The 56,878-nt window shown below is 37.8% G+C and carries 62 protein-coding genes (2 of these 62 only partly in view); 30 read left to right on the top strand and 32 right to left on the bottom strand.

What is annotated here, in order from left to right; genetic code table 11:
* Positions 1-891: the 5' portion of a formylglycine-generating enzyme family protein gene (locus EHQ24_RS11680; RefSeq protein ID WP_135601785.1), read on the bottom strand. Its footprint begins 378 nt before the window's first position; 891 of the gene's 1,269 nt are visible here — the first part of the coding sequence; it begins with the start codon at positions 889-891; its stop codon lies beyond the left edge, outside the window.
* 94 nt (positions 892-985) lie between these two features.
* Between EHQ24_RS11680 and EHQ24_RS11675 the strand changes: the two genes are divergently transcribed.
* Positions 986-1,597 carry a hypothetical protein gene (locus EHQ24_RS11675; protein WP_135601784.1) on the top strand — a complete coding sequence of 204 codons (612 nt, stop codon included), beginning with the start codon at positions 986-988 and terminating at the stop codon, positions 1,595-1,597.
* A 3-nt stretch (positions 1,598-1,600) separates the two neighbouring features.
* Here the strand turns inward: EHQ24_RS11675 and EHQ24_RS11670 are convergent, their stop codons facing one another.
* Positions 1,601-2,248 (bottom strand): hypothetical protein, encoded by a 648-nt coding sequence (locus EHQ24_RS11670; RefSeq protein WP_135601783.1) that lies wholly within the window; start codon positions 2,246-2,248, stop codon positions 1,601-1,603.
* Between the two features lie 144 nt (positions 2,249-2,392).
* Between EHQ24_RS11670 and EHQ24_RS11665 the strand changes: the two genes are divergently transcribed.
* On the top strand, positions 2,393-3,676 hold the full coding sequence (locus EHQ24_RS11665; RefSeq protein ID WP_135601782.1) for a homoserine dehydrogenase: 1,284 nt from the start codon (positions 2,393-2,395) through the stop codon (positions 3,674-3,676).
* A gap of 6 nt (positions 3,677-3,682) precedes the next feature.
* Positions 3,683-4,054 carry an STAS domain-containing protein gene (locus EHQ24_RS11660; RefSeq protein WP_135601781.1) on the top strand — a complete coding sequence of 124 codons (372 nt, stop codon included), beginning with the start codon at positions 3,683-3,685 and terminating at the stop codon, positions 4,052-4,054.
* Here the strand turns inward: EHQ24_RS11660 and hflX are convergent.
* On the bottom strand, positions 4,038-5,600 hold the full coding sequence (hflX, locus tag EHQ24_RS11655) for a GTPase HflX (RefSeq protein WP_135601780.1): 1,563 nt from the start codon (positions 5,598-5,600) through the stop codon (positions 4,038-4,040). The genes EHQ24_RS11660 and hflX overlap by 17 nt on opposite strands.
* Positions 5,601-5,743: 143 nt before the next feature.
* Here hflX and EHQ24_RS11650 point away from each other — a divergent pair, with 143 nt between their 5' ends.
* Positions 5,744-7,618, top strand: a complete 1,875-nt coding sequence (locus tag EHQ24_RS11650) for a HEAT repeat domain-containing protein (RefSeq protein WP_208725764.1) — start codon at positions 5,744-5,746, stop codon at positions 7,616-7,618.
* On the opposite strand, the gene EHQ24_RS11645 is transcribed toward EHQ24_RS11650, so the two are convergent.
* Genes EHQ24_RS11645 through EHQ24_RS11630 form a run of 4 tightly spaced genes read right to left on the bottom strand, consistent with a single transcriptional unit; the run spans position 7,605 to position 11,686 of the window.
* Positions 7,605-8,006, bottom strand: a complete 402-nt coding sequence (locus EHQ24_RS11645) for a response regulator (RefSeq protein ID WP_135601779.1) — start codon at positions 8,004-8,006, stop codon at positions 7,605-7,607. The two genes, EHQ24_RS11650 and EHQ24_RS11645, sit on opposite strands and share 14 nt — an antisense overlap.
* Positions 8,003-9,898, bottom strand: coding sequence for an ABC transporter ATP-binding protein (locus tag EHQ24_RS11640; protein ID WP_135601778.1), 1,896 nt, complete (start codon positions 9,896-9,898; stop codon positions 8,003-8,005). The genes EHQ24_RS11645 and EHQ24_RS11640 overlap by 4 nt, the downstream gene beginning before the upstream one ends.
* A complete protein-coding gene (locus EHQ24_RS11635) occupies positions 9,895-10,464 on the bottom strand; it encodes an anthranilate synthase component II (RefSeq protein WP_135601777.1) in 570 nt (189 codons plus the stop codon). The genes EHQ24_RS11640 and EHQ24_RS11635 overlap by 4 nt, the downstream gene beginning before the upstream one ends.
* Positions 10,465-10,519: 55 nt before the next feature.
* Entirely contained in the window at positions 10,520-11,686 is a 1,167-nt protein-coding gene (locus EHQ24_RS11630) for an acyl-CoA dehydrogenase family protein (protein WP_135601776.1), read from the bottom strand.
* Between the two features lie 123 nt (positions 11,687-11,809).
* On the opposite strand from EHQ24_RS11630, the gene EHQ24_RS11625 reads away from it, so the two are divergent.
* The gene (locus tag EHQ24_RS11625) at positions 11,810-12,553 is read left to right on the top strand and encodes a YebC/PmpR family DNA-binding transcriptional regulator (protein ID WP_135601775.1); all 744 of its coding nucleotides are present in this window, start codon (positions 11,810-11,812) and stop codon (positions 12,551-12,553) included.
* A 91-nt stretch (positions 12,554-12,644) separates the two neighbouring features.
* Here the strand turns inward: EHQ24_RS11625 and EHQ24_RS11620 are convergent, their stop codons facing one another.
* Positions 12,645-12,890: a GlsB/YeaQ/YmgE family stress response membrane protein gene (locus tag EHQ24_RS11620; protein WP_135601774.1), complete on the bottom strand. Its 246-nt coding sequence runs from the start codon at positions 12,888-12,890 to the stop codon at positions 12,645-12,647.
* 88 nt (positions 12,891-12,978) lie between these two features.
* Here EHQ24_RS11620 and EHQ24_RS11615 point away from each other — a divergent pair, with 88 nt between their 5' ends.
* From EHQ24_RS11615 to EHQ24_RS11600, 4 genes are all read left to right on the top strand, one after another.
* On the top strand, positions 12,979-14,328 hold the full coding sequence (locus EHQ24_RS11615) for an EAL domain-containing protein (protein ID WP_135601773.1): 1,350 nt from the start codon (positions 12,979-12,981) through the stop codon (positions 14,326-14,328).
* A gap of 18 nt (positions 14,329-14,346) precedes the next feature.
* Complete coding sequence (locus EHQ24_RS11610) at positions 14,347-15,300, top strand: PleD family two-component system response regulator (protein WP_135601772.1); 954 nt, start codon at positions 14,347-14,349, stop codon at positions 15,298-15,300.
* A 32-nt stretch (positions 15,301-15,332) separates the two neighbouring features.
* On the top strand, positions 15,333-16,115 hold the full coding sequence (locus EHQ24_RS11605; protein WP_135601771.1) for an enoyl-CoA hydratase/isomerase family protein: 783 nt from the start codon (positions 15,333-15,335) through the stop codon (positions 16,113-16,115).
* A gap of 93 nt (positions 16,116-16,208) precedes the next feature.
* Positions 16,209-18,173, top strand: a complete 1,965-nt coding sequence (locus EHQ24_RS11600) for a M23 family metallopeptidase (protein WP_135601770.1) — start codon at positions 16,209-16,211, stop codon at positions 18,171-18,173.
* Here the strand turns inward: EHQ24_RS11600 and EHQ24_RS11595 are convergent.
* Positions 18,160-18,927, bottom strand: coding sequence for a glucose 1-dehydrogenase (locus EHQ24_RS11595; protein ID WP_002972927.1), 768 nt, complete (start codon positions 18,925-18,927; stop codon positions 18,160-18,162). The genes EHQ24_RS11600 and EHQ24_RS11595 overlap by 14 nt on opposite strands.
* Positions 18,928-19,035: 108 nt before the next feature.
* Between EHQ24_RS11595 and purB the strand changes: the two genes are divergently transcribed.
* Together purB and EHQ24_RS11585 are read left to right on the top strand one after the other, a co-directional pair.
* Entirely contained in the window at positions 19,036-20,340 is a 1,305-nt protein-coding gene (gene purB / locus EHQ24_RS11590) for an adenylosuccinate lyase (protein ID WP_135601769.1), read from the top strand.
* A 76-nt stretch (positions 20,341-20,416) separates the two neighbouring features.
* Positions 20,417-20,998, top strand: coding sequence for a class I SAM-dependent methyltransferase (locus EHQ24_RS11585; protein WP_135601768.1), 582 nt, complete (start codon positions 20,417-20,419; stop codon positions 20,996-20,998).
* A gap of 1 nt (position 20,999) precedes the next feature.
* Here the strand turns inward: EHQ24_RS11585 and EHQ24_RS11580 are convergent, their stop codons facing one another.
* Together EHQ24_RS11580 and ygiD are read right to left on the bottom strand one after the other, a co-directional pair.
* A complete protein-coding gene (locus EHQ24_RS11580; protein WP_135601767.1) occupies positions 21,000-21,647 on the bottom strand; it encodes an alpha/beta hydrolase in 648 nt (215 codons plus the stop codon).
* 28 nt (positions 21,648-21,675) lie between these two features.
* Entirely contained in the window at positions 21,676-22,503 is an 828-nt protein-coding gene (ygiD, locus tag EHQ24_RS11575; RefSeq protein WP_135601766.1) for a 4,5-DOPA-extradiol-dioxygenase, read from the bottom strand.
* A 164-nt stretch (positions 22,504-22,667) separates the two neighbouring features.
* Between ygiD and EHQ24_RS11570 the strand changes: the two genes are divergently transcribed.
* The 7 genes from EHQ24_RS11570 (at position 22,668) to EHQ24_RS11540 (ending at position 26,318) form a co-directional block, all read left to right on the top strand.
* Complete coding sequence (locus EHQ24_RS11570) at positions 22,668-23,057, top strand: hypothetical protein (protein WP_135601765.1); 390 nt, start codon at positions 22,668-22,670, stop codon at positions 23,055-23,057.
* 67 nt (positions 23,058-23,124) lie between these two features.
* Positions 23,125-23,694: a YdcF family protein gene (locus EHQ24_RS11565; protein ID WP_135601764.1), complete on the top strand. Its 570-nt coding sequence runs from the start codon at positions 23,125-23,127 to the stop codon at positions 23,692-23,694.
* Between the two features lie 14 nt (positions 23,695-23,708).
* Positions 23,709-24,068 carry a nuclear transport factor 2 family protein gene (locus EHQ24_RS11560; RefSeq protein WP_135601763.1) on the top strand — a complete coding sequence of 120 codons (360 nt, stop codon included), beginning with the start codon at positions 23,709-23,711 and terminating at the stop codon, positions 24,066-24,068.
* A gap of 38 nt (positions 24,069-24,106) precedes the next feature.
* Complete coding sequence (locus EHQ24_RS11555; RefSeq protein WP_135601762.1) at positions 24,107-24,613, top strand: hypothetical protein; 507 nt, start codon at positions 24,107-24,109, stop codon at positions 24,611-24,613.
* A gap of 20 nt (positions 24,614-24,633) precedes the next feature.
* The gene (locus EHQ24_RS11550) at positions 24,634-25,149 is read left to right on the top strand and encodes a VOC family protein (protein ID WP_135601761.1); all 516 of its coding nucleotides are present in this window, start codon (positions 24,634-24,636) and stop codon (positions 25,147-25,149) included.
* A 10-nt stretch (positions 25,150-25,159) separates the two neighbouring features.
* Positions 25,160-25,825, top strand: coding sequence for a YdcF family protein (locus EHQ24_RS11545; RefSeq protein WP_244310399.1), 666 nt, complete (start codon positions 25,160-25,162; stop codon positions 25,823-25,825).
* 31 nt (positions 25,826-25,856) lie between these two features.
* Positions 25,857-26,318 carry a hypothetical protein gene (locus tag EHQ24_RS11540; RefSeq protein ID WP_135601759.1) on the top strand — a complete coding sequence of 154 codons (462 nt, stop codon included), beginning with the start codon at positions 25,857-25,859 and terminating at the stop codon, positions 26,316-26,318.
* 40 nt (positions 26,319-26,358) lie between these two features.
* On the opposite strand, the gene add is transcribed toward EHQ24_RS11540, so the two are convergent.
* The gene (add, locus tag EHQ24_RS11535; protein ID WP_135601758.1) at positions 26,359-27,711 is read right to left on the bottom strand and encodes an adenosine deaminase; all 1,353 of its coding nucleotides are present in this window, start codon (positions 27,709-27,711) and stop codon (positions 26,359-26,361) included.
* A gap of 156 nt (positions 27,712-27,867) precedes the next feature.
* Between add and EHQ24_RS11530 the strand changes: the two genes are divergently transcribed.
* On the top strand, positions 27,868-29,061 hold the full coding sequence (locus tag EHQ24_RS11530) for a DegT/DnrJ/EryC1/StrS family aminotransferase (protein WP_135601757.1): 1,194 nt from the start codon (positions 27,868-27,870) through the stop codon (positions 29,059-29,061).
* Positions 29,062-29,068: 7 nt separating this feature from the next.
* Here EHQ24_RS11530 and EHQ24_RS11525 read toward each other — a convergent pair whose 3' ends face one another.
* The 4 genes from EHQ24_RS11525 to EHQ24_RS19405 form a co-directional block, all read right to left on the bottom strand.
* Positions 29,069-29,797, bottom strand: coding sequence for a hypothetical protein (locus tag EHQ24_RS11525; RefSeq protein WP_135601756.1), 729 nt, complete (start codon positions 29,795-29,797; stop codon positions 29,069-29,071).
* Positions 29,798-29,843: 46 nt separating this feature from the next.
* Positions 29,844-31,241: an NHL repeat-containing protein gene (locus EHQ24_RS11520; RefSeq protein ID WP_135601755.1), complete on the bottom strand. Its 1,398-nt coding sequence runs from the start codon at positions 31,239-31,241 to the stop codon at positions 29,844-29,846.
* Positions 31,238-32,167: a site-2 protease family protein gene (locus EHQ24_RS11515; protein WP_208725760.1), complete on the bottom strand. Its 930-nt coding sequence runs from the start codon at positions 32,165-32,167 to the stop codon at positions 31,238-31,240. Before EHQ24_RS11515 ends, EHQ24_RS11520 begins: the two co-directional genes overlap by 4 nt.
* A gap of 118 nt (positions 32,168-32,285) precedes the next feature.
* The gene (locus tag EHQ24_RS19405) at positions 32,286-32,420 is read right to left on the bottom strand and encodes a hypothetical protein (RefSeq protein WP_279633555.1); all 135 of its coding nucleotides are present in this window, start codon (positions 32,418-32,420) and stop codon (positions 32,286-32,288) included.
* Between the two features lie 110 nt (positions 32,421-32,530).
* Here EHQ24_RS19405 and cysE point away from each other — a divergent pair, with 110 nt between their 5' ends.
* Positions 32,531-33,247: a serine O-acetyltransferase gene (gene cysE, locus EHQ24_RS11510; RefSeq protein ID WP_135601754.1), complete on the top strand. Its 717-nt coding sequence runs from the start codon at positions 32,531-32,533 to the stop codon at positions 33,245-33,247.
* Here cysE and EHQ24_RS11505 read toward each other — a convergent pair.
* Positions 33,244-34,032 (bottom strand): SHOCT domain-containing protein, encoded by a 789-nt coding sequence (locus EHQ24_RS11505; protein ID WP_244310398.1) that lies wholly within the window; start codon positions 34,030-34,032, stop codon positions 33,244-33,246. The genes cysE and EHQ24_RS11505 overlap by 4 nt on opposite strands.
* A gap of 124 nt (positions 34,033-34,156) precedes the next feature.
* Here EHQ24_RS11505 and EHQ24_RS11500 point away from each other — a divergent pair, with 124 nt between their 5' ends.
* Positions 34,157-34,585, top strand: a complete 429-nt coding sequence (locus EHQ24_RS11500; protein ID WP_135601753.1) for a hypothetical protein — start codon at positions 34,157-34,159, stop codon at positions 34,583-34,585.
* Positions 34,560-35,783 carry an LIC10025 family lipoprotein gene (locus EHQ24_RS11495; protein ID WP_135601752.1) on the top strand — a complete coding sequence of 408 codons (1,224 nt, stop codon included), beginning with the start codon at positions 34,560-34,562 and terminating at the stop codon, positions 35,781-35,783. Before EHQ24_RS11500 ends, EHQ24_RS11495 begins: the two co-directional genes overlap by 26 nt.
* 73 nt (positions 35,784-35,856) lie before the next feature.
* Here EHQ24_RS11495 and EHQ24_RS11490 read toward each other — a convergent pair whose 3' ends face one another.
* The 6 genes from EHQ24_RS11490 to EHQ24_RS11465 form a co-directional block, all read right to left on the bottom strand.
* A complete protein-coding gene (locus EHQ24_RS11490) occupies positions 35,857-36,465 on the bottom strand; it encodes an anthranilate synthase component II (protein WP_135601751.1) in 609 nt (202 codons plus the stop codon).
* A 66-nt stretch (positions 36,466-36,531) separates the two neighbouring features.
* Positions 36,532-37,914, bottom strand: a complete 1,383-nt coding sequence (locus EHQ24_RS11485; RefSeq protein ID WP_135601750.1) for an anthranilate synthase component I family protein — start codon at positions 37,912-37,914, stop codon at positions 36,532-36,534.
* A gap of 112 nt (positions 37,915-38,026) precedes the next feature.
* Positions 38,027-38,602, bottom strand: coding sequence for a superoxide dismutase (locus EHQ24_RS11480; protein WP_135575857.1), 576 nt, complete (start codon positions 38,600-38,602; stop codon positions 38,027-38,029).
* A gap of 107 nt (positions 38,603-38,709) precedes the next feature.
* A complete protein-coding gene (locus EHQ24_RS11475; RefSeq protein WP_135601749.1) occupies positions 38,710-39,552 on the bottom strand; it encodes an inositol monophosphatase family protein in 843 nt (280 codons plus the stop codon).
* Between the two features lie 12 nt (positions 39,553-39,564).
* The gene (locus EHQ24_RS11470) at positions 39,565-40,455 is read right to left on the bottom strand and encodes an LIC_10030 family protein (RefSeq protein WP_135601748.1); all 891 of its coding nucleotides are present in this window, start codon (positions 40,453-40,455) and stop codon (positions 39,565-39,567) included.
* Between the two features lie 25 nt (positions 40,456-40,480).
* Positions 40,481-42,463, bottom strand: a complete 1,983-nt coding sequence (locus EHQ24_RS11465; RefSeq protein WP_135601747.1) for a beta-galactosidase — start codon at positions 42,461-42,463, stop codon at positions 40,481-40,483.
* A 76-nt stretch (positions 42,464-42,539) separates the two neighbouring features.
* Here EHQ24_RS11465 and EHQ24_RS11460 point away from each other — a divergent pair, with 76 nt between their 5' ends.
* Genes EHQ24_RS11460 through EHQ24_RS11445 form a run of 4 tightly spaced genes read left to right on the top strand, consistent with a single transcriptional unit; the run spans position 42,540 to position 46,714 of the window.
* Entirely contained in the window at positions 42,540-43,394 is an 855-nt protein-coding gene (locus EHQ24_RS11460; RefSeq protein WP_135601746.1) for an Hsp33 family molecular chaperone HslO, read from the top strand.
* Positions 43,391-43,849, top strand: coding sequence for a tRNA (adenosine(37)-N6)-threonylcarbamoyltransferase complex ATPase subunit type 1 TsaE (gene tsaE, locus EHQ24_RS11455; protein WP_135601745.1), 459 nt, complete (start codon positions 43,391-43,393; stop codon positions 43,847-43,849). The genes EHQ24_RS11460 and tsaE overlap by 4 nt, the downstream gene beginning before the upstream one ends.
* Positions 43,846-44,517, top strand: coding sequence for a tRNA (adenosine(37)-N6)-threonylcarbamoyltransferase complex dimerization subunit type 1 TsaB (gene tsaB, locus EHQ24_RS11450; protein WP_135601744.1), 672 nt, complete (start codon positions 43,846-43,848; stop codon positions 44,515-44,517). Before tsaE ends, tsaB begins: the two co-directional genes overlap by 4 nt.
* 4 nt (positions 44,518-44,521) lie before the next feature.
* Positions 44,522-46,714 carry a ribonuclease R family protein gene (locus EHQ24_RS11445; protein WP_135601743.1) on the top strand — a complete coding sequence of 731 codons (2,193 nt, stop codon included), beginning with the start codon at positions 44,522-44,524 and terminating at the stop codon, positions 46,712-46,714.
* 20 nt (positions 46,715-46,734) lie between these two features.
* Here EHQ24_RS11445 and EHQ24_RS11440 read toward each other — a convergent pair whose 3' ends face one another.
* On the bottom strand, positions 46,735-48,441 hold the full coding sequence (locus tag EHQ24_RS11440; RefSeq protein WP_135601742.1) for an alkaline phosphatase family protein: 1,707 nt from the start codon (positions 48,439-48,441) through the stop codon (positions 46,735-46,737).
* 52 nt (positions 48,442-48,493) lie between these two features.
* Here EHQ24_RS11440 and EHQ24_RS11435 point away from each other — a divergent pair, with 52 nt between their 5' ends.
* Positions 48,494-49,489: a CapA family protein gene (locus EHQ24_RS11435; protein ID WP_208725758.1), complete on the top strand. Its 996-nt coding sequence runs from the start codon at positions 48,494-48,496 to the stop codon at positions 49,487-49,489.
* A gap of 5 nt (positions 49,490-49,494) precedes the next feature.
* Here the strand turns inward: EHQ24_RS11435 and EHQ24_RS11430 are convergent, their stop codons facing one another.
* Genes EHQ24_RS11430 through EHQ24_RS11420 form a run of 3 tightly spaced genes read right to left on the bottom strand, consistent with a single transcriptional unit; the run spans position 49,495 to position 51,114 of the window.
* On the bottom strand, positions 49,495-50,121 hold the full coding sequence (locus tag EHQ24_RS11430; protein WP_135601740.1) for an L-threonylcarbamoyladenylate synthase: 627 nt from the start codon (positions 50,119-50,121) through the stop codon (positions 49,495-49,497).
* A gap of 16 nt (positions 50,122-50,137) precedes the next feature.
* Entirely contained in the window at positions 50,138-50,875 is a 738-nt protein-coding gene (locus EHQ24_RS11425; RefSeq protein WP_135601739.1) for an SDR family NAD(P)-dependent oxidoreductase, read from the bottom strand.
* The gene (locus tag EHQ24_RS11420) at positions 50,872-51,114 is read right to left on the bottom strand and encodes a hypothetical protein (RefSeq protein WP_208725804.1); all 243 of its coding nucleotides are present in this window, start codon (positions 51,112-51,114) and stop codon (positions 50,872-50,874) included. Before EHQ24_RS11420 ends, EHQ24_RS11425 begins: the two co-directional genes overlap by 4 nt.
* Positions 51,115-51,153: 39 nt before the next feature.
* Here EHQ24_RS11420 and EHQ24_RS11415 point away from each other — a divergent pair, with 39 nt between their 5' ends.
* Positions 51,154-51,729 (top strand): Maf family protein, encoded by a 576-nt coding sequence (locus EHQ24_RS11415; protein WP_135602450.1) that lies wholly within the window; start codon positions 51,154-51,156, stop codon positions 51,727-51,729.
* Here EHQ24_RS11415 and EHQ24_RS11410 read toward each other — a convergent pair.
* Complete coding sequence (locus EHQ24_RS11410) at positions 51,713-51,943, bottom strand: hypothetical protein (RefSeq protein WP_100743653.1); 231 nt, start codon at positions 51,941-51,943, stop codon at positions 51,713-51,715. The two genes, EHQ24_RS11415 and EHQ24_RS11410, sit on opposite strands and share 17 nt — an antisense overlap.
* Positions 51,944-51,994: 51 nt before the next feature.
* Between EHQ24_RS11410 and holA the strand changes: the two genes are divergently transcribed.
* The gene (gene holA / locus EHQ24_RS11405; RefSeq protein ID WP_135601738.1) at positions 51,995-53,104 is read left to right on the top strand and encodes a DNA polymerase III subunit delta; all 1,110 of its coding nucleotides are present in this window, start codon (positions 51,995-51,997) and stop codon (positions 53,102-53,104) included.
* On the opposite strand, the gene EHQ24_RS11400 is transcribed toward holA, so the two are convergent.
* Positions 53,083-53,970 (bottom strand): helix-turn-helix domain-containing protein, encoded by an 888-nt coding sequence (locus EHQ24_RS11400; protein ID WP_135601737.1) that lies wholly within the window; start codon positions 53,968-53,970, stop codon positions 53,083-53,085. The two genes, holA and EHQ24_RS11400, sit on opposite strands and share 22 nt — an antisense overlap.
* Positions 53,951-55,528 carry an LIC10012 family protein gene (locus tag EHQ24_RS11395; protein ID WP_135601736.1) on the bottom strand — a complete coding sequence of 526 codons (1,578 nt, stop codon included), beginning with the start codon at positions 55,526-55,528 and terminating at the stop codon, positions 53,951-53,953. Before EHQ24_RS11395 ends, EHQ24_RS11400 begins: the two co-directional genes overlap by 20 nt.
* Positions 55,529-55,657: 129 nt before the next feature.
* Here EHQ24_RS11395 and EHQ24_RS11390 point away from each other — a divergent pair, with 129 nt between their 5' ends.
* Positions 55,658-56,239, top strand: a complete 582-nt coding sequence (locus EHQ24_RS11390; RefSeq protein WP_100788893.1) for a lipoprotein LipL21 — start codon at positions 55,658-55,660, stop codon at positions 56,237-56,239.
* Between the two features lie 71 nt (positions 56,240-56,310).
* Here EHQ24_RS11390 and EHQ24_RS11385 read toward each other — a convergent pair whose 3' ends face one another.
* Both EHQ24_RS11385 and EHQ24_RS11380 read right to left on the bottom strand, forming a co-directional pair.
* Complete coding sequence (locus EHQ24_RS11385; protein ID WP_135601735.1) at positions 56,311-56,694, bottom strand: PilZ domain-containing protein; 384 nt, start codon at positions 56,692-56,694, stop codon at positions 56,311-56,313.
* Between the two features lie 11 nt (positions 56,695-56,705).
* Positions 56,706-56,878, bottom strand: partial view of a tRNA dihydrouridine synthase gene (locus EHQ24_RS11380; RefSeq protein ID WP_135601734.1) — the end only. It continues 841 nt past the right edge of the window; 173 of the gene's 1,014 nt are visible here — the last part of the coding sequence; its start codon lies beyond the right edge, outside the window; the stop codon is at positions 56,706-56,708.

The raw sequence follows: 56,878 nt of genomic DNA, 5'->3' as shown, positions 1-56,878 counted from the left end.
ATCCCTGTTGGTAAATTCGATGACACCAGGGCCGCGGGCTGCTTTTTCCCATTCCCATTCGGTAGGAATTCGTTTCCCCACCCAACTCGCATACTTTTCTACTTCCCTGTAAGTGAGATGGACAACAGGAAAGTCCCCTTCTCCTTCTGGATACTTTCCCCCGATCCAATGAGGAGGGCTTTGGGTATTTGTTTGTTTTAGAAAATAAGCATATTCTGCATTGGTGACTTCGTACTTATCGATATAAAAGGATGGGATCTCTTTTAGGTTGGAAGGTTTTGGTTCCAAAAAATAGGGATTAAAACTGTCAGAAGAAGGATCGGTGCCTTGGCCGTATAAAAAAAGACCTCTAGTAACTAGAACCATTTCCTTTCTATCTTTGGGATGAAAGACCGTTTTTCTCGGAGGGGTAAACCTTCCTTTAAAAAAGGCATCAGGCTCTGTAAAAAAATCTTCTTCGATATAACTGGAAATATAAGCATCTGTTGTGATCTCTTTCATTTTGGAACTTAGGTCTGGTTTGTAATCGCCTACTAACACGACTTCAATGAATTGGTTTTTTTTATTGATATGTTTTTCTTCCCAAACGATATCTCGAACGACAAGAACCCCCTGTTTGAGATCTGTGAGTTTTTGATACACTGGAAATTCTTTTGTTTCCACAAATAGGGACTTAATTTCATTCAAAGAAAGTTTAGAAATTCGTTGGTTGCGATAAATTCGAACTTTGATCCAAAGTCTATTTTTATAAACACCGACAACTTCCCCTTTCCAGAGTTGGACTTTCTTTTTAGTCGATGCAAAGGGTGATTCTTCCGAAGTTTCCTCTTGCGAAACAAGGGGTGCCATAGCAAAACCCAAAACGAATAGAATCAATAGTAAATTTTTCATTCTGTCTTTTATCATCATCGGCGTATTTTGCAGAAACCTTTTGATTGAAATTTCCTGTGCATATATACAATCTGTGGGAAAGAGAAATGCCAAATTGATCGAGTTTCAATACAAACGAGAGAAGGAAAACATCCTTATTTCCCTCAAAACGGATTCTACCCAAATTGGTACCTTCCACAGAATCGCTACGATCATTTATGCTCTTAAAATGGACATCCTTTCAGGCGAACTAAGCACAGTCATAGAACAAGGTCGCGAATTTACAATCGATTCGTTTATTTTACAGGCAGATGGCGGGGACACAACCCAAGCCGCATTCAAACTCGGAATGATGATGGATTCCCTGTTTTCCAAAAATACAAAATTTGAAGAAATTTTGGAGAAATTACAGATCCAAGAACCAGCCATAGCTACATTCTTTCGTGAAACTCCAGAGTTTATTTTCAGTGATCTTCCCGAAAGGAACGAAACTTGTTTGTATTTGGAAAGTAGTGCCGGACGAGGTTTGTTGTATTATGTATCTCGCATTTTAATGCAAAATCAAATTAACATTCGTACTGCGACTATTGAAACGGACTTCGAAACAGGTCGGGCCAAAGATAGTTTTTATTTAACAGATGTATCGGGGAAGATGTTTGCATCTTCTGATCTTGCGGACAAAATCAGAAGAGAAATTCTAGCCCCGATCCAATCGAACTCTCGTTAGAGATTAGTTTTTACAAAGAACTTTTAAAGAAGTAGCTTTGTCCACTTTTGGTGCTTTTCCGTTAGAAAAACGGTAAGCCAAACCTGACTTCTTGTCCACTTCTGTTTTCGTCCAATATTTCTCTTCGCTAGATTTGATCTCTTTTGGAGCCGTAGCTGCAAATTTTACGAGATCATCTTTAGAAGGAACCACACCACCTACTGATTTACAATACGCAGCTGCTTCTGACCATTTTTTAGAAGCTACTTTGTCCACGAGAAATCCTGCTGTCGATTCTTCTGCAGGTGCAGGAGTTTCTTCAACTTTTTTCTCAGGCTCTGCTGCCACAGGTTTTGTTTGTGCATCAGCAGGAGCAGATGTAACAGCTACTGGAGCTTTTGTTTTGAAGTATTTTACATATCCTAAATACCCAATCGCAAGCACACCTGCGAGAACCAAAAATAGATACACTCCATTTCCAGATTCTTTTGATTGAGTAGATCCTTCGGAATGAGATACCGGGGATTGAAGGGAAACTTGCGCGGACTCATCGTTTCTGAAAAGTGATGCACTTTCGTTTCTTGTAGATTGTTTCTTAACCGTATTTGTTTTCTTAGCCGCTTTTTTAACAGCCTTCTTCTTAGCGGCAGATGATGATTTTTTCGTTGCCATAATGATAATCCTTATTGCCGAGACAATTCTAATTATAGTTATCACATAAAAACAAAAAAAGCTGAAGAACTTCTTCTCAAATTTGTTTTTTTTTAAATTTTTTTTAAGTGTGTTTCCCTTTCTCCTACGAAATCGTGATCCTAGATGAAAGAAGTTCGTATTGGTCTATTGGGTGCCGGAGTTGTCGGCACAAGCTTACTCCAACTCTTGGAAAAAAACCGAGAAAAAATCCAACGTCATTATGGAATCAACTTACAACTAACGACCATTGCCACCCGTAGCCCGGGAAAACTCCAAGGTAAAACGAACGTTCCAGTAACAAACGATGTATTATCTGTAACAAATCGTTCGGATATCGATATGATTGTTGAATTGATAGGCGGAACCGATACAGCTTACCAGGCGGTTCGGTCAGCTTTGGAAAATGGGAAAACCGTCATTACAGCCAACAAGGCATTGTTATCCGAAAAAGGCCGCGATTTGTATCCAATCTCCGCAAAAACAGGAGCCGAACTTGGTTATGAGGCAGCAGTTGCTGGTTCCATCCCCATCATTCGTACATTACGAGATGGACTCTCTTCTTGCGAATTTGAAGTCATTTGCGGAATCCTAAACGGAACCACAAATTTTATTTTAACCAAAATGGAACAAGAGGGCTGGGACTATTCGACAGCACTGAAAAAAGCCCAAGAACTCGGATTTGCAGAAGCAGACCCAACCTTCGATGTGGAAGGGATCGATGCTGGTCATAAAATCAGTTTGATTGCGAGTCTTGCCTTCCGTGAGTACGTTTCGTTCGCTTCCCTTTCTGTAAAAGGAATTTCTGATTTACAATCTTTGGACATCCAGTCCGCACTTTCTCTCGGATACCGAATCAAACTTTTAGGAATCTCTAAACGAAGTTCGGCGGGTGTTCTCACCAAAGTTCATCCCACTCTCGTTCCTCTAGAACATCCTTTGGCAAATGTAATGAATGAATCAAATGCTGTGTTTTACAAAACAAAAGAAGCCGATTCAGGAATGATCACGGGTAAAGGTGCCGGGGGAATGCCAACGGCAAGTGCGGTTCTCTCTGACATCATCTACTATGCATCGAGACTGGGAAGTCAGGACATCGCTAAGGAAAATAATCTTTTTCCAGAAGCCAAAGCGTTTCCAGAACCTGATAATTTGGTTCGTTATTACTTACGTTTTTCCACTGTGGACAAACCTGGAGTTCTTGCGGAAATTTCTCAGGTGCTTGGCCGTCATAATATCTCCATTGCATCCGTCCAACAGAAGGAGTCCACTTCGGAACCGGTGTCTGTGATTGTTGTCACTCATTCGGCGACGGAAGGGGAATTTCAGAAATCTCTGCAGGAAATTGATACTATGTCGAACATCATCAAACAGAAAACTGTAGCCATTCGGCTTTTGGAAAAACTGTAACTCGCTATGGCGGACTTGCAGTTCCCCTCTCTGGATCTCAAAACAGAATTCATCGAAATCAAAAGAGAGCGAGTTCTGGTTGTTTCCTTTGTGGGCCAAATCACCAATACCAACGCTTACGAAATCAATCGGAATATTTCCGTGATCTTTCGTGACTCTGTTTACAATATCATTTTGGAATTAACCAAGTTGGATTATATCAATAGCATTGGGGTAGCAACACTGATTAGTATCATCAAAACAGTCGAAAACAATCGCGGCAAAATCCTCATTGGGGGACTCAATCATTTTCTAGAAAACGTGATTCGGCTGATGGATTTACCACGAAAGGTTCAGATTTTTAATACCAAAGAAGAAGCGATTACGAATTGGAAATAGAAACTAAATTTGGGATCTGTTCCTTCTTTTTCCAAAGTTCGTCTTCAATTAAATCCAAAAGATGAGATAATCCTTCTCGGGTCACAGCAGAAACAAGCAGAGCATCATTTTTTTCAAAAGAAATTCGCGTCTCTTCATCCAACCCATCGGCTTTGTTAAAAACCACCATTCGAGGAATTTCATTCAATTGAAGGGAATTGAGGATGGTATCTACGGCTTCCATTTGTTCCGCATAATTTTGATTTGTCGAGTCTACTACATGGAGTAATAAATCCGCATCCCCTAATTCTTCCAGAGTGGCCTTAAATGCTTGGGATAAATCTGGCGGTAAGTCGTGGATAAAACCCACAGTGTCAGAAATGATGATTTCTCTTTCTTCTGGGAATCGAATCCTGCGAGTTGTGGGATCTAGAGTTGCAAATAATTTGTCTTCTGCTATGACGGTAGAGTTTGTGAGGGCATTGAGGAGTGTTGACTTCCCGGCATTTGTATAACCAACAATTCCCACGATAGGGATTTCGTTTTTGGACCGAGCCTTACGGTTTAATTCCCTACGACGTTTGAGGTCTTTCAGTTCATTTTCCAAACGAGTGATTTTTTCTTCCACACGTCTGTTTCCAATTTCTAACTTGGTTTCTCCAGGCCCTCTACCACCGATACCACCCGTTAGGCGACTCATATTGTCATCCAATTCCGAAAGGCGGTTTTTTAAGTACTTGAGTTGGGCTAGTTCTACTTGGAGTTTTCCGTCTCTAGATTTTGCATTTTTGGAAAAAATATCTAATATGAGTTGGGTGCGGTCGATGATTTTTAAATCACTGGCATCCGAGATTTTTTTTGCCTGTGAAGGTGTGAGTTCCAAATCAAAAATCAAATGTTCAATGTCTTTGTGAACTGATGTTAAAATGATTTCTTGTAATTTACCTTTTCCTACGACAGTTTTAGGATCGGGATCTCTTTTTTGGACATAGGTATCCACGACATGAATCCCTGCTGTGCGACAAAGTTCTTTGAGTTCCGCCATGGAATGTTCTGGCGAACGTTTCATCTTCCTGACATCATACACACCCACAAGGAAGGCTCTGTTTTCTTTTTGAGATTCTTTGAGGATGGATGTTTTTTTTGTGAATTCGGATTCCAGTGCCTCTACTTGTTCCGAGTATCCATACTTCAATTGACCAGGGTATTGTTTGGGAGTAAGAATCCAAGGTTCCTTTGCATCGGGATCTGGATTGATAAAGGCAGAAAAAAAGTATTTGGGAATTCCATCAGCACCCACACAAGCAGCCGTAATGGAATCAAAACGGTTGAGGACAAGGTCCATCAAATCTTCTTGGTTTAACGGGTGTTCTTTGAGGTGTGTGTGGAAGAGTCGAAGGCCTCGGAGCCTAGAATGAGCCACACGATACCTGTCTAAATGGGGAATTTCTATGGAGTTGTCATTGCCAACAATCAAATGGGTGACATAACCTGTCCTCTCAATGAGAAGGCCAACCTGCCTGCGAATTTCCACTGAAATCTCGCCAACGAGCCTAGCTAGCTCCATGGAGATGATAGAATCCTCCCGAAGACGCCTTTCGGAGAGAGATTTTAACTTTTTTAACTGGTTTGGCTTGAGACCAGCTAGATTGCCGCTAATTTTACTTATAGTACGTATCCGATATTCAAAGTATGGAAGTAGGCTATCAGATGTTTCAAAAGGGTCAAGACATAATTTGGAAGAGCAGTTTATGGGTGGTCCTTGTTCTGTTGATAGGTTGTTCCACTTCGAAGCCTTACCAATTAACAGATGTTTCACCTAAGTATAAAGAATACCAAGGATCGGATTTAGATCCAAACAAATCTAAAAATATATTAGTTCCTGTTACAAACAACCGTAAGTATGATGATTTTATCCAAGAAGCACATAAAGCCATTACACTATTGGAATTTGGCGAAAATGTAGCCCTCCGTGCCGATAGCAAAAAAACCGTGGGGGAACCTGCGAACCAAGAAATGCAAGCAGCTGCGTATTTGGAAGAAGACCTACCTTCCATCGTAAACAAACTCCCTAGTTTACTCCAAACCAATCAGAACTTAATAGAAAGCACACCTAATGATTTTGATGGACCTGCCATCGGTCGGGTGAGTTATGAATTGGGTAATATTTTAGATTCCTTAAAACAATATAGCCCAAAAGCCATTGGAATCCAAAATGCCATTCGAAACATTCGTGCTGATTCTAGTAACTATAACCAAGGGAAAGATATTGCTGATGCCGATCCCAAACCGGTTGAAGATCCGATCATTGCTCCAGAAGAAGATACAAAGAAAAAACCTGCAAAAATAATACCTAAAAAAGAAGAGAATGGTTCAAAAATTTCTATCAAACGGCTCAATCGCAAAACAAAAGTTACAGGAAAAGCTAAAGCGAATGAACAAGTTAATGAATTAGTAAAAAAAGAAGAAGAGGAAGTACTTTCTGACGAAGAAAAAAAAGACAGAGAGTATACTGACCAAATTCGTAGCGGCCTTGTCCAAGTTTTCCAATGGGAATACTATCGGAAGCCTAAAAACATAGAAAAAATCCTCGCCACTCATCCCATTCCTCGTGTACGTTCTGCCGCAGCACTTGCCCTAGGTCGATTGAAAGCCGGCCGTGTCAGTTTACAAAATGCCATTGATAAAGATGGATACCAAGTAAGACCTGCCGCATACAAAGCTCTTTCCGATCTAGGTGATAAAAGGTCTCTGTCATATTTTATCGCTGGTACTAAAGCAGAAGATCCGGAAGTCATTGCTGTTAGTTATGAAGGACTTGGGAAAACAAGAGATCCTGCAGGACGCGAAATGATTCTCACAACCGGACTTAACTCTGAATATGTTGTCATTGTTTCTGGAGCATTACGAGGACTCGCCTATCATAGATTAGATGCGGATGTGGAAATATTTGATAAATTTCTTAAGTCAAGTGACCAGGAAATCAAAGAAGCAGCATTGGAAGCACTCGCCATTCACGGAAGTCGGGAAAGCCTTCGCATTTTAGAAAAGTTCGTGAGCGAAGAACCAAATATGGCTCTTATGACCATTGATGAAATTAGCAAAAATCCATCTCTCTCCGCTACTTTTGCTCTCATTCGATTGAACGAATCCCAAACTGACGAAAAATTAAACAAACGAATTGGAGAATCCTTACTTCGTCGTAAGGCTTTTGGAAAGTATGCCATCATTCTCATTGAAGATGATTATCTCCGAGCTGAACCAAATGAACGTTCAAGACCAGTATCTTATATTAAAAACAAAGAGATTGGCCTCATCCTTTCTGAAACCAAAAAGGAATTTGCCGTTCGCATTGACGAAGATATCCTTACCGATAAATACATCCAAGTGAAAATGGAATCAACCTTACCCGGGGCGAGAGATGCTTTTGTTACTGGTTGGGTTTTTTATCCAAAACTGGATATCATCGAAGTGAAAAAATTAGGAACCGATGGAAACACGGGTAAGTATTCTAATTTGAAAAAAGGAAAACACAACAATCTCTTCAATCCAATCGAAGAGATTAAAGTTCCTAAAAAGGACTAACTTTTCCTTTGGAGAGAGCGGTGGGAACCCATTCCACCGTTCCTTGTTTGAGTGGAACTTTTGGAATCATCCAATGAAGCCCACAAAACCAAGGTAAAAACAACGAAGAAAAAGGCATCACACCAAATACATCAAATCCTGTAGAAGCAATCACAAGAACACCCTTGTAACCAGATTTGTAAATTTCACGCATCATCCAAAGCCCTGAGGTTTGGGTTTCCATTGTCACATCGGATATGATCATATCATAATTTGGATTTTTGGAAAAAAGGACAAATCCTTCCTTAGCATCCACAGCGCGGTCAGAGGGAATGTTTTTAGAGTCAAAATATGATTTTAAATTATTCGCATAACGATCATTATCATCTACGATTAAAACTCTTTTCATATTTGGATCTCCGTTTCCGCAAATTGACTTTCGTATAATTTTTTATAAATTCCATTTTGGGAAAGAAGGGAATCGTGATCCCCTTGTTCTTTGATCTCACCCTCTTCAATCACAACTATATTTTTTACACGACGCACTGTGGATAGGCGATGGGCAATGATAAAGGTAGTTCTATTTTTAAAAAGGCGTTCCAAAGCACGACTCACTAACCTTTCCGATTCCGCATCTAAGGCACTCGTTGCTTCATCCAAAATCATAATCTCAGCATTTCGTAACAAAGCACGAGCAATCACGAGTCGTTGCCTTTGGCCCCCGCTTAAATCGAGTCCACGCACTCCAATGACGGTATCATAACCTTTTTCCATATTGGTGATGAAATCGTGGGCATTGGCAAGACGAGCGGCTCGAACCACTTCTTTACGAGTGGCAGCGCCAGTCCCATAAGCAATGTTATCTGCTATGGTTCCGTGGAAGAGGAAAATTTCCTGGGTTACAATTCCAATTTTTTTACGAAGGGATTTGAGAGAATAGTTACGAATGTCAATTCCATCGATACGAATTTTACCAGCAGTAGGATCAAAGAACCTAGGAATCAAATCCATCATTGTGGACTTACCAGAACCACTGGTTCCCACAAAGGCATAAGTTTCCCCCAGTTTGATGTCTAGGTTGATTCCTTTTAAAACTTCTTGGTTGGTTCCAGGATAAGAAAAGTGAATGTCATCAAACTGAATTCCTGTTTCTATTTTTTCGAGGACTGTTTCATCCCCATGTTCCACTACTTCGGAATCACGATCGATGATTTCAAAAATTCGTTTCCCTGCCGAATTGGCCTGGGTGATTTTTCCCACCATTTGCGAAAGTTGTGTGAGAGGGCGAAGTAAAAATAACAAGGTAAGGAGGAAGGCCATAAATTCCCCTTGGGTGAACTTACCTGAATAAATGAATTTGGCACCCATAGCAAAGTATCCAAGTACTACAATGGAAGATGTGAGTTCCACAAGACTTGGAGCCATTTGTAAATAGAACTGTCCTTTGAAAGTTCTGCGATACACTCTAAAGTTGATATGATCAAATTTTTTAAGGTCTTGTTTTTCTTGCCGAAAGGTTCGGATGACCTTAATTCCAGAAATGAATTCTTGGATATGGCTATTGAGGTCTGCGAGTTTTTCTTGGAACCTAGCCGTAGAAGAAGAAATTTTCCGAGTGAATAAGGTAACAGGTAAAATTACCACAGGAATGGTAAGACAAGCTAATACTAATAATTCCGAATTCAAATAAATCAAAATCATTAAGTGAGTTAGAACATAAAAGAAGTTAATCACCGCATCACGAAGATTACTCGATATGACGGCCGCCACAATCTCAGCATCGTTGATGACCCGGCTCATAATGAGTCCCGTTTTTTCTTTGTAAAAATATGTGAGAGGTAATCTCTGAACTTTTTGGAATAACTCTTGGCGGATATCTCTGACCGCTTTATAACCAGCAGTGGCAATACAAAATACAGACAAAAGATATGTTCCTAATTTTAAAAGATAAAGTGGAAATACTGCGATACAAACCGCCCAAACCACTTCTTTCGGTTCCATATCCGCGGTGAATTCGTTGATTTGTAGTTTAGCAGAAATGATCAGACGTTTGAGTCTTTCCAGTCCGTCCAAACTATCTTCACCGAGTAGTACTTCCTGAACTAGAATTGTTTTTTCAGGCAGTGTTAAATCTAAATGGAAACGATTGTTTTTATCTCCACCTAACGAATCAAAGAGGGGAATTAATGCTGTAAGAGAAATTCCATTTAAAACTGCTGTCAAAAGTGCAAATACAAGTCCCAAAACAAAACGTTGCCTGTAATGCACTGAATAGGACAAAAGTCGTAAAAAATATTTCATGTGATAACTTCCTCATAGAAGTTACGGAGTAAGGTTTCCCCATGTTCGGTGAGGATGGATTCTGGATGGAACTGAACCCCAAAGACCTTATTCCATTTTCTGTGACGAATTCCCATAATGACTCCATCTTTGGTTTCGGCTGTCACTTCCAATTCGGGAGGCAAAGAAACTTTCGATACGGCCCAAGAATGGTACCGGTTGGCTAAAAAACCATTGGGAATGTTTTTAAAGAGACCTTTCCCATCATGTTGGATCTCAGAGGGCCGTCCATGGAATATGTCTTTCGTCTGTTCGAGCCTCGCACCGGCTACCTCTGCAATGGCCTGATGACCGAGACAAATTCCTAGAACGGGCAAAGATTGATAAACAGATTGTAAATGGGAAAAAAGTTGGCCCGAAGTTTTGGGAAGTCCAGGTCCAGGTGATAAAACCACTGCTTTGTAATTTTTATACAAATCTACCGGCATATCTTCATCGTGACGTATGACTTTTGTCGGCGTGATTTGGTTCAGGTATTGGTACAGAATATAGGTGAATGAATCGTAGTTGTCGATGAGCAGGAACATACTAGGAGAGGACAAGTGGAGTTGTCAAAGGATCCACCTGTCCTAATTCCAATCTTTACGCGTTAGGAGTTTCGATCCCAACACCATCATTAAGAAATTTGGAAATGATCACACGTTGGATTTGTGAAGTTCCTTCGTAGATTTGGAAGATTTTTGCATCACGCATTAATTTTTCTACAGGGTATTCTTCGTTGAATCCGTAGCCACCAAAGATTTGCACTGCATCTGTTGTGACACGCATTGCCATATCTGCACAAAATACTTTTGCAATGGATGCTTGGTATGTGTTTCTAAATCCATTATCGATAAGCCAAGCTGATTGCCAGCAAAGAAGTCTTCCGGCTTCGATATCACGGGCCATTTCAGCAATGATAAAACTCACACCTTGGTTCACAGATATTGGTTTTCCGAACGCATTACGAGTGTTTGCATAACGAATGGAATGGTCAAGGGCAGCACGAGCCACACCCACAGCACCAATCGCCACAGCAGGGCGAGTTTTATCAAAAGCACCCATGGCAATTTTGAACCCCTCACCCTCTTTTCCGATCATGTTTTCTTTGGGAACTTTTACGTCTTCAAAAGTAACACCACGAGTGTCGGAACAACGTTGTCCCATATTTTTTTCTTTTTTACCGATGATGATTCCTGGAGATTTGGCATCTACGATGAATCCTGTCATACCTTTGTGACCCGCATTTGGATCTGTTTTTGCTAAAACAAAAAACCAGTCCGCATGACCTGCGTTAGTGATCCACATTTTGGATCCATTCACAATGTATTCATCACCAACTCGTTTTGCTGTGGTTCGGATTCCAGCCACATCGGAACCAGCACCAGGTTCCGTTACTGCATAAGCTGCCAATGTAAAATTTTCAGTCATTGGTTGGATGAATTTTTTCATAACATAATCATCAGCACCAAGTAAAACAGGCGCTAATGCAAGGTTGTTTGCAAGGATGGCAGTTGCCATACCAGAACATCCGTAAAATAATTCTTCTGAGGCGATGAGTTCGTCCAAAACACCGAGGCCAGCACCACCGTATTCCGCTGGGATATGCATATTCATAAGGCCTACGTCGAAAGCTTTCTTTAAAATTTCTTTCGGATACTCACCAGTGTGGTCGTGGTGCTCCGCCTTGGGAATCATTTCATTTTTGGCGAAATCTCTTGCTAAATCGCGGAGGGCTTTTTGTTCATCGGTGATGGAAAAGTCGATCATGGTATGCCTTATAGATGTTTTTTTACAGTACTTTGGAATTTTCTCTCTGAGTCAAGAAACTAGGGCGACTTAAATCTGTTGAAAAATCTTTTGAATCCAAAATCCTAGCCTTGGGAGAAAACAATGTCAGGACACTCGAAATGGGCGACGATTCGAAGAAAAAAAGGGGCCATTGACGCGAAAAGAGGCGCCATCTTTACAAGGATTGCCAAAGAAATTTCCGTAGCTGCCAAAGAAGGTGGTGGAGACCAAGAAGGAAACCCAAGACTTCGCCTTGCTGTCACTAAAGCAAAAGCTGCCAACATGCCAAAAGACAATATCGAACGGGCCATCAAAAAGGGAACGGGCGGTTTGGAAGGTATGGTGTATGAAGAGTGTTTGTACGAATGTTACGCACTGGGTGGCGTTGCCATTATGGTGGATGTCCTCACTGATAAAAAATCACGTACAACTCCCGAAATTAAAAGCATTCTAACCAAACTTGGTGGGTCGCTCGCCAACGCCGGTGCAGTCTCTCGCCTTTTTGAACGCAAAGGACAGATCACTCTGAAAGCAGATCAAATTTCTGAAGAAGCATTATTTGATTTAGCGCTAGGGGCCGGTGCCGAAGACATCCAAGTGAACGATGGAATGTATACGGTGATTACAGCTCCTGCTGAATACGAAGCAGTCCAATCTGCCCTTTCCACAAAGGGACTCAGTATGGAAGAATCGGAAATTAAATATATCCCTATGACTACCGTGGAAGTGAACGACAAAGAAACCGCAGAGAAGGTGATGAAACTCATTGAAAACCTGGAAGCCAATGATGATGTCCAAGGTGTGAGTTCCAACTTTGAGTTAGGTGATGGAGTGGAACTCGATTAAACGAGTTTCATTTCAAATTGTTTCGGTAAAATTCCCATTGGTGAAAAAAGATAGGACGATTTATGTCGCCCTATCTTTACCCGTAGTGGATTTATCTTTTTTTGATCAGACCTGCAATGAAGATAAGTAAAATGGCACCGACCACTGCCACAATGAGTTCTGCAATGAGGCCATAAGAACGAAAACCTAAAAGCCCAAATACAACCCCTCCCAAAAACGAACCTACAACACCAATTACCAAATTGGCAATGAGTCCAAATCCCCTTCCACGCAAAATACGACCGGCAAGCCAACCTGCCGCAAGACCGATCAGTAAAAACCAAATAAAACTAAACATAAGTTACTATCCTTGTTGCCTTTTCTTTTGAATTCTCATAAATTTACAAGAAGTCGTTAGAGAATCAATTCATATACGAAGGCTACATTTGAAAAATCAACTATTCACTGGTCCCTATTATTTTGGTATGAAGGACTTGGATGTGTTCAAAAAACATTTCATCCAAGAAAACCAAGGGAAACCTCTCTTCCTCATTCGATTTGAAAACATTACTGGCATTGAATTGACCGAATTTTTGGATCTACTCCGAACTGAATTTTATTCCTGTTTGGATTTAGAAGACATTTCTTTTGGATTTCATTATTTAGAAAAACAAGATATACTACTGATGGGTATTTCTCCCCTTTTTGAGTGGGACATCGAAAAGTTTCCCAATATCGAAAATTCGGTGGGTAAATTCCAACAACAATGTTTACAAAATAAAATTGTTTCCTTTCATTTTGGTGTATCTCGAACCCAATCCAATTTTATCTCCGATAGTGATGAAATTTATAACGAACTTTATAAATCCTCCGAAAAAAATCTAAATGACAACCTCGTTCGTTGGAGTTGGACCTATTACAATAAAGCCAACACCTATATATCTGGTTCGGTTCATGAAGCCATGATCCAACCTACAGTCATATTTAATCCTAAAGATAAAACTTATTCGGTGAAAGGTGGTGAAGTATTCCTCGGTGGAGGGGCATACATTGGTTACAAAGATTTAATCAATGACATTCCAGCCGACCAAGATCTCAACCGAATTGAACTTTTGATTTTAGAAAAGTTAATCATTGCATGTGAAGGCGCACCAGGATTATTAAAGTTCAATATTTCTCCTCAGTCTTTGATTGATACCTTTTCTCATATTGATCGAGTGGATCGTTTGCAACGACTCATTCAAAATAAAGATTTAATTCCTGAAAACATAAGATTCGAACTTGTGGAAAAACCCTATGATGATTCTCGATTTCCATTAAAAGATGTATGCCATGCTTTTTATTCTCATGGAATGAGTTTTGCAGCGGACGACTTTGGAGTCAAAAGCCAATCCCATCAAATTGTTTTGGATCTTGGAATTATGATTAAAGAATTTAAATTGGATCCTATCAGTTTTAAATTCAAAATAGAAGAAGACCAAATTAAATTTTTGGATAACTTAGCTTTTATTGATTATTGTAAACGCCTTGCCGACAACAGAGAGGCTGTGATCACAGCAGAGGCTGTTGAGGATTATGATACTTTACGATTCCTTATGGAACACCAAATCTATCAGTTCCAAGCCAATATTCTTTTTGGAAAAATGACCGTATCAGATTATAAAAGAGATTTCGATCTTCTCCATTCCATTCATGAAGATGTTGTGAAAGAAGTATTGACAGATAAAATTTTGTCAGAAAAACAAAAGAAAGTTGGGAATTTGTTTCGAGTTGCGTCAGAGGCGGGTTTAATTTAAAATTTTATGCATTTTATCATGGCGATAGAAAACGATCCTCATTCTGCACAGGATTTAGAAAATATCTTCCTTGGTTTACGCCAACGAGTTGTCATAACAAAATTTTCGCAAACTGTTCAAGAATATGTAAAATCCTCTAACCCAGACATCATTCTAATGGGTTTAACTTTTAAAGACAAAAAGGAATTAGAATTTGTTTTGGAACTAAGACGTGACGTGATCACACACAACATTCCCATTTTAGCAATGATTCCAAAAGAAGATACCAATTTCATTGCTAATCATAAAGCTTTGGGTTTTACAGACTATATGGTCAAACCTTTGGTGAAACAACCACTCCTTGATCGAATTCATTCCCATATTGAAGAATATAAATTTAGCGAATCATCAAAAACTAGGGACAATATGTCCTTTATTGTTGTGGATCGTGGCCATGGACGTGTTTTCTTCCAATGCCGAGCCAATCTAAAACGATATGTTTTTCCGGAATTCAAAAAAATATTCACTCCTAATTTTTTAAAATCCATTCTTACAGAACGAATTTGTTTTGATGTTCGCGTAGTCCCGGAACTTGGCAAAGAAGAAGTAGAAGTTTTTGAACGGTTGATGAAACTTTTTATGGGACATGAAAAGGTTGTATTTATCGCAGGCCGCCATATGGGTGCATTCATTGAACACGCATCAGATGACGAAAAAATGTTAGTTTTTATGGCTCCCAACGAATTCGATGAATACGTTAAAATGGAAGATCAGAAAAAAGAAGAACTACGAAAAAAAGAGAAAAAAGATAAGTTTGCCAAAGATAGTGGAAAAGAAGGTGCATCACCCGCACCCTCTTCCTTAGGAGATGTAAAAATTGAAATGCCAATAGGTGAACAGGCACTTCCAGTGACATCCGAAGATCCAGTCCTTTCTGAAACATCTACAGAACCACCTAAGTCTGATTCGAGTGAAAATCCAACTGAATCATAAATTTTAAAATCACAAAACAAAAGAAGTAACCAATGAATTACAAACGCGAAGTCATCGACATCCCCAATGGTAAAGGCGAAATCATTCGCTTTCAAATGAATGAACAAAACTCACTGACTGGTCAAAACATGAGAGATCTTGGTGAGATCTTAAATGAAATCAAAGCCGACAATTCCAAACGAGGTGTGATCTTAACCACTGACAACCCGAAGTTTTTTTGTAATGGACTTGATGCGGATAATTTACTTTCCACAAGTCGTGACAAACTCATCGATGAGGTCGGTGGGATTGTGATCCTATTTGGTGAACTGGTTAAGTTTGATAAACCACTGATCACCGAAGTCACTGGCCATGCGATGGGTGGTGGAGCCGTCATCACTGTAGCATCCGATTTTAAATATATGTTAGATGGAAAAGGAAGGATTGGTTTTACAGAAGTAAACGTAGGCCTACCACTTCCTGGAAGTTTTATCGATCGCATTCGTATGTGCGTGGATCCAAGGTATTGGGCAGAGGTTTGTTTGGAAGGATCAACTTACAAAGGAGCCGAAGCCAAAAAAATTGGTCTTATCGATGAAATCGCGCCTACACCAGAAGACATAAGAAAGATCTCTCTGAAAAAATTAGAAACACTTTCTAAGGTTCCATCCGCTGCGTATCGTTCCACAAAAAATACTTTAAACGGTGCGCTCCTTGCTAATTTAGAACAATATAAAAAGGATACAATCAAATCCTTTGAACAACCGGGTGTTGTTGACAATCTACTGGAAGCAATGACAGCTCTTAAGGAAAAACGCAGACCCGTTTTTAAATAAAAATTTTGATCCATCGAGGGGAAAAATGCGGACAGCCCCCTCGATTCTTATAAGTCTTTTCACCATAACCGCCGAAAATAATAGTGAAATCAGATGTTGCGCACTTTCGTATTAGTACTTATACTCTCTCTTTATCCCCTCTCTGCAATATCTGTCTCTGATTACCCACCAGGTTTTGTTTTAAAAAATCCTTATCTATGGCCTGTGAAAGGATATGATTCCATCACTGGTGCCTTTGGTGAATTTAGAACAGGGCATTTTCATATGGGCCAAGATTTTTCTACCGGTGGAAGAATTGGAATTCCTATCATAGCCGTAACAAAAGGAAAAGTCACTCGAGTTCAAAGAAGATGGACTAGCATTGGTTATGCGCTATTTCTCCAACACGATGATGGAATGATTTCTCGATATGGTCATTTACATAAATTTTCTCAAAAAATCATCAAACAAATATTAAAATCTAAACAAGCCAAACGATATAAAGACAGAACAGATTTTGATATTGCACTTCCCGAAGCGGTAGAGGTGGATGCAGGAGAAACCATTGCCTTCTCTGGTGATACAGGTGTTGGCCCACCACACTTACATTTTGAACTTTTTAAAGACAATGTTTATTACAATCCTATGCATTATGGTTTAGGATACAATGTGGCAGAACCAATTGTATTTAATACAATTCGTATCACTCCACAAACACCACGAACCTTTATCAACGGCCGAAATGAAACCATTGAAATTCCTTTTTATGAAACTAGTGGAAATCGTTTTGAACTCTCAGAGTCACCAACACTTTTTATCCAAGGAAAAGTAGGAATTCAAGTTGCTATTCATCAAAAATCCAACAACAATCGTTTAGGAATTTTCACCTTAGATATGTTAATTGGTGAAAATGTTTTACAAGGATTTCAACTTTCAAAAATTTTAAAAGAACATACCAGAAAAAATGTATTATTATATGACAGCTCTGTCAGTAAACCCAATGGAAATCCCTTCTCTTATTATCTGCACACACGCGATGGAAATGACCTACTCGGAATGAGGAGTAATGGCCGCGAACAAGGTTTACTTGATAGCGAACAAATGCGTCTTGGTGAACCCAAGGAAATTACGATTCGTGCCACTGGTATGGGTGGGCAAATGTCTTTTGCTTCCTTTTATATCCTAAAAGACCAAGGTGATTACAGTCATATTGTAACCAAAGAATGGAAGTACAATGTGTACTATGATCGTTATACAACTTTCAAATCCAAAGATACAAAAGTAGAATTGTTTTTCCCAGTGAATGCTGTGTATTCCAAAGCTTTTTTTGATATTGAAGCACAAGAACAAATTCAAATCAATACAAAGGGACTCAATCAACTTTCCAGTGTATATAAAATTGGCCCTGATTTTAAAGATTTTAATTTAGGTTATGATCTTTATGTAAAAGTTCCCAAAACCAAAGATATTAACTCTGCGGATTTATATGAAGTTTTAGCAGATGGGAATGTAAAAAAGGTCAATGGATCTTCCTTTAGTTCTTGGGGTCAGTTTTTTAAAGTAAGGCTTCGCAAAACTGGAATGTTTGTGGTTCTTTCTGACCAAACTCCTCCCACCATTTATCTACATGATTTGATGAATAAAACTGTATATCCGAGAGAAGACTTTGCATTGTATCTAAAAGCTGTCGATGTTGGATCGGGAATTATGCCTGACGGCTTTGATATCACTGTGGATGGAATTCCGGGCAAAGCAGAATTTTTTCCAAAAGATGGCCGTTTAGAAATCTTTGAACCAGAGATTCTATACGAACCAGGAAAACATACAGTGCTTGCGAGTGTCAGAGATTTTGCAGGGAACTGGAGTTCTACCGTTCGGTATGATTATGAAATCCAAACACCACCAGTCCCGGAAGAAAAGAAAAAACCACCTACAGAAAATCCAAACGTAGATACGATTAAAGATAAAAAGAATACAAAAGAAACAAAAACCAAATCTTCTTCGCCTAAGGTGCAAAAGACGGCAAAACCAATCACAATCGCACCCAAGGCAAAGGATAAAAAATCTACATCCCGATAGCGGCACCACCGTCTACACGGAGGTAAGTTCCAGTGATGTAAGATGCATCATTGCTTAAGAAAAATTTCACAGCAGATGCAATCTCTTCTTGTTTCCCCGGACGTTTGAGTGGGATCACAGAAGGATCAGTCAACTTGTCTTGTACTTCTTTAGAAAGAGTTCCCGTCATTTCTGTTTGCACATAACCTGGGCAAACTGCATTCACAAGAACGTTTCTTCCTGAAAATTCACGAGCAGAAACTTTAGTTAACGCAATCACACCCGCTTTGGAAGTGGAGTAGTTTGCTTGGCCTGGTTGGCCTGTTAATCCAGAAACTGAGGAAATGTTTACGATTCGACCAGAGTCAGATTTTAGAATGAGTTTACTTGCGGATTTAGTCATAAGGAAAACTCCCTTACAGTTCACATCCATTACAAAGTCATATTCTTGTTCAGACATACGAATGAGAAGATTGTCTTTCAAAACTCCCGCGTTGTTCACAAGAAAATCTAATTTTCCAAAAGCTTCTTTTGTTTTGCTGATAGCAGCGTCACAGTCTTCTGGTTTTGTTACGTTACAAGCAACTCCAATTGCTTTCACACCAAATTTTGCTTCTACTTCTCTTGCAGCTTCTTCAATTTTTTCCTGATTCAAATCAACAAGCACCAAACTTGCACCATGCGATGCGATTCGGTTTGCGATTGCTCTTCCCAAACCAATGGGAGAGGCAGCTCCCGTTACCAGTGCTACTTTTCCTTCGAATTCTTTGGACATATGCCCCCCTAGGATTTATTACTAGATTCTAAACTTGAATTTCGAACATCGTTCGGCAATCGTAAAATTCCCAGTTGAAAGAGAAGTTTCTAATGAAAGACTGCCCTTATGATCGATCGTTACAGCCATCCAGAGATTTCGGCCATCTGGGAATTAGAGAACAAATTTAAGATTTGGACAGATATTGAAATTTATGCCTGCGAAGCCCGCGCCAACCGCGGAGAAGTTCCCAAAGAAGACCTAGAAACCATCAAACAAAAGGCAAAATTCAATGTTGATGAAATTCTAGAAATAGAATCGAAAGTCCACCATGATGTGATCGCCTATTTGACCAACCTAAACTCTTATATAGGACCAGCAGGCCGTCATGTTCACTTTGGACTGACTTCCAGTGACGTTGGTGATACGGCACTTTGTGTTCAAATGGTACAAGCGATGGATCTTCTCATCCAAAGAACCGAAACACTTTTACAAACAACAAAAGAAAAAGCAAAAGAATACAAAGACCTTCCTTGTATCGGACGCTCTCATGGAATCCATGCGGAACCAATGACACTTGGACTTAAGTTTGCACTCTTTTACGCAGAGATGACTCGTAACTTAGAACGAATGAAAGATGCTAGGGCACAAGTTGCCGTTGGTAAACTTTCCGGAGCTGTTGGAACTTATTCCAATATTGATTTAGAAATTGAAGAATATGTATTAACCAAACTTGGATTAACTGTTGATCCAATTGCGACACAAGTCATCTCACGTGACCGTCATGCTTTTTATATGTCCGTACTTGGTGTGGTTGCAGCGAGTTTGGATCGTATGGCAACAGAAATCCGTCTTTTACAAAAAACAGAAGGACGCGAAGTAGAAGAACCTTTTGCCAAAGGCCAAAAAGGATCTTCGGCGATGCCTCATAAACGAAATCCTGTCGTATGCGAAAGAATTTCTGGGATCTCCCGTGTCATTCGTTCGAACGTAAACGTTGGATTACAAAACGTAGGACTTTGGCATGAAAGAGACATTTCTCATTCCTCAGCAGAACGAATTGTTCTTCCTGATTCCACCATTGCACTCGATTACATTTTGGAAAAAATGAACTTTGTTTTAAAAGGCCTTCATGTCTATCCAGATGCCACCGAACGCACATTAAATGTAACTCGTGGACTTATATTTTCACAAAAAGTTTTGTTATGGTTGATTGAAAAAGGTGGGATCTCAAGAGAAGATGCTTACCTGATCGTTCAAGAAAATGCGATGGCGGTTTGGGCAGACCAATCCAAAAATCTTCGTGACCTTTTGAAACAAGATCCACGATGTTCTGCCATTCTCAAAGATAGCGACCTGGACGAAATTTTCCAAATCAAACCTTATTTGGAAAGAATCCCACTCATCTTCAAACGATTGGGGATTATCGATTGATTCCGGACCTGTCAGTGAAAATGGTATTTTCAAAGTAAATGGAAACCTGATTCAAATTAGAAAAGGATATAATCTCATGGCTGATAAACAAAATGTTTTTCAAAGACTAGTCGGTAAGGGATTGTATCCTTCGCAAATGGCATGGATGTTACTTCTTCCATTCCGAAACTTATACTTATCACCAGCGAAACTTGCCAGTCGATTGGATCTGAAAGATGATTCTATTGTTTTGGAACTCGGATGTGGACCCGGTTATTTTAGCCCCTTCATTGCCAAAAGAATTCCAAAAGGAAAACTTTATCTTGCAGACATTCAGCCAGAAATGCTTGAAAAAGCACGAAAACGGATGAATCAAAAAGGAATCAAAAATGTAGAATTATCAATTACTCAAAAGGATTCTCTTCCTTTTCCTGATAATCATTTTGATGCGATTTATCTTGTTACAGTTCTTGGAGAAATTTCAGAACCCAACAGTTATGCAAAAGAAATGTTTAGAGTTTTAAAACCAAATGGAATTGTATCAATATCCGAACAGGCTGGTGATCCGGATTCCCTAACTCTCACAAACGTAGAAGAAATTTTATTACCAACTGGACTACGTCTCAAACAAGTTTTCGGAAAAGGCAGGACATACACTGCCAACTTTATCAAAATCTAAATCAAAGATTTTCTTCCAACCATTGGATTAAATCTTTTAACATCTCCCGATTGATGCTATGACCTTCTGGGTATTCTTGATAATGAGGTTGAATGCCAAGTGATTCCAAATATTGTTTTACCGAACGAGCATATTCTACAGACAATACGCGATCGTTGATTCCGTGAGAGATAAAAATCTTTTTGTTCAAAACATTATCTGTTACTCTCACAATTTCTTTGTTCTCTTCTAACAATCTGCCACTCAAAGCGATGATTCCTTTGAAATTATCTGGATAAAGTAATCCCAAAGAATAAGACATGATAGCACCTTGACTAAAACCACCAATCCATACATTAGATTCATCAAATTGGTAATTTGATTTCAGATAATCCAATAACTCTAATAATAACCTTCTACTTTCCTTTTCTTGTTCCAAATTGATCTTAGGTTGGCCGGTTGTGAATAATACTTCATACCAAGCATAACTATCTGGCGCTAAAGTTAACGGACCTCTCACCGAAACAACCAATAAGGAATCAGGTAAATAATTAGTTAAGGAAAACAAATCTTCTTCATTACTGCCAACACCATGTAACAAAAGAAGAAGTGGAGGATTTTCTACAGAAACCTTTGGTTTACGAATTAAATATTCTAGTGGTTTTTCCATGTTATGCTTTTTTCCTCGTCCGTTTCTTTTACGAATCAAACCTTACGGAAGTCATTGTCAAAGCACCTGCTACTGGTTTATCATTAAAAAAAGAAACCTTGTCAGATTCTAATTTTGTTCCTAAGGTATATAACAAAGGTAAATAATGTTCCGCAGTGGGAATGGCCCATTCGAATTCTTTTCCATGATTACGTATTTGAATTAAGGAATCGTTGTCTCCAGCCAAAATCCAATTTTTTACCTTTTGGTTCACATCCAATGCCCAATCAAATCCATATACTTCGCTCAATCTGTCCCATGCCACCATACGCAAGTTATGTACAATATTCCCACTGGCAAGAATGAGAACTCCTTGGTTTCGAAGGGAAGATAATTCTTTCGCCAATTGAAAATGGGCTTCCGGCGAAATTTTATAATCCATACTTAGTTGCACAACGGAAATGTCTGCTTTTGGGTAAATATGTTTGATGACGCTCCAAGCTCCGTGATCCAATCCCCATTCATAATCTAACTGAACATTTTGAGATTTGACAACCGATTGAATGTGTTTCGCGAGTTCTGGACTACCGGGCGCAGGATATTCTACATCAAATAATGCTTTTGGAAACCCACCAAAGTCATGTATGGTGGGAGGATTTTCCATAGCCGTTACAAACGTTCCATCCGTCACCCAGTGTGCGGAAATACAAAGAATGGCTTTCGGTTTGGGAATCGTTTTACTCAGATTTCGTAATCCTTCCACAAATTCATTTTCTTCAATTGCATTCATCGGACTCCCGTGGCCCAAAAAAAACGAAGGCAAAGTAGCTGTTTGTTGAAAGATTCCTGAATTTTCTCTGTTTTCTGCTGGATTCATACGATTACCTTAGAGTTTTTTACTCTAATTCCTCTTCCTAGATAGTTTAATATTAAATTACTTATTGTCAAGCTATTTTCAAAATCAAAAACGGAAATTGTTCTTTTTATAGCAGACGATTCGTTGTTAAAATGATCTGATTATGATAAAGAGGTTTTATGGTTATGAAAGCAATTAAACGGAATTTAGGATTTGGATTTTTGAGTTGGTTTGTACCGTTTTTTATCTCGATATTCTTTTTTTCAAAAGAAGGTACATTACAAATAGACTTATTTCTTTTCAAAACAATTATGATTGTTGTTGGATCTCTGAGTGGTTGTTTTTTATTATTTCGATATTTTTTGTTAGTTGATTTTAACTTTTTTAAAGAAGGAATCATCATTGGAATTTCTTGGATTTTGATTAACTGGATTTTAGACATCATTGTATTACTGCCCATGTCCAAAATGCCGATTGATTTATACTTTATCCAAATAGGATTTCGTTATCTTTCAATACTGTTTTTTGCTATAACATTGGGCGCGATTTTAGAGAAAAAAATTCAACCGAAATGATAATTCCAAAAATCATCCTGGGGAAAATTGATTTTGAAATTCTTGAACCTTTGATTTTAAAACTCAAATGAAAAAAATATTCTATCTCCTAATCAAATTATCTTTTACTTACCTACTCATATCTTCAAGTTATATAGTCTCAACTGGACTCGTAGAAGAAAAAGAACTGAAATCCAATGTAGCCCTTGTTCTGGGCAACAAAGTTGAAATAGATGGATCACCATCAGATCGGTTGCAAGCAAGATTAGACAGGGCAGTCAATCTTTATAAAGAACATTTAATTCAAAAAATAATAGTCTCCGGGGGATTGGGAAAAGAAGGATTTGATGAAGCAAAGGTAATGAAAAAATATTTAGTCACCCAGGGAATTAATGCGGATCAAATCATTGAAGATAATATAGGTTACACTACAGAAAAATCAGCCAACAATCTAAAGGATATCTTAGAATCCAATATTGCAGAACCAATTCTGATTATCTCGCAGTATTACCACCTTCCTCGATCCAAATATCTAGTAAAAAAAGCGGGATTTCAAAATGTCAAAACTTCCTATGCTAGGTATTTTGAAATCCGAGATTTCTATTCTATCTTCAGAGAAACCTTCGCCTTACCTTATATAATTGTTATTAATCTATAATTCTTATAAAACTTATGAATCAAGAAACAAATATAAACTTAATCGATACCCAATTAAAGGCATATAACAATAAAGACATTGATTCGTTTGTCAAATGTTGGGACAAAAATGCAAAAATATATCTCCATCCGTCGACTTTAATTGCAGATGGGATTGACCAAATTAAGGAAAGACATATAATTCGTTTCCAGGAGCCAGATCTTTTTGCAAAATTGATTTCTAGACAAGTGTTTGGTGGTAAAATTGTCGATCAAGAATTAGTTACTAGAAACTTTCCAGAAGGAAAAGCAAATATAGATGTATTAGCAATTTACGAAATAGAAAAACAACTGATTGTTAATGCTTGGTTTTTAATTGGTGAACCGAAATTTTAGCGTAAAAATTTTTTGATCCAAAAGATAGGTAAATAAAAATGTTAATCTCCTTAAAAAGGAACATAATTTTTTTAGCTAATTTCAAATTTATATTTCCCTTTGTTTTCTTCATTCACTGTCACCATTTATACAATGGGCCAGATTACCTCGAAGGATCAGAAGCAAACCAAAGAATCACCAGTCCCATTATATCGAAATTGCACAGTTGTAGTTTGTTAACTCACTCATATAATAGGAATGATACAAACCCTGATCCAATGCGGAGAACTCTTTCTATAGAAACCACAAATTCTTTCTTTCTGATTTTGCATTTATTCACTCGTTTTGAAGTTTTTAATCCATACTCCTACTACAAAACAGAAGATATTGATCGGTGTTCCAAAGATATTGAGTTTTATTCCTGTGACCATTTTAGCCCAAGATGGTCAAACGATGCTAATTTTGGATTCTTTATCGCAAGTATTGTATGTAATGATGTAAAAACATATGAGCCGCCGCTTCAAAGAATTTTTCCAAGCTCAGACGACGAAGAAAGTGAAGAATAATAGTATAAAAGGAGAAAACCATGGCAGCACCAAAGAAGAAAAAATCGAGTGGAATCAAAACAAAAGCAAATCTAAAAAAGTTAGATTATCACTCCAACCCAACTCATAGCATTACACCCTTTCTTATGTTTAATGCAAATATTGAAGAGGTTGCAAAATTCTATGCATCCGTTTTTAAAAAATCGAAAATCATTACCGCAAATCCAATGCAAGGTGAGTTTATTTTAAACGGACAAAAGTTTACAGCCTACAATGGTGGACCAGAGTTTAAATTTACCTGGGGTGTCTCCTTTATGATTAGTGTAGAAACTCAGAAAGAAGTAGATTATTATTGGAACGCTCTTCTCGCAGATGGCGGTACAGAAAGTATGTGTGGTTGGCTTCAAGATAAATTTGGTATGTATTGGCAAGTGACCCCGAAAATTCTTTTACAACTAATTTCGCATAAAGACCCAATCAAAGCGGAACGTGCCACACAAGCCATGTTAAAAATGAGAAAAATAGATATCGCGGTTTTAAAAGAAGCAGTAAGTTAATTGGTTTCTGTTGTTACTCTCTCATAAAAAAATTTCTGATACAGATTTAGAATCTGCTTCTATCATTTGGGATTTTCTCACACAAAAAGATGATCTTGATAAAGCAGATTTAATTTTTGTCCTTTGTAGCCATGACATTAGAATGGCTAAGTATGCAGCAGATCTATACAAAAATGGTTATGCGAATCGAATTCTATTTTCGGGGGGACTTAACTTTTTTACTAAGAATGTATTCTCTGATTCGGAGGCCGAATCTTTTGCCAAGTTCGTAAGGGATGAAGGCATTCCTATACAAGATCTCATCATTGAAAATGAATCTACCAACACAGGTGAAAATATTCAATTCACGAAATCATTGTTAAACAGAATGAATATTAAGGTAAACTCGGTAATTGCGATTCAAAAACCTTCTATGACTTTAAGGGTTAGGTTGGCTTTAAACAAACAATGGTCAGAGAACCAATTCATCATTTCCGCACCTAAATACTCTCTGTTAGAAGCCCCTCATCAATATATCAATCTTTATATGATTATAAACGAAATTGTTGGTGATTTACAAAGAATCATCGTATACCCGAAATTAGGTTTTCAATCTGAAATCTCTATCCCTGAATCAGTTGAATCTGCTTTTAATCATCTCGTTTCCCGAGAATATAACTTACATTTAATTCGATGACTAAAAAGTAACCTTGAGGAACTATTTCAAAATGAATAAAAATCAAATTTCTGTTCTCTTAATTATTTCTTTAAATTTTCTTTTTCCATTTAAAACTGAGGCAATCAATTTAAACAAAAATACAATCAAACTTGAGTGTCAAAAAAAACTACTAGGTGTATTTGAATATACTTACCCAATTGCGGGTAAATTCAATATTACTGATGTAAAAATTATTTATACTAAAAACAAAATTTATACTTTTAGAGAATATCCAAATTTCTATTTTGTAGAATGTATCGAATGGGTAGATCCGTGTACCTACAAAACATACAAATGTGAGCTTCACGATCCTATTCTTGATGAAAAAACTGAAGATACTACCACCTCAGTAGAACAATTCACTCAAATTGTTGGTAATAAATTTTATTTCAAAAGATTTAAAAACCAAAAACTCGCAAATGAAGGTTATATCAGAAAAACTTCAAATGATATACCCATTGAATTTCGATAAATTCAAACTTTTTAGTGAAAAGAATTATCTAGAATCGAAACTATACTGCTGTTACTTGTTTTTCTGAAACCAAATTATATTTTAATTTAATTTGATCGATTTTCTCTTCCATGGCTGCCCAAAGTGATTCTTTTTCTGGATGGAAAGTACAAAGTACTCCCTGTCTCACCAAATCAATGATTTCATCGATAGAAAAATCTAAGAAACGATAGAGTTTAAAAAATTCGTATGTAAGATTGACATTAAAGATATCTGGATCATCTGTATTGATACACAACATCAAACCTTGGTCATAATAATAACGAACCGGGTGGTTTTGTTCCTTACGAACATATTTCCCTGTAAAAACATTAGAAGTAACACAAATCTCAATCGGGATACGATTTTCTTTCATGTAACGAACAAGCTCTGGATCTTGGATGGCAGAAGTTCCGTGTCCGATTCTTTCCGCCTTACAAAGATTAACAGCATCCCAAATTGCCCAAGGTCCATCATCTTCGCCGGAGTGAGCCACACATCGTAACCCAGATTCGCGTGCGACTTTGAATACTTCTGAATAATCCTTAGCAGGGCCCATAAGTTCCGCGCCACCAAGTCCAATTCCGATCACTTCTTTATGTTTTAATCCCAATACTCGTTTGAGGTTGTTCATCGCATTTTCTGGACCAAAAGAACGAGATACATCCACTAACAATCGGATGGTGATTCCATCTTTGACTTCGATTTGACGAATGCGATTGACCATCACTTCTACCATTTCATCAAAATCCAATCCGTTTTGGATGAACTTAGAAGGAGCAAAAAATGCTTCGCAATAGATGATATTGTTGGATCGTAAATAGTCAGCTAAACTATCGATAAAATAACCTAAGTCAGAAGCTTCTTTTACCGATCCTTGCACAAAGAAAAATACCTGAATGAAACCATTGAGATCTTTAAAATTGTATTTATCTTCAAACTCTTTATCTGTAACTTCGATTCCGTTCTTTTTGTACAAAAACTTCAAAGTTTCTTTGTTCACACAGGCTTCCAAATGGAGGTGAACCTCTGTTTTTGGAATTTCTCGAATGAAATTGATGACATCCTGTTCGTTTGGATGAGGGACAGACAAGTCCCCAGCCAGTAAGGATTTTCTCTCTTTGAGAAGAGGTGACTCTGTGGATGGTTCCAAGCCTTCTTTGGAAAGTAACCAAAGGGGAGGGTGGAGGATCGGGAGTTCCATGAGGGAAACCCGCTCGTTTAACAGAGTATTGATTTGTTTATCAAAAGTAAGTTGGATGGTAGGTGAGTACGGTCTGTCAGCCGGCAAACGGCTTTTCAACCGATTGAGCTCAGCAATGTCTCGGTCAATGACAGCAATACGATTTAAAATCTCAGAAAAAGGAACTTCCATGTTCCAGGAAAGAATGCGAAATTTCGTAAGTGCCTACAAGTAGATTTTTAAACCTTGGGTGAAAATCCCTATTCAGCTTTCAAAAATACCGTCGATAGGAAGTTTGGGAGCGGAAAAGACTGGAAATTTTTTCCGAATTATGTCGTATAAATGAATATGCTCACATCTCGCAAAACATTCCTACCGTTTGCTCTTCCTTCGATCTCGGAAGATGCGATTGAAGAAGTAGCTCAAGTGCTTCGGTCAGGTTGGGTTACCTCTGGTCCGAAAGTAAAACAATTCGAGATGGAGTTTGGTGACTTTGTGGGTAGCAAAGAAACCATCGCTGTCAATTCGGCAACGGCGGGCTTACATTTAGCTTTGGAAGCCATCGGGCTTACGGCTAATGATGCAGCGATCACTAGTTCTATTACTTTCACTGCTACGACCGAAGTGATTTGTTATTTCGGGGCCGAACCAATTCTCACCGATGTCGATCCCATCCACAACCTAATGACTCCGGAAACCCTTCGTGAAACAATTACATCCAAATGTAAATGGAACGGAAAAGAACTCACAAGTAAAAAGACCGGTAAACAAATCAAAGCCATTATGCCCGTCCACTTAGCAGGTTATACTTGCGATATGGAAGGACTCATGGCAATTGCGAAAGAATATAATTTATATGTAATCGAAGACGCCGCCCATGCTTTCCCTGCAGTTCATAAAGATAAGATGATTGGAACTTGGGGTGATTTTACTGTTTTTAGTTTTTATGCAACCAAGGGAATTACTACTGGAGAAGGGGGTATGGTCACCACTTCTCATAAAGAGGCAGCTGAACGAATTCGTAAAATGCGACTACATGGAATAAATCGTGATGCATTCAACCGACCAGGTTGGTATTACGAAGTTGTCGATGCCGGTTACAAATACAATATGACAGACATTGCCGCGGCATTAGGTGTCGTACAATTAAAAGAATCCCATGGATTTTGGGAACGCAGAACAGAAATTGCAAAACATTATAACCAAGAGTTTAGCTCGCTAAAAGGAATCAAACTCCCTAAAGAAGATTCGAATGGGATTCATAGCTGGCATCTCTACCGCATTGAATTAGATCCAAAAATTGCCAAAATCGGACGAGATAGTTTGGTAGAAGAATTAAAGGAAAGAAATATTGGCACAAGCCTTCATTTCATTCCTATCTTTGAACATCCTTATTACAAAAAAACGTTTCAATACAATCGCAAAGAATATCCGAATGCCTGCCTGATGTATGATCGTTCTGTATCATTACCTCTATTTGCTGGTATGACAAAATCAGACGAAAAAGATGTAATTGATGCAATGAAAGATATCTTAGGTTAATGGTAAGTTAATTAGAAGAGGGTACGATTCGGTTTTGATAAAACTCCGGATCGTATAACTTTAATAAATCCACCAAACCCAAAACAAATTCTGTATCTGTTCCATCCGCCTTTCTACGAATCCAAAAGCCAACTAATTCTTTTACTACTTGGGCTTCCAGAGTTTCATCACCTTTTCGATAAACAAATCTGGATGATTCTTCAGGGTCTTCATTGTCCGTAAATGCAGGATACATAAACAATATGAACCGATTTAAATAATACGGATCCAAACGATTTTCCTCCACTAACATCAAATACCGATCCGCTTCCTTTCTAAAAAATTTTGGGTTGGAATCTAATTTCTGATAAACAATAAAAAATTCACGAGCTGTGTTTCGAACCAAACCTTCGTAAATTGGTAAAGTTAATGTAAATAATGTTCCATTTGTTTTGGCAGGCAGCAGATATTCGCGTAGTTTAATAGGAAATTCAGGATTGTAATGACCAAATGCATCAGTTGAGTTTAGTTCAAGATAGTATTTAGTATGAGGACCAGATTCAAAAATTTGAATGTCTAAATATTCCGCAAGTTTTCGAAAACTTAGGACTGTTTGGATTTTACAAAATATCTTATGATAGGATAATTCCTTTTCACAATACAATCCCAGTTTCGGAAATTGAATCCAAGTGGAAGCAACAAGTTCTTTGAATTTTGTTTCCCTCTCTACTTTTTTGTCTACAAATACCGAATCCAATTTTTGGCCGATAAGGGAACATGAAAATAGAAAGAGAAACGAAAGTTTACTTAATTTTATAAGTGATTTCCGCAGGCAAATTTTCCCATTCCGAATTAGCATCCTTACGGAAGTATACTGGAGAAACCGAAGATTTGAAATTCAAACTTTGGTACAAAATTAAATCCGACTCTTTTTTTTCAAAATACCGTTTGTCCGTATTACTTCCCAGACCTAAATCCGCAATGGGAATCCATCCATAACTAAGAAGAAAAATGGATAAAGAATCTTGAATGGATTTAGCTTTTCCTTTTTCAAACCGAATCATCCGAAAGGGTTGGATCGGAACACCAATTTCTTTCATTTTATCTTTAAAATCATTAATACTGATGCTTGTTTGACGCGCTTGGTAAATCGCATCTAAATAATCACGAGGTAAAAGTTTTAATTCTTCGTTTGTTTTTTCGTAATAAGATGTTACATCACCTGGATATACGGAATCTTTATCTAAGTATTCATCCGTAACGTAATATTTAATGAACTGATTTTTAGAAGAAAACTTGTATTTTACAATTTGTTCACCAGGCAAATCTTCAATGGACAGCTTCTTTAGATGCACACGATTTCTTTGGATGAAAGCAGGTTGGTAAGCTGTGTCAGAAAATTTCACAGACCGAATTCTCTGTTGTTCATTGGAAGGAGGGTGTAGGATAGCAATTTGTGCCTTTGATAAAGAAACTGAATCCAGTTTGAATTTTAAAGAAACTTCCAAATTGTATTCTTCTTCACCGGATGCAATGAACCTCTCTGTTTCAATGAAGGGAATGTTTTTGATTTCTTTATTTTCGCGATCCACAACCCAAAGTTTGGAACCACTGAGTAAAACTCCACGCACAGACCGAAGGTTGGTTTTGATCGAACCTGTAATTTTTCCTGATTTGGTATCATAACGATAGATACTATTGTCTGCTGAATCAGATATCCATAATGAATCTCTTCCATAACAAATATCACGTGGGCGGGTTCTATCAGTAAAAAATCCACCAATCAAAAGAGAAGAAGATTGGTCATATATTTGCACCTTTCCCGAATCCAAGTCCAAAATATAATAATAATTTCCAACACTTGCGATCCCTGCCACATTCGAAAGAGGGATTTGAATTTTGTCAGTGATACCGCCGGAATTGGGATCCAATTTTAATATTTGTTTCGGAGCTACTACAAGCAGTTTCCCTTCTCTTGAATCAAAACTAATCCCCCGAAGATTCGCCAAACCTAAGTTAAAGATTTCTTGTTCCCCAATTTCATTAATTTTAATAATGGCTCGACGATTAGTATCTATGTACCAAAAATTCACGCCGTCCCATGCCAAACCATAAGCTTTGTCTGTGAGTTTATATTCTTTGCTCTCTTGAGCAAATAGAGTACATGAAAAAAATACTAAATAAATTAAAAAACGAATCATAATTCCAACCCAATGTTATCTGTTATCAGACGAAAAATATCAGTTAGTAAAGAAGAATCATCAAATTTCGATCCCAAGATAATAGGTTTCGGAACAAAAATGATTAGTAATGTTACTAACATAAAAAACCCAAAATAAAATCTGAACTTTCCAATCCCCAATGCAGAATCTTTTATGAATGGATGTTCAATTTTTATTACAAAATAAATGAAAAAACTCCAAAGTAACCATGTAAAATGAAGTAATGCAAAAATCAAAAACAAGACAAACAAACTGCGGATCCATTTTCGATAACTTTCACCAAACATAGAATAGATGACATGACCACCATCCAATTGACCAAAAGGCAATAAATTCACCGCAGTAATGAGTAGTCCGACCCATCCCGCTTTGGCTAACGGATGCGCCTGGATGTCCATAGTTGAAAAATCAATTGGGCCAAGAATCCATTGGCTTGTTAAATAAGTGAAAAGACTGTCTCCAAAAAATAAAAATCCTGATCTATCAAAGTCTGGTGGAATCATAATGACTTTGGAGAAGCTAATCCCCACTAACCAAGCAATAATGGAAAGTACCAAACTGGCAGTTGGCCCTCCAATGCCAATATCAAATAACACTTTTTTATCAGGAATCTGTTGATTGATGTGAATGACCGCACCCATGGTTCCTATTGGCCCGACAGGTAATGGAATGAAGAAAGGCCAAGTAGCTTTGACTCCGTAATATCTTGCTGGTAAATAATGTCCCATTTCATGTGCAACGAGTATGAACAACAAGGAGACCGAATAAGGCCAATTCTCAAAAAAAATAAGTTTATAATTCTCTAATGTTTGTGGGACTTGAGGATTTAAAAATATATCTGAATATGTTAAGGTGAAAAACGTAAGTAGGAATAAAATTATGTGTATTGTTTTTTTTGATTCCAAAGTCGGAACAACCTAGAAATTAATTTCTACTCGAAAGGTTATGGAACCTAACTATAGAAGCAATTAGAAAGTAAAATAACGATAGGAAAATTGATTCAGCATACGATCTGAACCTCATTCAGATTACCTCATCTTTTCCAAATTCCTTTGGAAAATCTGTGTCATTTCCGATCCATTTGGGTTGGATGACTAGGATTCTACGAACATTTGATACCAAAAATTTTCTTCCTTTGGAAAGGTCTTCAGAATCCATTGAACAAGTGGATTTTTTGTACAGACTTATTATCTCATTTCCCTTTACATCTTTCCTTACGCCGGGAATAGTTAATTCGTCTAATCATTAAAGATAAAACCAACTAATCAATGTTTGAAAATATAAGAATCATCAAAAAGTTTGACCCGGCTGCCAAATCGTATTTGGAAATTGTCCTTTGTTACCCGGGATTACATGCCCTATGGCTACATAAATTCGCACATTTACTTTATAAACTTCGATTGCCAATCATCCCTCGACTTGTGAATTACATTAGCCGGTTTTTAACGGGAATTGACATCCATCCAGGAGCCAAAATTGCCCCTGGTGTTTTTATCGACCACGGCTCAGGAGTTGTGATTGGAGAAACTGCCATTATCGGTTCTGGCTCTCTCATCTTCCAAGGAGTGACTCTTGGCGGAACAGGAAAAGAATCTGGCAAACGCCATCCGACCATTGGAAAAAATGTTGTGATCGGTGCCGGGGCCAAAGTTTTAGGAAACATTACGATAGAAGATCATGTTCGTGTTGGTGCTGGATCTGTTGTTATGCGAAACGTTCCAGCAGGTTCAACTGTGGTCGGAATTCCAGGTAAGGTTGTTAAAGCTGGAGACCCTGCTTCCGATAGCGTAGAACAAATGTTAGAACACAATCAAATGCCAGATCCGATAGCCAAAGTTTTTTCAGTATTATTAGAGAAGGTAGAAACCCAACAACAACTCATCAACAAACTATATGAGAAACAACAACTATTAGAAAAATCTTCAACAGATGCTCCAGAGGACGATCGGTTCATCCAAGAATTCATCCATGGAGATGGGATTTAAAATTCTTTCAGTAACTCTTTTTTCTTTAAGTTGTATTCTTCATCCGTGATGAGTTTATTTTTTCTCATTTCCTCTAGGGCTTTCAATTTTTCAGGAACTGATTTCCATTGTTCTGTGGGGACAACTATTTCATCTTCTTTGGGATAACGAAATAACGGAGGATTTGAAAGAAGTTCTGGAATATTAAAAACAACTACATTTCCATAAATTGCATTTTTAACGGCAGCCTTATCTTTATACATACTTGTATTCTGTTTGTCTCGCAACCAAAGTTCTGGTCTATAAATTGGTCTGATTTCTGAAGGATGAAAAATCACCCAATCTTCAAACGAATACTGAGTTTGAAAGCTGATGTTTGTATTCATTTCATGAAATAGTATTACCAGCCCTTCATCTGTACTTAATATATAAAAACTTGTTTTTAAAATTTTTACATTCGGTGAAAGGATATCGTCTACCTTGAAAATACATAGATACACTTTTGGTTCTTGATTTGTTATTATCTTTTCAGAGAACTTTTGTATTTCAGAAAGGTATGCATCGGGAACCAAAACTTCCCAATCTTCATAAGCAAGAACTCCTCGTTTGTATTGGATGGTTTTCAAAACATTGGTTAGCTGAACAAAATTTTTATTGTTGATGGTGAGTTTAGAAATTTCTCTCGGGAAAATGGTTTTCCATTCCTCTTCCTCCACTTCAAAGAAAGCCAAAGAAGCAGATGAATCAACTAGTTTGATTTTTCTTGTCAAACTGGAACAGGCAGAGGTAAAAAAAACGAGAATCAAAACGAAGAAAATTTTTGAACTTGCCGTTAATGAATTTATGAATAGGCTAAAAACTGTGTCACGTTTTGTAATATTTCTTTTAGCAGTATTTTTGGTATCTGGTGAAGAATGGAAAACGCAACCCATGCCACAATTTCAAATGAAGGATCAATATGGGCAATCGTATTCTGATGGTACCATAAAAGGAAAACCTGTTGTCCTTATGGGATGTTTCCTCCGAGATTTGGAAATTTGCCGTAAACAGGGACGAAAACTCTATTGGAAAATGCAAAATCTACTTTGGAAAGATAGTTCCAAAGTGCACTTCCTACTTTATTTGGACTTCCAAGAAACAAACAAAGTTGTGGAAGATTATTTAGAAGAATCTAAAACAAAACAGTTTGAAAGTATTCTTTTGGATCGCAAAGGTCATCTCGCGATTGGTCTAACAAAAGGCGAATCCTATTTACGAATTTATAATAAAGCAGGCAAATTGATTTCATCATCCTATCAGGAAGAAATGGATGAGGCTCTCATCCAAGAAGTATATGGCATTCTTAAAAAAGAGATATAAATTAGAAACTTATTTCATTTGTACATTATTGTTTGTTAGTGTTTCTAATTGTTTTCAAAAAAATGAAAACCACTATCAATTCTGGAAAGGATACGACTATTTACAACGTTCCATCAAATCGACTTCAAAAAACGAAGTTTATTTTTCAGCTTTGGCCGGTAGTCTCAGCGAAGAAAACGAATCCCAATTACTGAAAACACCGGAAGGATACCCTTTCCTTTCTCTCCACGGAACATTAGACAACCAACAAAACTGGAATTTGCATTGGAATGAACCAGAACCACCTAAATATGATTATTCGGCAAAAGTCACATTCACTCCAAAACTTTGGGAAGACCGAGAAATTTATGCTGTGGAAAGGAAAATTGTTCATAAACTAAGCGGTTACCAACCAAGAGATTTTTTTAAGTGGTTCCATGATTTTGTTTTAGCAGTGAATGATCACAACGCTTATCAATCCTTAAAAACATCATCTCAAAACTTAAAATTTCTTTGCAGCGCTATGCAATGCCATATCACAGAAAATGCAGAATGGCATACCTTAGAATTCACAATCAATGATGAAACAAAAGCCAAATTCCCCGGTTTTTACCAACGCACCGGTTCCCGTTTGGAAAAAACCAAACTCAACCTTGAAATCTGGGACAAATTCAATCCAACTCATAAATTAAAAATCACCAACCAAGGAAAAACGATCCAATTTCATTTCCCCGTGAATCCGCCGTTAGATTATTTCCAATCACCAAAGGAAATTCGTTTTTTAGGAGATATCGAAATTAAATCTTTTGGAATCACTGTAAAAATTCAAAATTTAGAATATAAATTGAAAACTACCTTTGATAAACAAACAGATACACTTGACGGACAATTTGTACGGATTGGCAAAAAGGAAATTAATGGAAATTTTTTCTATGTCATTCCGCAAGGTTTTGTAAACTTCTTTATCCCTGGAAATATGGATGAATACTTTAGCGAGTTTTTTACCTTACTCATCCAAGGAACGCAAGGGCGCGGAGGATCACAACTTCACGTGACTTTCAAAAAAACGGAACGAGGTCAAATCAATACAATCACCACATACAACGAAACCAAACGAAAACGTTTTTCTCTATTTGGTGGTGATGACTCTCAAAAAGCCAGCAATGACTTTGATTTTTTTGCAGCCTGGGAAGATGCGATGTTAAAGGATTTAAAGTAAAACGAAACTAAAAAACTAAAGCTAAGGCGCACTTCTAGAATTTAAATTATAGCCAGACGGAAATACGAACGGACTATTTCGAATTGATAAAGTTTCTAAGTAGATCCTTTCCCTCTTCCGATCCAAAAGATTCCGGATGGAACTGAACTCCTTCAATCTTTAAAGATTTGTGACGAAGACCCATGATCTCCCCCTTCCCTTCTCCGGCAGAAACTCGTGCTGTAATTTCCAAATCTTTTGGGAGAGAAGTTTCTTTTGCAACCAATGAGTGATAACGCATAATTTCTATCCCTTGTGTAAGGCCGGAAAAAACACCTTTTCCATCGTGTTCAATCGGTGAAAGTTTTCCATGCATGGCTACATTAGCCCTTACAACTTCGCCACCAAACACAGTGGCCATTCCTTGCATCCCAAGGCAAATCCCAAGTACCGGTGTTGTTTTTCCAAGCTCTTTTAAAATATCTGCACTCACCCCAAAATAAGCAGGATCTGCAGGATGGCCGGGACCAGGGGAAATAATAATCTTATCGTAGTTAGCTGATTTGATGACTTCAAAGGATTTTTCATCATTTCGAATCACATCCAGTTGAAAGAGTTCTTCCCTTTCTTCTAAAATTTCTCCAACAATTTGGTAAAGATTGAATGTAAATGAATCGTAATTGTCTAAGATGAGAACTTTCATTTTGGTTTCTCCATTACTATGGTATTTTTTTAAGTTACGTCGTTTAGCATTTTTAATCGCTACTGACTAGGAAGCTTTGTGTAAATCTAAAGCTTTGCGAACCGAAGCCATTTTATTAATGATTTCTTGGTATTCATCTTCTGGTTTGGAATCAAAAACGATCCCTCCAGAGGCACGGACAAATCCTTTGTTTCCATTTACAAAAAAACTACGGATGGGAATGGCAAAGGTACAATCTCCATTTAATCCAAAACTTCCAACGGCACCGCCATAGGGACCACGTGGAGATTTTTCAATTCGTTCAATGATTTTCATCGATTCAATTTTAGGAGCCCCAGAAAGTGTTCCCGCTGGAAACGAAGAGGCAAGTCCCGAAAACATATCTTCTTTGGATGATAGAATTCCCACAACTTCACTGGAGATATGTTGCACATGAGAAAATCTTTTTATATCAAAACGTCTACGCACCTTTACGGTTCCAAATTTTGCTACCCGACCCACATCATTGCGATGGAGATCAATTAACATATTGTGTTCTGCAATTTCTTTTGGATCTGTTAAAAGTTTACGGGCAAGGAGAGTGTCTTCTTTGGCATCAACTCCACGTTTGGTGGTTCCGGCCAAAGGAAAGGATTCCATTTCCCCTTGCCGCAAACGAAAGAGTAATTCTGGACTGGCACCCAAAATGGCACGAGTTCCAAATTTTACATAATACATATGCGGAGAGGGATTGATTTCACGAAGTGTTTCATAGATAGCTAATGGATTTCCATCCACTGTGTAAATTTCTTCAAATCCAATTTGGCATTGGAAGGTGTTACCCGCTTTTACTTCTTCTAAAGCTTCCTCCACCATTTGTTTGTGAACTTCTTTGGATAGACCTGCCTGTAAAAGAGAAACCTTTGCTTTTGGTTTTCGAGATTTTTGGTTTACTGCAAGGTTTAGGATTTGGTTCACTTCTTCGATTCGGTTCGTTCCGTTATCAAAATAGATTAGTTCACCTGTAAATTTATCGTAAATAAGCCCATCTAAATACAGCCCGAAGATCATTGCTGGAAAATCAGGATGCGGTTCGAGTTTCAATTTTGGTTCAAAGAATTGCATACTTTGATAACCCAAATACCCAACAAATCCACCCGCATAACTGATGCTTAGCGAATTGTAATCTACTAACTCGCGAAGAGCAAAATATGGATTTTCGACAGAATATTTTTTTCCATCAATTTCTAAAACTCCCGTCTCACCCACGAGGAGATGGGATGGGTCGAATCCCATAACGGAATAACGGGAATCGTATTGATTGTCTCCAGCCGATTCGAGGAGGAAACAATTCTCATATTTAGCCTCAATGACCCGGAAGAGTTCCCAAAACTCGATTCCTTCCGGCAACGACAAGGAAGTATAATTTGGTTTTTTGGGGATCTTAATTTTCGGAAGTGTTTGGGTCATAAAAAACTCTGTATTAGTTACCAAGATTCATTTTGAATCTTTTTATGAAATAAAAAAGGCAGGAGCCGGATTCCGGAACCTGCCTTTTGACGTGTGATTCTTAAATCCGTTCTTATTTTAAGTTTTGGTTTGCGAAATCCCAGTTTACTAAATTCCAGAATGCTTCTACGTATTTTGGACGTGCATTGCGGAAATCAATATAGTAAGCATGTTCCCAAACATCAATCGTAAGTAGAGATTGGAGGCCATCTTTCAAAGGGCTACCAGCGTTGCTCGTGTTTACGATCTCTACGCCGTCACCTTTTTTCACAAGCCATGTCCAACCAGATCCAAAGTTAGTGATTGCAGATTGTGAAAACTTTTCTTTGAACGCGTCAAAAGATCCAAAGGATTTTGTGATCAAATCAGCAACAGCACCAGTAGGAGCTCCACCACCTTTAGGGGAAAGAGAATGCCAGTAGAATGTGTGATTCCAAATTTGCGCTGCGTTATTAAAAATTCCACCTGAAGACTTCTTAACAATGTCTTCAAGAGTAGCATTTTCAAACTCAGTCCCTTTGATTAGGTTGTTGAGGTTTGTAACGTAAGTTTGGTGGTGTTTACCATAATGAAACTCTAAAGTTTCAGGTGAAATATGGGGAAGAAGTGCATCCTTTGCATAAGGAAGTTCTGGGAGTTTATGTTCCATGGTGTTCTCCTGATGGATTCAAGTGTAATTGTATTTTGTCTCTAGTATGGATCGCAAAAGCAAATCGTAAACTAAAAAAGTAGAACGATTCTAATCGTTCCCCTCTATTAATTTCGACTGACTGTAGAACGAACTGTCTTCAATAAATTTAAAATTTCCGAATGTAAAACTCCATTAGAAGCCACTAACTCCGGAAGTCCGGTATAGTAATGGACTCCATTTAAGTCAGTCAATTTCCCACCTGCTTCTGCTAAAATCACAGAAATGGCCGAAACGTCCCAATGTTTGACTGTTTTTTCCCAAATGGCATCCATCACACCCTCAGCAATAAAACAAGCATCCAAAACAAAGGAACCAGTCCTACGGAACGAACGAGCATAGGTTAAAAATCCAGAAAGGTCAGCCATGATCTCTTGGATCATATGAGCTCGTTTTGTAGGTAAATTGGGAGAAAAAATAGCACGATTGAGTTCTGAAATTCGCGACGTACGAATTTGTTCTCCATTTTTATAAGCACCCTCGCCCATCACAGCGGAATAAACGGATTCTTGCGGAGGAACGATTACCACTCCACCCACTGGTGTTTCTCTATGTTCCAATCCAAAAGAGATTGCATATAAAGGAAGGCCACGAACAAAATTCATGGAACCATCCACTGGATCTAAAACCCATTTAAAATCCCCACCATCAATGGTTGGTTTGTCTTCACAAATGATTCCATCTTTAGGAAAAGATTTTTGTAAAAAACGAATCAATATATCACCTAACTTACCGTCGGCGGCATCAATTCTTTCTTTTTCATCCGCATCAGTTTCCGAACGAATCGAAGATACTTCTCTTTGGATTTTTTTTGCTTCATGGATGATACCCATGGCATTTGCTTTTACGTATTCGATCCGTTTGATGGTTTCATCAATGGGAAAACTAATGGTTGGTGACGATATGCCCATACTACCTGCTCTTTAATTATCGGATGATTTCTGAATGACTTTCCATAAAATATTACCGGACTTCGACTGAGTCCTCTCTACTTCAAAAGAAGAAAGATATTTATGGTATTTTTCTAGAGTTTCTTCTGGAATTCCCGCTTCTGTTTCCGTCAGAACGGGATAAAAATTTCGAAACTGCTGGATGGTTTGCGGAAGACTAGGAGTTAAAAAACGTAAAGATAAAGACAAATAATCAATTCCAATAGGACTATAAATCCTTCCCAATTTCCAAACTTCAGGTGTGATACCAAGTTCTTCACGAATGGTTGATTCTGTGTCTGAAAAATCAATTTCATCAAAAATTTCTGAAAATCTACGGATGGGTTTGTTATCATCTTTTTCTGATTCCACTCGGAAAATCCCACCCTCGAAACGTTTCGCTTGAAAGTCGGTAACGTTTTCACCCTCTTCTTTTGTGGAATGAAGGTGAATGATTTTTACTTGGAAGTACAACCTGTCCGTAAGAATGGAAGGTGTCATATTTTGTGAGCCGGGTTTTTTAATTTCTGCGGAACTGGCACCACCCAAATACAACATATCTACCGAAAAAACATACAAAAACCGGGACGACCCGAAGATCATGGGACGAACAAAAAACAATTTGCCTGTTTCTCGTTTGGGTCTTGGCTCTGGTAATAAACAAGTTCCTTCAATCGCCTCGGGAATGTATTTCAGAACTGTGTGCACAAAATTTTTAATATCACCAAACTCTGGTTGTGTGCTAGATGTTCCTGGAATCAAAAACTTTTCTGCAAACTGAATGTATGGAGAATGTAGGTTATCTACAAAAATTTCACCGGGTTTGTTTTTTGCGGATGTTTCATTCAGGATCCGGTTGATGGATTGATAATCTTGTACTTTCATTTTTTATTTTTCAAATAACAAATTTCTATTTTGGAATCCTTTTGATCTTATAACCAAAGGGTTTTAAAATCGAAAGGCCAGCCAATCTATACTTCGACGAATGATTCATCGTGATTTGGTAATTGTATTTTTTTCCTTCACGATAATGGCGTTCAATCGTTGCCCCAAGAAAACCAAAAGGAACTCCTGCCCCTTTTAGAATCTTTCGGTATAATAGAATGAAACTTTCAGGAGTTAAGGAAGTTCCCACATAATAAACTTTGCCTTTTCCATATGAATTCACTGTGATGGCTGGTTTGCCGGAATAAAACTTTTTAGAATCGTTATATCTGGCGACAACCTTCGCCGTTTTTGGTTCCAGAATTTCACAAAACTTAGCACCTTTTAGAGGTAATATTCCCATACGAATTCGGACCTTATCAGTAGCTGGCGCTTCAAACTGAAATACTTCCACCCCAGTCATTTCACCGAATACACCAGGAACAGGTTCTTCAACCATCCAGTGGTCCTTGTCTTTGATTCCCGCGCGGTAACCAAGAACCAAAGTTCCCCCATTCGCTACATAGGTTTTTAATTTTTCCACAACTGCTGGATCAAACATTGTATAGAGAGGGAGTGTTAATACTTTGTATTTTGACCAGTCGTTCTCTGCACTAATGGGTAAGGAATGGGAGTTTACATTCAAAACATTGGTTCCTGCAAACCAAGTAGCGAGTTCAATATCGTAGCCAACTTGAGCAAAAGGAACCGGAGCAAATTTTAAACCATCACTAAGAGGTTGGTGTTTGTAATTACGGGAATTTTCAATATCATGTAAAATTGCCACCTCTGCGTTGTAAGGCGAATCAGCAATGTCGATAGCAAATTCACGAATGTCTTCGATTGTATTTTTTAATTCAAAGTACTTGGCAGTTTTTCTTTTTCCATGGTCTAGAATTCCATAACAAAGTTGTTCTTGGCCAAATCTTGCCGTCCGGTATCGAAAGAAATAAATTTGGTTCGCTCCATTCACAATGGCTTGTGTGAGCCAAAGGCCAATTTGGCCCGGCGGTGGAAGGTAACCCAAAGTATCGTGACCTTGGACACCCGAAAATTGTTCCATCACAGTGTATGGTTTGTTCTTTAAACCTCTAGAATATTGTTGTGTGGCTGTAACAAGAGGATGTGGGTATGGCTCTTGTTGGTTCCCCCAAACAGGATAGTTATCCCAAGACACATAGTCCAATTTGGAAAACATATCTGCCATATCTGTGATTGGTAAAAAAGGAGAAGGATAAAGATTCGTTGTGAGTGGTTTTCCTTTGCTATATTTGCGTAATATCTCTGCTTGGAAATGAATGTAGGATACCAGTTCATCCGATTGGAATCTGTAATAGTCTTGAATCATGGCAGGATTGAAATTACTAGCGACGTGGGCTGCTGGTAACGGAATTTCATTCCAGTCTGAATAGATGACTCCCCAAAAAACATTCCCCCAACGTTTGTTAAGCGAATCGAGAGTTTTGTATTTTGTCTTAAGCCATGTGCGAAAGTTTTTAAGAGCTAATGGAGAATAATCAACATCGGAACCTTCGTGTCCTGGTTCATTGTCAATTTGCCAGCCTGCTACTGCCGGATGATTGCCAAAATGTTTGGCCATTGCAGTCACAATCCGTTCCGTAGCTTTTTTGTAAGCAGGCGAGGAAAAACAGGCCTGGCGTCTCGTTCCAATCCCTCGAACAATCCCCTCTTTGGAAACCTGAACGATTTCAGGAAATTTTTTGTACAACCAGGGTGGAAAGGTTGCCGTCGGTGTTCCGAGAATCGCAGTCATTCCATGATCTTGGACTTTTTTTAAAACAGCATCAAACAAAGAAAAGTCGAACTTTCCTTCCTTGGGTTCCATAAGTCCCCATGCAAACTCGGCGAGCCTTACAGACGAAAGACCCATCTCTTTCATTATTTTAAGGTCTTCATCCCAATCCTTAGGGTTCCATTGTTCGGGATAATAACAGGCGCCAAAGATCATATTTTTCCTTTTTTCAGATTGCAGAATCTATCTTGTGACACAGACTGAATCAGAAAACACCCCTTTCAATCAAATAATGTCTGACCAAGTTATTTTAGGTATATCCAACACCCACCACTATCGATTTACTTTAGTCGATTTGACAGAAACAGCCAAAGAACCCATGTTTCTGCATTCTCTAAACAAAGAAATGTCCGTATTCCTATCCAAAACCATGATGGGCTCTCTCTTTCTCGCAGAGATGACAAAAAACCAACAAAAAGTAAGCATCCAATGGAAAGACGATTCCAACAAACAGGCTTTAGCCTATAGTGATCGGTATGGAAAGATGAAGTCTGTGGCCTATTCCGCAAGTCATGAAGAAGGTGACATTCGAAATGAATTTATTTTAGGCCAAGGAATCATGAAAGTGATTCGTTGGGACTTTGATTCAGACACTTACCAATCTTACACAAACCTTGTGGAAGATACCTTCGAAGTTAATTTTATCAAATACCTAACCGAATCAGAACAAATCAAAGCCATTGTAGGAATGGAAGTGTATCCTTTTGATTTTCCAGGAAATGATTTTTCCGCAAAAGGTTTGTTCTTTGAAGCCTTGCCCGATGCACCCGAAGAAAGTTTTAAGTTTCTCATTTCTAAAATCCAACCACTTGTGAGAAAAGAAGCATTTTGGGCACTCAGTATCGATGAGATGCTTACTTCTCTCCAAACAGAAATCGGATCTGAATTGGAAGTTTTAAGCAAAGAAACTCCAGAATTTTTATGTGATTGTTCCCGACATAAAGTGGCCGATATCATTGCTTCCCTTGGCAAACAAGAAGCCGATTCCATCATCGATGAAATGGGAAAAATAGAAATCACTTGTGAGTTTTGTAGAACAGCTTACCAATTTGATTCTTTTGATGTGGAGAAATTCTTCAATCAATGAAAGCCAGTTTTCTTTCTCTTAGAGAATCAGAACTGAACCCAGTGTTTTTAAGTTTGGACCAATTGGTAAAACAATTCTTAGAGAAAAATAGATTCCCCACCATTCTGATTTCTGGCGAGATGGGAGCCGGTAAAACTACTTTCGTTCGAGAATGGTATAGCCGATTCGGAACCGAAAGTTCCATCAATTCTCCTACTTTTTCTTTATATAATATTTACGATTCGCCTAACTTTCGTTTATACCATTTTGATTTGTACCGACTAAAATCTTCCGAAGAACTGGATGAACTTGGATTCGAAGAAATTTGGGGAAAAGAATCAGTTTCTGCGATTGAATGGTGGCAAATTGCGGAACCATATTTACCAAAAAAAAGTCGAATCCACTTGTCGATTGATTCGGATTCACAAGAGGTTCGTTCCTATACTTTGGAATGGTCAGATGAGGAAGTTCGATGAAGGTTTTGTATTTCGACACAACCCAAGATTGGATCCAAGTCCTTGTTGCTGAATATAAGGAAAATACGCATTTGGAAATTCTTTCCGAACAAACAGAAACCACACCAAAAGAATCTTCTTATAAGTTGGTAGAATACATTCGGTTGGGCTTAGAAAAAGCTAAAATCCAAAAACCAGATCTTATCATTACTCCAAACGGTCCGGGTTCTTTTACAGGCATTCGCATAACAGTGACTACAGCTAGAGATCTTGCCCAACTGTGGAAAATTCCAGTCTTTGGAGTCGATAGTTTAGAAGCATATTTGGTTGGAATTGGTGGAAACAGAGTTGATGGCGAAACTTCCCTACTTTGTTTGGATGGCAAACAAGGAAAATACTACACAAAATTTGCATCTAAAAGTGGTTTTTCCGAATCCTTCGATATGAAACCAGAATCCATTGAATCGAAACTGAAAACTAATGAATGGACACCTAACAATTGGTACTATACTGGAAATTTGCCTAAGTTTTACCCTAATACTGCGATAAAAATTGAAGCGACAAACCTAAATCTTTCGTCTATACTACAGTATAGTTTGAACCAGTATTTCAAATCAGAAACTAATAAAAACGACTATTTATCTCTCCTGCCCAACTACATCCGCGGGACCTACGTAGATCACAAATGAATTTATGGATACCTATAAAATACAAAGAAAAATCATAGAATTTCTGGATCAAAAATCCGGAAAGGACATCACAAGACAAGAGATCAAAAAAAAATTTACCGAATCAAGTGAATTCAAACGACCCGACCCAAAAACGAAGAAAGTAAAATCCTTCAAACGAAAAGAAAAAGTACCTAGAAAAGAAATCGAATTTCTTATCGACCAACTTCTCAACTTGTTAGAAGCCGAAGGATTACTAATTCCTAACAAAAAATACTTAACAGTAGCAAATCCCTTTCGCCTAACAGGCAGAATCTCCATTTCCCGTAGGGGTGATGGTTTTATCTCTCTCCCTTCCAAAAACGAAATTTTTGTTCCGGGGCCAATGACCAATTCAGCCATCACCGGAGATAAAGTAGAAGTCATCCCTTTGGGTGTTGGCAAAAGAGACAGGCTCGAAGCAGAAGTGACTAATATTGTCAAACGTGGCCGTGTTCTTTACCGAATGCGAGTTAGAGAAAAAACCAATAAATTTGTTTTTGGAAATTTTCTCGATATGCTTGGTGAAGGTAAAGAAGGTGTACTTCATGTTAAGTCCATTCTCAAAGACACATTTGATTCGATTCAAGTAAACGACACACTGATTGTAAAATTTAAAGAAGGCACACTTCCACAAGACAATCTTTATGATGTGAGTTTTATTCGATTTGAATCGGATACTAAAGAAGACAGCGACTTACAACGGATTCTAATGAAGTACAATTATGATCCGGTGCATCCTGATTTTATCCCTTTGGACTTTCCAGAAGAAGTTTCAGAAAAAACAGTTACGGATTGGAATACAAGAACTGATCTACGAGATTTATATGCAGTTACAATCGATGGCATTACTGCAAAAGATTTTGATGACGCCATTAGTTTTGTCGACGAAGGGAATAGACTTCGCGTATGGATTCATATTGCAGATGTTTCTTATTATGTAGAAAAAGATTCTCCTCTCGACAAAGAGGCCTATGAAAGAGCTACTTCGGTTTATTTAGCCAACCGTGTGGTTCCTATGTTGCCACCAATTTTATCAGAAGACCTTTGTAGTTTGGTGGCAAATACCAATCGCCTCGCCTTTACCGTAGAGATGGAAGCAAGTAAAACAGGTGAAATTTACAATGCCAAGTTTTATAAGTCCGTCATCAAAGTGAATACAAGATACACTTATGAAATGGCCGAAGAGGAAATCAAAGCCAAAGATCCCAAAAATTGGATGTATCAGGTTTCCCAATTCACGGAAGCCCTTCGCAAACGTAGAATGGAAGCAGGCCGAATCGATTTAAATTTACGAGAAACCACAATCACTTGGAACGAAAGAAAAGAACCTGTGGGAATAGTCAATCGTGAACGCCTAACAAGTCATATACTGATTGAAGAGTTGATGTTGTCTGCTAACTTGAAAGTAGATGAATTTTTAAGAAAAAGAAAAGCTCCGTCATTACATCGAATCCACGAAGCTATGGATGAAGAAAAGTTAGAGACACTCAATCATTTCCTCCAATTGAACGGTTATAACATCCAAATCAAAGATACAAGTTATACAGAGATCATGAAAGCAGTGAAAGAAATTGAAGATGGTTCCGTTGGAAAAATTTTCAATTATTTACTGTTGCGAAGTTTTATGCAGGCGTATTACGGATCTGATCCTCTCGGGCACTGGGGTCTTGGGTTCAAGGACTACTGTCATTTCACCTCACCCATCCGAAGGTATCCTGATTTAATAGTTCATAGAGTATTACAGGCAACCCTTTTAGAAACAGAAAGAGCATACTCTGAAAATGAAATTGCTGTGATGGGGCTTCATTGTTCAGAAGAAGAAAGAAGAGCCGCAGATGCGGAACGAGACATTGTCAAAATCAAATCATTTCGTTATCTGGAATCAACGGGAATCCAAGAGTTCAAAGGATTTATTGTGGGGATCCGACCTTCTCAAATTTTTGTGGAATTAGATATATCTAATTTGGAAGGTGTTCTCGATAAATCAGAGTTTACCGATGAATTTGAAGTTACGATTAAAAATGATTTCTCATTTTATTCGAAAAAATATTCAAAAATATTTTTTATCGGTGATCCAGTTTCTGTAAGCCTTGATCGAATCGACTTTGAGGAGATCAAAGTTTTTTTGAAATTAAAAGATTTCAAAAAAGATGAGCCCCAAACCAAAAAGAAGTAAATTAAACTTCCGAATCTATTTTATAAAGATAGATTCGGAATTTCTTCTCGTTTCCAGACCTTTCTAAAAAACTGCCTCTCTTTCATTTGAATCGACATAATTTTTTGAATGATGGTCTCTTCACTGATTTGGTGTGTTTTCATCAAATCACGATCCAAAGACAATTGGGAATGAGCCACCCATTTGACTAAAGATCGTTTGGTTCTTTCTGATTCTGGTAATAATTCATTCACTGAATCAAAAAATCTTTCATGACTTAGAAAAAGACCATTGGAGATTTCTGGCATAGGGGCCGCTCCGTGATCTGCGGTTACCACCATAATGAAGTTATCACCATAATTTGTTTTTAGAAATTCAAAGATGGTTTCGATTTCTTTGTCAGTCGCTTTTAAAACTTGTTCTGCCTCTTTAGATTCCCATCCATACAAATGACCCACAGCATCGGTAGCCTTTAAAGTTACATAGGCAAGATCAGTGATTCCATCTTTATCTTTCTTCGTATTGATAATCGTTTCAGTAAGCGTATCACGAAAGAGAGCGCCATCCATCTTTGCTTGAAATTCGGATCCTTGGAAATGATGGATTTTTGCGATTAAGTCGATTGGATCTTTAGCTTCAAAATGAGTGGAAATCTCCTTTTTATGATCTAAATAGAATTTGTACAGATTGTACTTTTGGACTGATTTAGGAACAAGGAAAGCATCGTTATACGTTGACCAAGATAGATTTTTTACATCTTGCCAATAAACATAATCATTATCTGGAGAAATTGTTTCAGATCCTTTTTTTATCGGTGTGAAAAGTTTTCCATGTCCTCCCATACCAACGGCTGCTCTTGCCGCATAACACTGACTCACGATGACTGGTTCATTATTTTTGGAAAGATCCCATTCATCGGCAAAACTCGGGACTTGCATCTCGCTCAAATCCCAATCTTTGTTTTTTCCTTGGTAAACAGGTCTATGGAGGACTTTTCCGTCTGCATAAGTATAAATTTCATTTGAAAAGATTTTTGAATCTTTGGGAAAAGCGCCGGTTCCAATGGCCATGTGACCGACTGCTGTATGGGATTCTAAATGACCAACTTTTGCTTTTTTGAAATAAGCAGATTTGTTTTTTAAATCTTCTAAGAAAGGATAAGCGCCTTTGTGTGCTTTGTAAAGTTGTCTTCCACCTTGGTCTACAACTACGGTAACAATGATTTCTGGTTTCTCTTTTTGGTTTTGGAATATTTTTTCCAAGTAGGATACATCAATTGTATTCTTAAACTGAAAGTCTAAAATTCTTCCATAAATGGAAGGGATATGTTGTTGGTTGATTTCATCAGAATACTGACCTGTGCGAATCCATTTTGGCCCATAAATCCAAATGGGAATTTCTGTATCATAGAAATATTGTGTATAGTGTGATGTGTAATTGACTTCTTTGGAAAAATGTTCGTCTTCCGCATCGAGTTGCCATTGGTTTTTTAAATCATCCCAGGACAAATCATGGTCTTCTAAAATATTTTTTATTTCCTCCTTTGAATAATGGGAAAGAGTGATTGCATCTCTTGCTTCTCTATCAAAAATATAGAATGGATATGGTGCTAATATTAAATCGGTATCAGGCTGCATGGAAAGATAGGCAGCGCGCTTATAATCTTTTTCCCAACCACAATTAAAAAGTGCCAAAAACAGACCAACTATGACTGCAATATTTCGATTTCTATATATTTGGTGTATCACTGTTTCCTTCCTATCCTGTTACACTCTACCTGATGTTTACTTTACTAGGCAAGTGCGAATTAAAGTTGTTGGTGATCTCATGTGCCATAACTCACAAATCTCTACCTATTACCGTGCAAAAACAAAAGATTATGATTCTAGTGGTAGTTTCGAATACGTTTCAAATTCATTACAAGATGCAGATTTAACTTTAGGTAATTTAGAAACGACTATCGCAACAGATCCGAATGAATTTACAGGTTACCCAAGATTTGGATCTCCTATTGGTTATTTAACGGGAATACAAAATTCTGGGTTTGACATTTTATCCACAGCTAACAATCATTCTGCTGATAAAGGTGCGTTTGGAATTGATCATACAATTGAATCTGTTAAACAAATGGGAATGGTTCCGATTGGAACTTTTAAATCCAATTCTGATTACATAGATAGAAAGGACTTTTTTATCGAGGTCAATGGAATCAAAATTGCAATTTATAATTATACATATTCTACAAATGGAATTCCTGTTAAAAATGATCGTATTGTTCGCTTATTAAATGAAAAACAAATTCAGGAAGATGTGGCTTTTGCCAAAGAAAACGGAATTCATTTTGTCATCCTATGGTATCACTATGGATCAGAGTACGAAGAAAAACCGGATAAGTCGCAGACCAAATGGGTGAATCTTGGACTCGAAGCTGGTGCTGATATCATCATTGGAGGCCACCCGCATGTGGTGCAAAGAATCGATCAGTTCCAAGAAGAAAAAACCTGGGAAGACCGACTGGTTGCTTATTCTCTTGGTAATTTTTTGTCTGCTCAAAATAGAGAAAACACAGATGGTGGAATCATTTTATCTTTCGAATTAGAAATCAATTCAAAGAATCAAAAGCGAATTAAAAATGTAATTACGGAACCGGTTTGGGTTTATTCCCATGGATATAAAATCATACCTATTTTAAAATACACAAGGAATGAAATTCCTTTAAAACTTCCGAAACATTTAGAAAAAAGAATGTATGGCTATGAAGCCCATCTAAAAAAAATTCCAGGTATCTTGTTTTAACTTTTTTAACCAGAGATTTCTCCGGCTATTAGATCGTATCCTTTTCCTTCACGAATCAAATCGATTGAGTCATCATTGATTTGTAAAATAGTGGAAAGTTCCATTCTGACAATCCCACCATCCACGATCCCATCGACTTGGTTTCCATAGATAGATTCTAAATCATCAATATCGATGATAAACTCGTCATCACAAAAGGCAGAAGTGGAAGTGAGAGGAGAATCATGGATTTTTAAAAGTTCAGTCAAATAGATATGATCAGGAATCCGAATGCCGATTTGTTTGTCTTTATGGTGAACCACTGAAGGTTTTGGAAGGTTTTTATTGGCTTTCAGGACAAAGGTAAATGGGCCAGGTGTCACTCGTTTCATCAGTCTATAAGCTGAATTTGGTAAATATTCAATGAAATTGGAAGCCATTGAAATGTCTTTACACATAAGAGAAAGTGGTTTGTCTTTGGGTAATTTACGAATGGCGTATATTTTTTCGACACCCAACTTTGAATGAGAATCGGCAATGATCGCATAAACAGTATCAGTTGGAAATATAAATACAGCTCCATCCTTCAACCTGTCCGAAATTTGTTTGAGTTTTCGGATTTCGGGATTTTCTGGATGGAGATAAAGGATCATAAAAATTTCACTGCAACTATTGTGCTGTGAGTCCCCCATCCAGAACAATGCACTGGCCTGTCATATAAGAAGAAGTATCTGATGCCAAATATATTGCTGCACCTAATAATTCTTCTGGTTTACCAAGTCTTCCCATTGGAATACCAGCAAGCACTTGTTTCATGATAAATTCTTTGTCTTTGATCATGTCAGTCATTTCTGTATCAATAAGGCCCGGACAAATGACATTCACTCGGTAACCATTATTGCACCATTCGATGGCAAGTGCTTTGGATAAAGTGATGACAGCGCCTTTTGTCCCGGAATACACGGATGCAAGTTTACTACCTACCATTCCCAGAACAGAAGCTACATTGATGATGTTTCCACCTTCTTTTTTATGATGTTTGTAATATGCTTGGCAATTGCGAAATACTCCCACATAGTTTGTTTGAACTATATTTTGTAATTCTTCTTCTTTAAATCCAGAAGCTGGAGTATTTGTTGCAATCCCTGCATTGTTGATAAGAGTATTCAGTTTTCCATGTTTTGCTTTGATTTGGCCAATGATTTCATAAGCCGCACCTTCACTTCGCACATCCAAAACCACACCATTGATACCTTCTTTGGCCATCCATTCAATGGATTCTGGTCTCGAACCTGCACCGTAGACAATAGCACCAGCATCTCTAAATCCTAGAGCCAAAGTTTTTCCAATACCTCGGCTGGCACCAGTGATCAAAATTGTTTTCCCTTTTACATCAAATAAACTCATTTTACCTCGTGATTGGAAGGATAACAATCGCTAGCTTGAGGTTTTGTGTCTTCCAAAAGTTTTTTATAATCTAAAGTATTATCATCCCGAACCAAATCTCTTCTTATGTAGTGTGTTCCTTTTTCATAGTAATCTGCTACGGGATTACAATCTTGGATGTCTTCCGAAAGACCTCGTTTGCATCCAAAAACAAAAACGATCGCCCATAAAAAAATAGCCAAAAGTCGAGGACTCATCATTATGAAATGAAACAATATCCCGTAAGGAATAGCAAGAATTTGTTTATACTCAAATCGACATCACCAAGACGGATCCAAATACTCACCGATCTTGGATTTTCATTCCAAGTGGAACCAGCAAACATTGATGAAACGCAAATTCCAGGAGAAGTCCCTTTAGTTTATTTAGAACGAATGGTTCACTCTAAATTGGGAGATCAAGCTGATAAAAACAACTTATACCTAGCAGCCGATACCATTGTTGTATTTCAAAATGAAATTTTACACAAACCGATCGACGTGGAAGATTCGGTTCGCATACTCAAAACCCTTTCGGGGAAAAAACATTCAGTCTTTTCTGGCGCTGGTTTACGGATTGGAACAATGTTTGATTTCTTTTACGAAGAAACCGAAATTCAATTTAAGGATTGGAAGGAAGCCGAGATTCGAGATTATGTTTTGCGATGTCGACCTTTTGACAAAGCTGGATCATATGGAATCCAGGATGAAAATGGCCCGGTATTAGAGCGAGTTGGTTCCTATACCAATGTGATGGGATTCCCTCTCCGAAGTTTTTTTGCTCTTTCTTCGGTGTGGTTACCATTCTGGGAAAGGTCTATTACGCGTATAAGTTGACTAAATTTCCCGGTTTGTAGGCCGCTTTGGCATCCGGACTTGTTTGGACTTCTGCTGCTTTTTTTTCAGTTTCACCAGAAACATATTTAGGCTGGTAGGAGCGAGACTGAATTTCTTCTACTTGCTCCACTGCTTGGGTATTGTATGCGGGAGACACATACATATACGGTTCGCCTAGTCCTGAAACTCTTGCCACATTACTTGAGATTTCCATACTATGAATATCGCCTCGATCTTATCGAAAGATTAGACCGGATTTACGAAAATGGAAACAAAAAAATCACAAGCCAGAGAATTTACCTCTCTTTTCCAACTCTTCAAAACCCAGACTAGTAACCTTCCGCAATTTTTTGCCTATACGGGGGAAGATTCCTATGAATTTGAACTCATCATCGACCATTACAAAGAAGCACTTTCAAAATCATCAGGAGCCTATGAGATCATTCTGATCGTTTCGGAATCAGGAGAACAGGCAAAACTTTTTGCTGAACTATTTACACCTGATATGTTCTACCCAAGAAAACTCATCATTGTCAAACAAGCTGCCGCACTTTTTAAACCCATACTTGATGCAAAAGCCGCACAAGAATGGAAAGACTTTGCTTCTGGATTTCGTAAAAATATAACCGCGGTTTCTGATGAAATTTTCCTCATTGTTCATTACGATGGAAAAGATATCCCACAAGGTTTGATCCAACTCTTTCAAGGAACTTTAAACTATTACAAAACTAAGTTTTTATATCCAAGTGATTACCCAAAAGTATTCAAAGAAGTTTGTGACCAAGAACAAGTTCATTTTGAACCCAATGCCGCCGATGAATTCATCCATCGAATTCCTGCCAATGTAGGTGCTTATCTAAAAAGTGTAAAAAAATTAAAACAATACTTACACCGTTCTAAATTTACAATCGATGATGTGAATTCGGTTTTGTTTAGCCAAAATGAACTGAATACCAATGTACTTGTAGAAACTTTGGTGCAAAAACGTAAGGTAGATTTTTTTAAAGAATTCACAAAGTTTGGGGATCAAAACTCAGAGATACTCAGTTTCTTAACCAGGCTCAGTTACAAACTAGACGAGATTCGCAAAATCAAAGTCATTCGAGCAAGGCATAATGGGGAAGTTCCCATTCCGATCATGGATGAACTTTTAAAAACAGGAAGTTATTCTGATGCCAGAAAAAATTTTGTAAGAAGGCAATTGGTTTCTGATTCTGCTCTATTTACAGATAAAACTTTAGATTTGTTTTATGACCAAGTGATTGAAATGAATATCAAATTCAAATCAGGTCTTCGCGATGAAGAAGGAAGAAATTATTTTTTACAAAAAATTATGCACCTCTTTTCTTTACTTCAAGAAAGATCTTCCAAATGATATTCATGTAATTTGCGATATAAATTTCTTTCAGAAATTCCAAGTAACTTTGCTGCTTTTTCTCTGTTTCCTTTCGTATAAATCAAATTGGCTTTAATGATTTCCTTTTCATAAGTTTCCAAACTAATCCCTGGTTTTACCTCTAAATCAGACAGTTGGTTTTCAAAAAAATGGGAAGGAATCTGTTTCCAATGCAATTGTTTGCCAGAAGAAAATCCCACAAGGGCAAAGATCATATCTCGTAATTCAGAGAGATTCGAGGTAAAGGTTTTGTTTTTAAAGAAAACAAAAAACTCTTCTTCTATACCTGTGATCTTTTTACCCAGCTCTGTGTTTGCTTCTTCTAAAAACTGAGAAACAAATAATGGTAATTCAGATATTCTTTTTTTCAGATTGGGAAGTTCAAAGCGAAAAGACTTTAACTGATCATAAAAATCTGCATACACATTCTTTTGGTTTAAAGTTTCTAGTTCCTCAGAATGAATTTCCCAATATAAATTTACTTTGGATTTTTCTTCGTATTTCTCCGATTTCCACCATTGTTGTAATAACAAAACTTCTTCCGGTTTGGCCTTCGTAATACGATCAATCAAAATGGTAATCATTTGTTTTGAAGATTTGATTTTTTCCAAAGATTCCGCGAATGGCATTGGATACGAAAAATCCAAACGAATCATTGAGTCTGGTAATATATTTCTTTGTTCTAAACTCTTTTGGATCCAAAAACTTTTTCCTACGCCTCTTTCTCCAATGATTAACATCGGTAAGTTGGAATTAGAAGTTTCGATCCATTGATTACGAATCTTTTGAATGTCAGATCCGCTGGAAATCCATTCTGAAGTGGGTTTACTTCTTTTTGATGACACTCACTGTCCCTTGCAGATATCCATTAAATTCTCTAATTTTATTTATATCTAAAAACTTTTTTGCCTGGGAAGGTTTTACCAAAAGCGTTTTTGGATAGGTTGTATTGATTTTAAATAAATTTGTTTCTGCTGGGGCATTTTTTACGCCCCATGTAGAAAGCGGATCCAAAACAAAAGTAGTTTGGATCAAATACTCTTTTCCTTTGGTAACAGCCACATCATAAGGCAACTGAATCCAAATAGCTTCTCCTTTTGATTCCACAAGAACTGTTTGAAATCGATCTTTTTCCGTTTGATCAGTATTCGATTCTGTTCGAAGTATATACTCCAAATCGGTTTTGATTTCTTCTTTTTCCAATACACGTTTGTCGGAAATTTTTTCGTAAGCAAGGTAAAGATTATAAGGAGTGATCACATCCACTGCGGCGCGAACGAGCGAGGCATCATATTTTTTAATTTGGCTTTGGTTCCAGTTGAAAGGCATCGGCAATTCTTCCACCGAAGAATACACATTGAATTGGTTTAAGTAAAGGTATTCATATCCTTCGGAAGTACCTATCTTTTGGTATTCCGTAATACCTACAACTCGGCTATTACTTGCCTTACCAATCCTTTGTAATTCTCTAATAGTGCTTAGTTCCGAATGATTTGGAATTAATAGAACCGGTTCAATTTCCATATGACGCAGATCGTTCAAAGCCATGATGATAGAACCCGATTTATCTTTTACTGCGGAGGAGAGTAATAAAAATAGTTTTCTAGATTCTTTTTTTCCAGAGGAAATTTTTGACTTTAATCCTTGTAATGCGGATAGAATTGATTCGGCTTGGTTGTTACCTTGCCATCCCGTTTCTTCCATCAATTTTTTAATTTCAATATGATCTTTCGTTGGCGGGATTGTGACAATTTTATCTTTTTTTACCAGCGTCACACCCAAAAACAATCCATCTTGATCGTACATGGAAGTTAAACTTTTTAAGATGTCTTTTTTGTAATAGGCATAAGAGGAATTGATATCGATAAAAACATTTATCTCGTAATTGGGAGCAACTTTGTTTTTCTTTTCATAAAAACGAGGAGGCAAAAATCGAAAACTTTTATCGTTATGTTTTTCATAGGCTAATACAAAATTAGAAATGAGTTTGGATTGGATCGTTTGTCTCGTTTGGTTTTTACAATTGAAAATAACGGATTTAACGAGAATGGGGTTCCCAAAATCAATCTGATCTTGTACCACAAAATGCGAATCCCATTCATTACAATATGAATAGAGATCCTGATCTTTTAACTCTGCCTCTTCGTTCCACTCTGATTCATTTAAAAAATTTTCTACAAGTTTTGGATCCGTAATTTCAGTAAAAAAATTTCGTTTTAAATAGTGTCGTGAAAGACGCGACAATTCAAAACCCGCCTCTCGTCGTGTCCCAAGAACCGGAGGAACTTCGCCTGAAATATAGGCGGGAAGAATAGAAATTTCTTTCCCAGAAATAAATTGCGGGAAGAACGCAATAAAAACGAGGGTTAGTGTATAGAAAATGCAAAAAGAACGGCGAGACATAAAATTAAAATCGGTCGATTCAGTGAAAATGTAAATCTTTATCCTACAACCCTCATTCGTTTTCTTTGAGAAAAGATTGACAAGGGGTTTTTATAGGACCAAATTCTTCGGAAAAGGAGTAGATTCTTTATGAAGAAATCGCTTATCGTATGTGCCTCTCTAATCGCATTTGTTGTATCTTGCGGATCCAATGATGGAGGCAGAAGAGACGCTACGACCGTAGGTAAAAATGGTTGGATTTTTGAAGGTTGGGCTTGTGCGCCAGACGCCGCTGCTGCAAAACGTGGTGAAAGCCCTGCTGAGTATTGCAAAGGAAAAGAGAAAGAGTTCGATTATCTTTACATGAAATTTTCTGCACGTGCTTCTGACAAAGCCATCAAAGCTAACTCAGTTGCTATGAAACAATCCACTTGCCGTGAAGCAGCTCGTCTTCAAGTTGCTGGTGATGGTTTGAAAAAAATCTTAGGTGAATACTTAGAACAAGCTTCTGGTGTATCTGATGGTCAATCCACAGGTTCCGTAATTGTTTCTGAATCAAAAGGTATCATCAAAGGTGTTGGAGTTTATGACTGCTGCTCACTTAACAACGATACAGGAATTTGCGCAAATGTTGGCGAACCTGAAACTTGGGAAGAATGTCAGTGTGTTGGATACTTGCGTTATGCGGGTGGACAAAAAGCTCTGGAAGCAAAGGCAACTGCAGCTCAGTAATCTGACTGTTTAGCACTTAAACTTCAAAAAGCCTCCTTTTAAAGGGGGCTTTTTTTTGCCCTGGCCTTAAATTACTTTTTTAGTTTTGGATCAAAGTAATGTTTATGGATGAATTCTTGAACAATTTTATGTTCCGCTGCTGCCAAAGGTTGGAAAATCACCGAAGTTGTTTTTCCTGCCGTTCTGTGCACCGTTCCAATGATCTCTAACGGATTTTGATGAAGAGAAAATTGGATCTTAACTTGATCCCCTTCGTAAAAGATAGCTGTTGTTTGAAAAGCAAGTCCGCCTGTTCCTAAATCGGAAAGATGTCCAGTGACTGCAGAATTTTTTGATTTAATAAGTTCTACAGTACAAGGTACGTCTAATTTTACCCTTGCATCTTTACGTTTTTGTTTTGCTCCACCATATTTACTATAACTATCTGAAAATATTGACTGCTTAGAATCTGCCATTTTAACTTCCTTTATGCGAGACTAACAAATGTTTCACAGTTGATATTCTCATTTTTTATTTCGCTTGTTTCCAAAAACTTAGAATCGATTTGCACGGACTCTAATCTATCTATAAATTGATTCACATTTGTGATTGCTAAAAGTTCTCTTTTTGTTTCCTCTGGGAAACCAGTATTTTCTATAT

It is taken from the genome of Leptospira noumeaensis, assembly GCF_004770765.1.
GTDB classification, from domain to species: domain Bacteria; phylum Spirochaetota; class Leptospiria; order Leptospirales; family Leptospiraceae; genus Leptospira_A; species Leptospira_A noumeaensis.
The sequence above is the reverse complement of the archived record's forward strand: the minus strand, read 5'-3'. Positions and strand labels throughout refer to the sequence as shown.

Coding starts and splice junctions, on each gene's coding strand:
- EHQ24_RS11670 (WP_135601783.1), bottom strand. CDS start 2,248: ATGGCAACGAAAAAATCATCATCTGCCGCTAAGAAGAAGGCTGTTAAA.
- EHQ24_RS11665 (WP_135601782.1), top strand. CDS start 2,393: ATGAAAGAAGTTCGTATTGGTCTATTGGGTGCCGGAGTTGTCGGCACA.
- EHQ24_RS11660 (WP_135601781.1), top strand. CDS start 3,683: ATGGCGGACTTGCAGTTCCCCTCTCTGGATCTCAAAACAGAATTCATC.
- hflX (WP_135601780.1), bottom strand. CDS start 5,600: ATGGAGCTAGCTAGGCTCGTTGGCGAGATTTCAGTGGAAATTCGCAGG.
- EHQ24_RS11650 (WP_208725764.1), top strand. CDS start 5,744: ATGTTTCAAAAGGGTCAAGACATAATTTGGAAGAGCAGTTTATGGGTG.
- EHQ24_RS11645 (WP_135601779.1), bottom strand. CDS start 8,006: ATGAAAAGAGTTTTAATCGTAGATGATAATGATCGTTATGCGAATAAT.
- EHQ24_RS11640 (WP_135601778.1), bottom strand. CDS start 9,898: ATGAAATATTTTTTACGACTTTTGTCCTATTCAGTGCATTACAGGCAA.
- EHQ24_RS11635 (WP_135601777.1), bottom strand. CDS start 10,464: ATGTTCCTGCTCATCGACAACTACGATTCATTCACCTATATTCTGTAC.
- EHQ24_RS11630 (WP_135601776.1), bottom strand. CDS start 11,686: ATGATCGACTTTTCCATCACCGATGAACAAAAAGCCCTCCGCGATTTA.
- EHQ24_RS11625 (WP_135601775.1), top strand. CDS start 11,810: ATGTCAGGACACTCGAAATGGGCGACGATTCGAAGAAAAAAAGGGGCC.
- EHQ24_RS11620 (WP_135601774.1), bottom strand. CDS start 12,890: ATGTTTAGTTTTATTTGGTTTTTACTGATCGGTCTTGCGGCAGGTTGG.
- EHQ24_RS11610 (WP_135601772.1), top strand. CDS start 14,347: ATGGCGATAGAAAACGATCCTCATTCTGCACAGGATTTAGAAAATATC.
- EHQ24_RS11605 (WP_135601771.1), top strand. CDS start 15,333: ATGAATTACAAACGCGAAGTCATCGACATCCCCAATGGTAAAGGCGAA.
- EHQ24_RS11600 (WP_135601770.1), top strand. CDS start 16,209: ATGTTGCGCACTTTCGTATTAGTACTTATACTCTCTCTTTATCCCCTC.
- EHQ24_RS11595 (WP_002972927.1), bottom strand. CDS start 18,927: ATGTCCAAAGAATTCGAAGGAAAAGTAGCACTGGTAACGGGAGCTGCC.
- purB (WP_135601769.1), top strand. CDS start 19,036: ATGATCGATCGTTACAGCCATCCAGAGATTTCGGCCATCTGGGAATTA.
- EHQ24_RS11585 (WP_135601768.1), top strand. CDS start 20,417: ATGGCTGATAAACAAAATGTTTTTCAAAGACTAGTCGGTAAGGGATTG.
- EHQ24_RS11580 (WP_135601767.1), bottom strand. CDS start 21,647: ATGGAAAAACCACTAGAATATTTAATTCGTAAACCAAAGGTTTCTGTA.
- ygiD (WP_135601766.1), bottom strand. CDS start 22,503: ATGAATCCAGCAGAAAACAGAGAAAATTCAGGAATCTTTCAACAAACA.
- EHQ24_RS11570 (WP_135601765.1), top strand. CDS start 22,668: ATGAAAGCAATTAAACGGAATTTAGGATTTGGATTTTTGAGTTGGTTT.
- EHQ24_RS11565 (WP_135601764.1), top strand. CDS start 23,125: ATGAAAAAAATATTCTATCTCCTAATCAAATTATCTTTTACTTACCTA.
- EHQ24_RS11560 (WP_135601763.1), top strand. CDS start 23,709: ATGAATCAAGAAACAAATATAAACTTAATCGATACCCAATTAAAGGCA.
- EHQ24_RS11555 (WP_135601762.1), top strand. CDS start 24,107: ATGTTAATCTCCTTAAAAAGGAACATAATTTTTTTAGCTAATTTCAAA.
- EHQ24_RS11550 (WP_135601761.1), top strand. CDS start 24,634: ATGGCAGCACCAAAGAAGAAAAAATCGAGTGGAATCAAAACAAAAGCA.
- EHQ24_RS11540 (WP_135601759.1), top strand. CDS start 25,857: ATGAATAAAAATCAAATTTCTGTTCTCTTAATTATTTCTTTAAATTTT.
- add (WP_135601758.1), bottom strand. CDS start 27,711: ATGGAAGTTCCTTTTTCTGAGATTTTAAATCGTATTGCTGTCATTGAC.
- EHQ24_RS11530 (WP_135601757.1), top strand. CDS start 27,868: ATGCTCACATCTCGCAAAACATTCCTACCGTTTGCTCTTCCTTCGATC.
- EHQ24_RS11520 (WP_135601755.1), bottom strand. CDS start 31,241: ATGATTCGTTTTTTAATTTATTTAGTATTTTTTTCATGTACTCTATTT.
- EHQ24_RS19405 (WP_279633555.1), bottom strand. CDS start 32,420: ATGGATTCTGAAGACCTTTCCAAAGGAAGAAAATTTTTGGTATCAAAT.
- cysE (WP_135601754.1), top strand. CDS start 32,531: ATGTTTGAAAATATAAGAATCATCAAAAAGTTTGACCCGGCTGCCAAA.
- EHQ24_RS11500 (WP_135601753.1), top strand. CDS start 34,157: ATGCCACAATTTCAAATGAAGGATCAATATGGGCAATCGTATTCTGAT.
- EHQ24_RS11495 (WP_135601752.1), top strand. CDS start 34,560: ATGGCATTCTTAAAAAAGAGATATAAATTAGAAACTTATTTCATTTGT.
- EHQ24_RS11490 (WP_135601751.1), bottom strand. CDS start 36,465: ATGAAAGTTCTCATCTTAGACAATTACGATTCATTTACATTCAATCTT.
- EHQ24_RS11485 (WP_135601750.1), bottom strand. CDS start 37,914: ATGACCCAAACACTTCCGAAAATTAAGATCCCCAAAAAACCAAATTAT.
- EHQ24_RS11480 (WP_135575857.1), bottom strand. CDS start 38,602: ATGGAACATAAACTCCCAGAACTTCCTTATGCAAAGGATGCACTTCTT.
- EHQ24_RS11475 (WP_135601749.1), bottom strand. CDS start 39,552: ATGGGCATATCGTCACCAACCATTAGTTTTCCCATTGATGAAACCATC.
- EHQ24_RS11470 (WP_135601748.1), bottom strand. CDS start 40,455: ATGAAAGTACAAGATTATCAATCCATCAACCGGATCCTGAATGAAACA.
- EHQ24_RS11465 (WP_135601747.1), bottom strand. CDS start 42,463: ATGATCTTTGGCGCCTGTTATTATCCCGAACAATGGAACCCTAAGGAT.
- EHQ24_RS11460 (WP_135601746.1), top strand. CDS start 42,540: ATGTCTGACCAAGTTATTTTAGGTATATCCAACACCCACCACTATCGA.
- tsaE (WP_135601745.1), top strand. CDS start 43,391: ATGAAAGCCAGTTTTCTTTCTCTTAGAGAATCAGAACTGAACCCAGTG.
- tsaB (WP_135601744.1), top strand. CDS start 43,846: ATGAAGGTTTTGTATTTCGACACAACCCAAGATTGGATCCAAGTCCTT.
- EHQ24_RS11445 (WP_135601743.1), top strand. CDS start 44,522: ATGGATACCTATAAAATACAAAGAAAAATCATAGAATTTCTGGATCAA.
- EHQ24_RS11430 (WP_135601740.1), bottom strand. CDS start 50,121: ATGATCCTTTATCTCCATCCAGAAAATCCCGAAATCCGAAAACTCAAA.
- EHQ24_RS11425 (WP_135601739.1), bottom strand. CDS start 50,875: ATGAGTTTATTTGATGTAAAAGGGAAAACAATTTTGATCACTGGTGCC.
- EHQ24_RS11420 (WP_208725804.1), bottom strand. CDS start 51,114: ATGATGAGTCCTCGACTTTTGGCTATTTTTTTATGGGCGATCGTTTTT.
- EHQ24_RS11410 (WP_100743653.1), bottom strand. CDS start 51,943: ATGGAAATCTCAAGTAATGTGGCAAGAGTTTCAGGACTAGGCGAACCG.
- holA (WP_135601738.1), top strand. CDS start 51,995: ATGGAAACAAAAAAATCACAAGCCAGAGAATTTACCTCTCTTTTCCAA.
- EHQ24_RS11395 (WP_135601736.1), bottom strand. CDS start 55,528: ATGTCTCGCCGTTCTTTTTGCATTTTCTATACACTAACCCTCGTTTTT.
- EHQ24_RS11390 (WP_100788893.1), top strand. CDS start 55,658: ATGAAGAAATCGCTTATCGTATGTGCCTCTCTAATCGCATTTGTTGTA.
- EHQ24_RS11385 (WP_135601735.1), bottom strand. CDS start 56,694: ATGGCAGATTCTAAGCAGTCAATATTTTCAGATAGTTATAGTAAATAT.